59 protein-coding genes (2 of these 59 running past the window's edge) are annotated in these 55,801 nt (G+C 71.0%); 30 read left to right on the top strand and 29 right to left on the bottom strand.

The features are described from left to right. A protein-coding gene (locus AD017_RS27355; protein ID WP_010232194.1) for a hypothetical protein crosses the window boundary here: on the bottom strand, positions 1-536 show its 5' portion. It extends 484 nt beyond the left edge of the window; only the first 536 of its 1,020 coding nucleotides appear in the window; its start codon is at positions 534-536; its stop codon lies beyond the left edge, outside the window. Then, on the bottom strand, positions 533-1,978 hold the full coding sequence (locus AD017_RS27350) for a hypothetical protein (protein ID WP_060576032.1): 1,446 nt from the start codon (positions 1,976-1,978) through the stop codon (positions 533-535). The genes AD017_RS27355 and AD017_RS27350 overlap by 4 nt, the downstream gene beginning before the upstream one ends. A gap of 224 nt (positions 1,979-2,202) precedes the next feature. Between AD017_RS27350 and AD017_RS27345 the strand changes: the two genes are divergently transcribed. Further along, on the top strand, positions 2,203-3,174 hold the full coding sequence (locus AD017_RS27345) for a TetR/AcrR family transcriptional regulator (protein ID WP_060576031.1): 972 nt from the start codon (positions 2,203-2,205) through the stop codon (positions 3,172-3,174). On the opposite strand, the gene AD017_RS27340 is transcribed toward AD017_RS27345, so the two are convergent. Together AD017_RS27340 and AD017_RS27335 are read right to left on the bottom strand one after the other, a co-directional pair. Further along, positions 3,171-3,743, bottom strand: coding sequence for a pyridoxamine 5'-phosphate oxidase family protein (locus AD017_RS27340; protein WP_060576030.1), 573 nt, complete (start codon positions 3,741-3,743; stop codon positions 3,171-3,173). The genes AD017_RS27345 and AD017_RS27340 overlap by 4 nt on opposite strands. Next, positions 3,740-4,540 carry an MBL fold metallo-hydrolase gene (locus tag AD017_RS27335; RefSeq protein WP_060576029.1) on the bottom strand — a complete coding sequence of 267 codons (801 nt, stop codon included), beginning with the start codon at positions 4,538-4,540 and terminating at the stop codon, positions 3,740-3,742. The genes AD017_RS27340 and AD017_RS27335 overlap by 4 nt, the downstream gene beginning before the upstream one ends. 99 nt (positions 4,541-4,639) lie before the next feature. Between AD017_RS27335 and AD017_RS27330 the strand changes: the two genes are divergently transcribed. Beyond that, positions 4,640-5,242 (top strand): TetR/AcrR family transcriptional regulator, encoded by a 603-nt coding sequence (locus tag AD017_RS27330; protein WP_060576028.1) that lies wholly within the window; start codon positions 4,640-4,642, stop codon positions 5,240-5,242. 95 nt (positions 5,243-5,337) lie between these two features. Here the strand turns inward: AD017_RS27330 and AD017_RS27325 are convergent, their stop codons facing one another. Then, positions 5,338-6,273, bottom strand: a complete 936-nt coding sequence (locus AD017_RS27325; RefSeq protein ID WP_060576027.1) for a slipin family protein — start codon at positions 6,271-6,273, stop codon at positions 5,338-5,340. Between the two features lie 217 nt (positions 6,274-6,490). On the opposite strand from AD017_RS27325, the gene AD017_RS27320 reads away from it, so the two are divergent. The 7 genes from AD017_RS27320 (at position 6,491) to AD017_RS27290 (ending at position 12,829) form a co-directional block, all read left to right on the top strand. Then, positions 6,491-7,111, top strand: a complete 621-nt coding sequence (locus AD017_RS27320) for a M23 family metallopeptidase (protein ID WP_060576026.1) — start codon at positions 6,491-6,493, stop codon at positions 7,109-7,111. Positions 7,112-7,392: 281 nt separating this feature from the next. Next, a complete protein-coding gene (locus tag AD017_RS27315) occupies positions 7,393-8,616 on the top strand; it encodes a sensor histidine kinase (protein ID WP_145982595.1) in 1,224 nt (407 codons plus the stop codon). Beyond that, entirely contained in the window at positions 8,606-9,301 is a 696-nt protein-coding gene (locus AD017_RS27310) for a response regulator transcription factor (RefSeq protein WP_060576024.1), read from the top strand. Before AD017_RS27315 ends, AD017_RS27310 begins: the two co-directional genes overlap by 11 nt. A gap of 107 nt (positions 9,302-9,408) precedes the next feature. Next, entirely contained in the window at positions 9,409-10,041 is a 633-nt protein-coding gene (locus AD017_RS27305) for a phosphatase PAP2 family protein (RefSeq protein ID WP_060576023.1), read from the top strand. Continuing rightward, complete coding sequence (locus tag AD017_RS27300) at positions 10,038-10,739, top strand: DedA family protein (RefSeq protein WP_060576022.1); 702 nt, start codon at positions 10,038-10,040, stop codon at positions 10,737-10,739. Before AD017_RS27305 ends, AD017_RS27300 begins: the two co-directional genes overlap by 4 nt. A 240-nt stretch (positions 10,740-10,979) precedes the next feature. Beyond that, the gene (locus AD017_RS27295) at positions 10,980-11,819 is read left to right on the top strand and encodes a CPBP family intramembrane glutamic endopeptidase (RefSeq protein WP_227012607.1); all 840 of its coding nucleotides are present in this window, start codon (positions 10,980-10,982) and stop codon (positions 11,817-11,819) included. A 5-nt stretch (positions 11,820-11,824) separates the two neighbouring features. Next, positions 11,825-12,829: a YdcF family protein gene (locus AD017_RS27290; protein WP_060576020.1), complete on the top strand. Its 1,005-nt coding sequence runs from the start codon at positions 11,825-11,827 to the stop codon at positions 12,827-12,829. A gap of 152 nt (positions 12,830-12,981) precedes the next feature. On the opposite strand, the gene AD017_RS27285 is transcribed toward AD017_RS27290, so the two are convergent. Both AD017_RS27285 and aztA read right to left on the bottom strand, forming a co-directional pair. Continuing rightward, positions 12,982-13,803, bottom strand: a complete 822-nt coding sequence (locus tag AD017_RS27285; RefSeq protein ID WP_060576019.1) for a methyltransferase domain-containing protein — start codon at positions 13,801-13,803, stop codon at positions 12,982-12,984. After that, complete coding sequence (gene aztA, locus AD017_RS27280; protein ID WP_060576018.1) at positions 13,800-14,450, bottom strand: zinc ABC transporter ATP-binding protein AztA; 651 nt, start codon at positions 14,448-14,450, stop codon at positions 13,800-13,802. The genes AD017_RS27285 and aztA overlap by 4 nt, the downstream gene beginning before the upstream one ends. Positions 14,451-14,489: 39 nt before the next feature. On the opposite strand from aztA, the gene aztB reads away from it, so the two are divergent. The 4 genes from aztB to aztD all read left to right on the top strand — a co-directional run bounded on the left by aztB (position 14,490) and on the right by aztD (position 18,806). After that, the gene (gene aztB, locus AD017_RS27275; RefSeq protein ID WP_060576017.1) at positions 14,490-15,362 is read left to right on the top strand and encodes a zinc ABC transporter permease AztB; all 873 of its coding nucleotides are present in this window, start codon (positions 14,490-14,492) and stop codon (positions 15,360-15,362) included. Further along, positions 15,362-16,621 (top strand): hypothetical protein, encoded by a 1,260-nt coding sequence (locus AD017_RS27270; RefSeq protein WP_227012606.1) that lies wholly within the window; start codon positions 15,362-15,364, stop codon positions 16,619-16,621. The genes aztB and AD017_RS27270 overlap by 1 nt, the downstream gene beginning before the upstream one ends. Beyond that, entirely contained in the window at positions 16,618-17,532 is a 915-nt protein-coding gene (gene aztC / locus AD017_RS27265) for a zinc ABC transporter substrate-binding protein AztC (protein WP_010232217.1), read from the top strand. Before AD017_RS27270 ends, aztC begins: the two co-directional genes overlap by 4 nt. Before the next feature lie 104 nt (positions 17,533-17,636). Then, positions 17,637-18,806 (top strand): zinc metallochaperone AztD, encoded by a 1,170-nt coding sequence (aztD, locus tag AD017_RS27260; RefSeq protein WP_060576015.1) that lies wholly within the window; start codon positions 17,637-17,639, stop codon positions 18,804-18,806. A gap of 133 nt (positions 18,807-18,939) precedes the next feature. Here the strand turns inward: aztD and AD017_RS27255 are convergent, their stop codons facing one another. Continuing rightward, positions 18,940-19,587 (bottom strand): DUF6226 family protein, encoded by a 648-nt coding sequence (locus AD017_RS27255; RefSeq protein WP_060576014.1) that lies wholly within the window; start codon positions 19,585-19,587, stop codon positions 18,940-18,942. Positions 19,588-19,688: 101 nt separating this feature from the next. Between AD017_RS27255 and AD017_RS27250 the strand changes: the two genes are divergently transcribed. Continuing rightward, the gene (locus AD017_RS27250) at positions 19,689-20,522 is read left to right on the top strand and encodes a hypothetical protein (RefSeq protein WP_010232223.1); all 834 of its coding nucleotides are present in this window, start codon (positions 19,689-19,691) and stop codon (positions 20,520-20,522) included. A 386-nt stretch (positions 20,523-20,908) separates the two neighbouring features. On the opposite strand, the gene AD017_RS27245 is transcribed toward AD017_RS27250, so the two are convergent. Further along, on the bottom strand, positions 20,909-21,742 hold the full coding sequence (locus AD017_RS27245; RefSeq protein ID WP_010232225.1) for a BTAD domain-containing putative transcriptional regulator: 834 nt from the start codon (positions 21,740-21,742) through the stop codon (positions 20,909-20,911). A gap of 128 nt (positions 21,743-21,870) precedes the next feature. On the opposite strand from AD017_RS27245, the gene AD017_RS33720 reads away from it, so the two are divergent. Further along, positions 21,871-22,032: a DUF1059 domain-containing protein gene (locus AD017_RS33720; RefSeq protein ID WP_010243342.1), complete on the top strand. Its 162-nt coding sequence runs from the start codon at positions 21,871-21,873 to the stop codon at positions 22,030-22,032. Positions 22,033-22,440: 408 nt separating this feature from the next. Here AD017_RS33720 and AD017_RS27235 read toward each other — a convergent pair whose 3' ends face one another. From AD017_RS27235 to AD017_RS27225, 3 genes are all read right to left on the bottom strand, one after another. Next, complete coding sequence (locus AD017_RS27235) at positions 22,441-22,842, bottom strand: hypothetical protein (protein WP_202968938.1); 402 nt, start codon at positions 22,840-22,842, stop codon at positions 22,441-22,443. 670 nt (positions 22,843-23,512) lie between these two features. Continuing rightward, positions 23,513-24,547, bottom strand: a complete 1,035-nt coding sequence (locus tag AD017_RS27230) for an LLM class flavin-dependent oxidoreductase (protein WP_010232232.1) — start codon at positions 24,545-24,547, stop codon at positions 23,513-23,515. Beyond that, positions 24,544-25,170 (bottom strand): TetR/AcrR family transcriptional regulator, encoded by a 627-nt coding sequence (locus AD017_RS27225; RefSeq protein WP_060576012.1) that lies wholly within the window; start codon positions 25,168-25,170, stop codon positions 24,544-24,546. The genes AD017_RS27230 and AD017_RS27225 overlap by 4 nt, the downstream gene beginning before the upstream one ends. 367 nt (positions 25,171-25,537) lie before the next feature. On the opposite strand from AD017_RS27225, the gene AD017_RS27220 reads away from it, so the two are divergent. Continuing rightward, a complete protein-coding gene (locus AD017_RS27220) occupies positions 25,538-26,620 on the top strand; it encodes a response regulator receiver protein (RefSeq protein WP_227012605.1) in 1,083 nt (360 codons plus the stop codon). 165 nt (positions 26,621-26,785) lie between these two features. Here the strand turns inward: AD017_RS27220 and AD017_RS27215 are convergent, their stop codons facing one another. The 4 genes from AD017_RS27215 to AD017_RS27200 all read right to left on the bottom strand — a co-directional run bounded on the left by AD017_RS27215 (position 26,786) and on the right by AD017_RS27200 (position 29,841). After that, complete coding sequence (locus AD017_RS27215; protein ID WP_255358474.1) at positions 26,786-27,712, bottom strand: MsnO8 family LLM class oxidoreductase; 927 nt, start codon at positions 27,710-27,712, stop codon at positions 26,786-26,788. 457 nt (positions 27,713-28,169) lie between these two features. Further along, positions 28,170-28,577 (bottom strand): PIN domain-containing protein, encoded by a 408-nt coding sequence (locus AD017_RS27210; RefSeq protein WP_060576009.1) that lies wholly within the window; start codon positions 28,575-28,577, stop codon positions 28,170-28,172. Next, positions 28,574-28,849, bottom strand: a complete 276-nt coding sequence (locus tag AD017_RS27205) for a type II toxin-antitoxin system Phd/YefM family antitoxin (RefSeq protein ID WP_060576008.1) — start codon at positions 28,847-28,849, stop codon at positions 28,574-28,576. Before AD017_RS27205 ends, AD017_RS27210 begins: the two co-directional genes overlap by 4 nt. Before the next feature lie 248 nt (positions 28,850-29,097). Then, entirely contained in the window at positions 29,098-29,841 is a 744-nt protein-coding gene (locus AD017_RS27200) for a hypothetical protein (RefSeq protein ID WP_060576007.1), read from the bottom strand. A 197-nt stretch (positions 29,842-30,038) separates the two neighbouring features. On the opposite strand from AD017_RS27200, the gene AD017_RS27195 reads away from it, so the two are divergent. Further along, entirely contained in the window at positions 30,039-30,746 is a 708-nt protein-coding gene (locus tag AD017_RS27195) for an ATP-binding protein (RefSeq protein WP_060576006.1), read from the top strand. Between the two features lie 326 nt (positions 30,747-31,072). On the opposite strand, the gene AD017_RS27190 is transcribed toward AD017_RS27195, so the two are convergent. The 8 genes from AD017_RS27190 to AD017_RS27155 form a co-directional block, all read right to left on the bottom strand. Next, on the bottom strand, positions 31,073-31,924 hold the full coding sequence (locus AD017_RS27190) for an SMP-30/gluconolactonase/LRE family protein (RefSeq protein ID WP_060576005.1): 852 nt from the start codon (positions 31,922-31,924) through the stop codon (positions 31,073-31,075). Further along, positions 31,921-33,453 carry a class I adenylate-forming enzyme family protein gene (locus AD017_RS27185; protein ID WP_060576004.1) on the bottom strand — a complete coding sequence of 511 codons (1,533 nt, stop codon included), beginning with the start codon at positions 33,451-33,453 and terminating at the stop codon, positions 31,921-31,923. Before AD017_RS27185 ends, AD017_RS27190 begins: the two co-directional genes overlap by 4 nt. Before the next feature lie 63 nt (positions 33,454-33,516). Beyond that, complete coding sequence (locus tag AD017_RS27180; RefSeq protein WP_227012604.1) at positions 33,517-34,191, bottom strand: GntR family transcriptional regulator; 675 nt, start codon at positions 34,189-34,191, stop codon at positions 33,517-33,519. 74 nt (positions 34,192-34,265) lie between these two features. Continuing rightward, positions 34,266-35,363 carry a CaiB/BaiF CoA-transferase family protein gene (locus AD017_RS27175; protein ID WP_060576649.1) on the bottom strand — a complete coding sequence of 366 codons (1,098 nt, stop codon included), beginning with the start codon at positions 35,361-35,363 and terminating at the stop codon, positions 34,266-34,268. A gap of 11 nt (positions 35,364-35,374) precedes the next feature. Then, on the bottom strand, positions 35,375-36,112 hold the full coding sequence (locus AD017_RS27170) for an SDR family NAD(P)-dependent oxidoreductase (RefSeq protein WP_060576003.1): 738 nt from the start codon (positions 36,110-36,112) through the stop codon (positions 35,375-35,377). Continuing rightward, the gene (locus AD017_RS27165; protein WP_060576002.1) at positions 36,109-36,618 is read right to left on the bottom strand and encodes a hypothetical protein; all 510 of its coding nucleotides are present in this window, start codon (positions 36,616-36,618) and stop codon (positions 36,109-36,111) included. The genes AD017_RS27170 and AD017_RS27165 overlap by 4 nt, the downstream gene beginning before the upstream one ends. Next, a complete protein-coding gene (locus AD017_RS27160) occupies positions 36,615-37,769 on the bottom strand; it encodes a thiolase family protein (protein WP_082398952.1) in 1,155 nt (384 codons plus the stop codon). The genes AD017_RS27165 and AD017_RS27160 overlap by 4 nt, the downstream gene beginning before the upstream one ends. Further along, entirely contained in the window at positions 37,766-38,197 is a 432-nt protein-coding gene (locus AD017_RS27155) for a Zn-ribbon domain-containing OB-fold protein (protein WP_145984080.1), read from the bottom strand. The genes AD017_RS27160 and AD017_RS27155 overlap by 4 nt, the downstream gene beginning before the upstream one ends. A gap of 217 nt (positions 38,198-38,414) precedes the next feature. Between AD017_RS27155 and AD017_RS27150 the strand changes: the two genes are divergently transcribed. Genes AD017_RS27150 through AD017_RS27110 form a run of 9 tightly spaced genes read left to right on the top strand, consistent with a single transcriptional unit; the run spans position 38,415 to position 47,430 of the window. Then, positions 38,415-39,905: an aldehyde dehydrogenase gene (locus AD017_RS27150; protein ID WP_082538384.1), complete on the top strand. Its 1,491-nt coding sequence runs from the start codon at positions 38,415-38,417 to the stop codon at positions 39,903-39,905. 32 nt (positions 39,906-39,937) lie between these two features. Then, positions 39,938-41,062: an NDMA-dependent alcohol dehydrogenase gene (locus AD017_RS27145; RefSeq protein ID WP_060575999.1), complete on the top strand. Its 1,125-nt coding sequence runs from the start codon at positions 39,938-39,940 to the stop codon at positions 41,060-41,062. Between the two features lie 5 nt (positions 41,063-41,067). Continuing rightward, the gene (locus AD017_RS27140) at positions 41,068-41,832 is read left to right on the top strand and encodes an SDR family NAD(P)-dependent oxidoreductase (protein WP_060576647.1); all 765 of its coding nucleotides are present in this window, start codon (positions 41,068-41,070) and stop codon (positions 41,830-41,832) included. 54 nt (positions 41,833-41,886) lie between these two features. Continuing rightward, a complete protein-coding gene (locus AD017_RS27135) occupies positions 41,887-42,384 on the top strand; it encodes a nuclear transport factor 2 family protein (protein ID WP_060575998.1) in 498 nt (165 codons plus the stop codon). A gap of 8 nt (positions 42,385-42,392) precedes the next feature. Continuing rightward, positions 42,393-43,676, top strand: a complete 1,284-nt coding sequence (locus tag AD017_RS27130) for an MFS transporter (protein WP_060576646.1) — start codon at positions 42,393-42,395, stop codon at positions 43,674-43,676. Between the two features lie 37 nt (positions 43,677-43,713). Next, complete coding sequence (locus AD017_RS27125) at positions 43,714-44,523, top strand: alpha/beta fold hydrolase (RefSeq protein ID WP_227012603.1); 810 nt, start codon at positions 43,714-43,716, stop codon at positions 44,521-44,523. Then, positions 44,520-45,269: an SDR family NAD(P)-dependent oxidoreductase gene (locus AD017_RS27120; RefSeq protein WP_060575997.1), complete on the top strand. Its 750-nt coding sequence runs from the start codon at positions 44,520-44,522 to the stop codon at positions 45,267-45,269. The genes AD017_RS27125 and AD017_RS27120 overlap by 4 nt, the downstream gene beginning before the upstream one ends. Beyond that, a complete protein-coding gene (locus AD017_RS27115) occupies positions 45,266-46,618 on the top strand; it encodes an MFS transporter (protein WP_082538313.1) in 1,353 nt (450 codons plus the stop codon). The genes AD017_RS27120 and AD017_RS27115 overlap by 4 nt, the downstream gene beginning before the upstream one ends. Then, entirely contained in the window at positions 46,615-47,430 is an 816-nt protein-coding gene (locus AD017_RS27110; protein ID WP_060575996.1) for an N-acyl homoserine lactonase family protein, read from the top strand. The genes AD017_RS27115 and AD017_RS27110 overlap by 4 nt, the downstream gene beginning before the upstream one ends. A gap of 157 nt (positions 47,431-47,587) precedes the next feature. On the opposite strand, the gene AD017_RS27105 is transcribed toward AD017_RS27110, so the two are convergent. The 4 genes from AD017_RS27105 to AD017_RS27095 form a co-directional block, all read right to left on the bottom strand. Next, a complete protein-coding gene (locus tag AD017_RS27105) occupies positions 47,588-47,974 on the bottom strand; it encodes a TIGR00266 family protein (protein ID WP_369821701.1) in 387 nt (128 codons plus the stop codon). Then, the gene (locus tag AD017_RS37540; RefSeq protein WP_369821654.1) at positions 47,859-48,308 is read right to left on the bottom strand and encodes an AIM24 family protein; all 450 of its coding nucleotides are present in this window, start codon (positions 48,306-48,308) and stop codon (positions 47,859-47,861) included. The genes AD017_RS27105 and AD017_RS37540 overlap by 116 nt, the downstream gene beginning before the upstream one ends. Positions 48,309-48,580: 272 nt before the next feature. Beyond that, positions 48,581-48,979: a histone-like nucleoid-structuring protein Lsr2 gene (locus AD017_RS27100; RefSeq protein ID WP_060575995.1), complete on the bottom strand. Its 399-nt coding sequence runs from the start codon at positions 48,977-48,979 to the stop codon at positions 48,581-48,583. Between the two features lie 55 nt (positions 48,980-49,034). Next, entirely contained in the window at positions 49,035-49,532 is a 498-nt protein-coding gene (locus AD017_RS27095; RefSeq protein ID WP_145986089.1) for a hypothetical protein, read from the bottom strand. 318 nt (positions 49,533-49,850) lie between these two features. Between AD017_RS27095 and AD017_RS27090 the strand changes: the two genes are divergently transcribed. The 4 genes from AD017_RS27090 to AD017_RS33715 all read left to right on the top strand — a co-directional run bounded on the left by AD017_RS27090 (position 49,851) and on the right by AD017_RS33715 (position 54,649). Then, positions 49,851-51,071, top strand: a complete 1,221-nt coding sequence (locus AD017_RS27090) for an MFS transporter (protein ID WP_060576644.1) — start codon at positions 49,851-49,853, stop codon at positions 51,069-51,071. A gap of 616 nt (positions 51,072-51,687) precedes the next feature. Beyond that, a complete protein-coding gene (locus AD017_RS27085; RefSeq protein WP_060575993.1) occupies positions 51,688-52,794 on the top strand; it encodes a tyrosine-type recombinase/integrase in 1,107 nt (368 codons plus the stop codon). After that, on the top strand, positions 52,791-53,123 hold the full coding sequence (locus AD017_RS27080) for a helix-turn-helix transcriptional regulator (protein WP_060575992.1): 333 nt from the start codon (positions 52,791-52,793) through the stop codon (positions 53,121-53,123). Before AD017_RS27085 ends, AD017_RS27080 begins: the two co-directional genes overlap by 4 nt. A gap of 14 nt (positions 53,124-53,137) precedes the next feature. Further along, positions 53,138-54,649: a recombinase XerD gene (locus AD017_RS33715; RefSeq protein ID WP_193408772.1), complete on the top strand. Its 1,512-nt coding sequence runs from the start codon at positions 53,138-53,140 to the stop codon at positions 54,647-54,649. Positions 54,650-54,809: 160 nt separating this feature from the next. Here the strand turns inward: AD017_RS33715 and AD017_RS27070 are convergent, their stop codons facing one another. Further along, positions 54,810-55,801, bottom strand: the 3' portion of a protein-coding gene (locus AD017_RS27070) for a sensor histidine kinase KdpD (protein WP_060575990.1). It continues 40 nt past the right edge of the window; the window shows 992 of its 1,032 coding nt (coding positions 41-1,032); the start codon falls outside the window, past its right edge — the gene reads right to left on this strand; the stop codon is at positions 54,810-54,812.

The raw sequence follows: 55,801 nt of genomic DNA, 5'->3' as shown, positions 1-55,801 counted from the left end.
AAGCCCCACGGCGTCCGGTAGCCGGGGTCCTCGGTCGCCGAGATGAGATGGCGGAGCCCGAGCACACCCACGACGGCCAGGACGCCGGTGCCGGCCAGCCCCCGGTCGCCCAGGTAGGGCCGGGCCCGCTGTGCCGGGAACAGCAGGTCGGTGATCGCGATCGGCACCAGGACGCTGAGCACGACGTGGATGCCGATCTGCGACTCCCAGTACGTCCAGTTCACGCCGAGCGCCCGCAGACCCCAGTCGGCGGCGCCGTACATCCGGGGGCTCGTCAGAGCCTGCAGGCCCAGGCCGTCCTCCGCGATCTGGTAGGCCACACCCATCAGCACCAGGCTCGGCCAGCCGCCGCCGACCCGCACGACCGCCTCCCGGAGCACGAGGACGCCGGCGCCGTACATCACCATGAGCAGGGGCACGAGCAGCCAGGTGAACGGCACCGCGACCGCGGTGAACGTCAGCTCCGCGCACAGCGTGGTCAGCAGGGCGAGCACCCAGGGCGCCCTGTTCCGTCGGCGGTTCGTGGTCGGGTTCATCGGTTCGCCTCGTCCGCTCCGCGTTCGAATCCGCGCTGCGGATCAGCTGTCTCGTGGGCGTGCAGGAGTTCGTCGAGCTTCGCGATCTGCGCCCGGGCCATCGCGACGGCCTGCTGTTCGACGATCGCCCGCTCGGCCGGGTCGTCGGGCATCGGTGGGGCGACGTCCGGGTGCAGCCGAGAGGTGTGCAACCAGGCGCCGATGTCGGGGTTCTCCGCCCAGCGCAGCTGTTCGTGGTTCGCGGACAGGGCGAACCTGAGCCAGTCCACCTCGGTCCTCGGGTAGGGGGTGACGGGACAGAGCTCGTTCCTCACGGCGTCATCGAGCCCGTTCGCCTCGACGTGCGCGACGAGGGCGGCGCTGAACACCGGCTGGCAGACACGGACCGGCTGCAGGGTGATCAGCCGATCCCGGAAGATCGGCACGGCCGGGAGCTGCTTCACGGCATCGGCGGTGCAGTCCACGTGCAGGACACCGGGACCGGTCGGGAGGGTGCCCCCGTCGAGCTCGACGCCGGTCTCGTCGATCCGCTTCACCCGGCCGAGGCGGACGACGTCCCGGATCCTGCGCAGCTGTTCCAGCTCGGCCCGGGAGACGGTGGCGCAGCGGAACGCCGTCGGGCGCTCGTGCGGGGAGATCCTCAGCAGGGCTCCCGCCGCGTCGAGCCGGTCGAACAGGTCCGGTACGGACTCCGCGCCCATGACGGCGTCGTGCCTGGCGGCGTACTCCCGCGCGATGTCGTCGGGCCGGCGGAGGGGGATCGGCTGCACCGAGGCCCGGTCGATGAGCCACGGGGCCCGGGGCATGATCCACGTCAGGTCGGTGGGATCGACACCCTGTTCCAGCAGCCAGAGGCAGGCGTCGATCCCGGTCTTGCCCGCTCCCACGACGACGTACCGGTCGTAGGGCTCCCGCAGGGCGGGCAGGTCGTTCGGCGGTACGACGGGGACGCCGGTGGCGACCGGGAACTCCGGTGGTCGCATGGCGGGCACGCTCACGCCCTGATACGTGGTGTCCACGACCCTGCGTCGCACGGTGACCCGGTACTGCGTGCCCGAGGTCGTCAGGTGGAACCGTCCGGCGCCCCGGTACTCGGCCATGGGGAAGTAGGTGACCCGCCCGGACGGCAGGAACGTCTGCCGCATCACCTGGTCGAAGTAGCTGCAGATCTCGGCCGCGCCGGCCAGCTCGTACAGTCCGGCGTTCCCGCCCGTCCGGTCGATGCGGCCGTCGCCGAGCGGGCGGGAGTTCACGCCGTACATGGCGGAGGGCTGGTGCAGCCGCACGTAGGGGTAGGCGAGGGTCCAGTGCCCGCCCGGCTGGTGGTAGCGGTCCACCATGGTCACGGTCGCCCGTGTCTCGCTCAGCAGGGTGTCCACGAAGGCCATCGCCGTCGCGCCCGCGCCGATCACGAGGTAGTCGGTGTCGATGTCGGTCACCATCACGTCGTTCCTGTCTCTCCGGTGGTCGGTCCGGCCCGGGCCGGCGGGACCGAGCGGGGGTCCATGACGGCCTCGACGGCTGCGTACGGTGTATTGATCTCTCACGTACAGTGGAGGAAGACCGCACAGGCGTCGAGCATTTCGGCGCAATCAGCAGCGATACGTGCACTGGTCCGGTCGAAGCGAACTAGTGCACCTGGGCAGGGTGTCGAGGAGGCCGTGAGGTGGGAACGTCGTCGGATCCCCGACAGGAGCCGCTCTACCGGCGGATCGCCGGCGAGTTCGAGGCCAGGATCCGGTCCGGTGATCTGCGAGCGGGGGACCGGCTGCCGTCCATCCGCCAGATCGCGGACCGCTGGGGGATCGCGATCGCGACCGCGACCAGGGTGCTCGCCACGTTGCGCGACGACGGGTGGGTCGAGGCGAGGGTCGGCTCGGGCACGGTGGTCGCGGCTGCCTCCGGCAGGCCGCGCCCCTCCGGGCGGGCGAAGGTGCCCGCCTCGCGCTCGACCCCACGTCCGGTGGGCGGCGCGAAGCGGGCACTCAGCCGCGATCACCTGCTGGGGACCGCCGTCGCGATCGCCGACGTCGAAGGTGTCGAGGCCGTGTCCATGCGACGCGTCGCCGCCGAACTCGGCGTGGGGACCATGTCGCTCTACCGCCACGTCGCGAACAAGGACGACCTGGTGACCCAGATGGCGGACCTGGTCTTCGCGGAAGCGGAACTGCCCGATCCGGGGCCCGAGGGCTGGCGGGCCGGGCTGGAGCTCGTCGCGCGACGGCAGTGGGCGCTGTGCCGGCGGCACCTCTGGGTGCCGAAGGCGATCTCGTTCACCCGGCCCTCCCTCGCGCCGAACGTCATGGCGCACACCGAATGGACCCTGCGGGCGCTCGACGGTCTCGGCCTGTCGCTATCGACGCGGATGCAGGAGGCGCTGGCCCTGCACTCGCTGGTGCTCAGTGCCGCACTGTCCACGGCGGACGAGGTCGAGGCCGAGCAGGAGACCGGCGTGACACTGGCCGGATGGCTCCGGTCGCAGCGTGCGCGGACCGAGGACCTGTTCGCCGGTGGGCGGTTCCCGTTGCTGGCGCAGGTGCACGGGGACACTGCACCGGACCTCGACGAGCTGTTCGAGTACAGCCTCGCCCGGCACCTGGACGGATTCGCGGTCCTGGTGGGCGAGCCGGCCCCCTAGTCGGCCACGTCCGCGACACGCAGACCCGCACGCTCCATGTCGTCGACACCGAACCGCGGCGTGATGTGCTGGGGGCAGTTCCAGTCGTAGCCCTGGACGTCGATCACGACCAGGTGCTCCACGCGGCCCGGCGTCCGCCGCCCGTCGAGGCGCGCCGCCAGCTCGGGGTGCGCCGCACCGTCGAGGACCGTGGCGGTGCCCAGCAGCTTGAGGCGGCGCCTGCGGGCGTAGTCCATGAAGAACAGTGCGATCCGTCCGTCGTGCGCGAGGTTGCCCGCGGTGACGTACTGGCGATTGCCCCGGACGTCGGCGAACGCGATCGTCGACTCGTCGAGGACGTGGACGAACCCGGGAGGCCCGCCGCGGTGCTGGATGTAGGGCCAGCCCGTCTCGCCCACGGTGGCCGCGTAGAACGAGTCGCGCTCCTCGATGAAGTCCCGCGCCGCGGCGTCCAGCGGGTCAGCCGTCCCCGGGCCCGCCGCGAGCGCGGAGTACGCCCGGTGGCTCCCGGCCCGCTCCTGCCGGTCCGTGACCGTCGGTGTGAACGCGATCTGCAGGAACCGCCTCATGACACCTCACCCGTTCCCGGAGCCAGTTCCAGCCATTCCCCGACGGGCAGGACGCGAGCACGACCTCCGGTGTGCCTGAGGAACTCACCGGCCGGGTCGTCGACCTCGGTGTAGTCCGGGAGCGTGTCCGGCTGCTCGGGTTCGTAGTGCATCGGCACCGGGTGGCGGGCACCGAGGATGCGCGCGGCTTCGGCGGCCTGTCGCGGATCCATCGCGGCGGGCAGCCGACTCGGTGGCTGCCGCAGCGGCGCGTCGACCACCACGCCGTTGACGGGCAGGAACGCCGCGTCCAGCGGGTCGAACCGCCGCGTGACGTGCCACCAGTAGCCGTGGAACAGGGTGTCGCCGCCGTGGAACACCCGTCGGCCGTCGGCCTCGACCACCCAGCTCACCTGGGGGTCGCCGAACCCGTCGACGGCCGGGACCGCGGTCGCGCGGAACGGTCCGACCGTGCGGGTGTCCCACACGTCCAGGAGCTCGGTGGCCGGCCGGTGCACGGCGAGCTCGCGCTCGGCCACCTGCGTCAGCGCCGTGTCGTCCTCGTCGCCGCGGTCCGGCGGCGGCCGCAGCACCGGCGCCCCCGGTGCGAGCACGTCCGCGATCGCGGCGGCGTCGGTGTGGTCGCGGTGCAGGTGGGTGACCAGTGCGGCGTCGACCTCACCATCCGGCCTGGTCAGTCCCGTGCCCGCCGTCCAGCCCGTGAACATCGGTGAGAGGTCCTGCACGTAGTCGATCACCAGCCGCCGGTCGCCGGACTCGATCTCCACCCCGGCCCAGCCCAGCCGTCGTACCCGCATCTCCGCTCCTCCGTCGTCCTCGCCATCGGGATGACCGCAAAATTAGCGTACGAGCGTTCTCTAAGTAAATAGCGAACGTCCGTGCGCTATGTTCGCCACATGTCACCGCGACGCTCGGCGGCCGAGGCGCAGGCCACGAAGGACCGGATCCTCGGCCGGGCCGCCGAGATCGCGTCCGTGGAAGGCCTGGACGGCATCACCATCGGCCGGCTCGCCGACGAGCTGGCGATGAGCAAGTCCGGGGTGCACAAGCACTTCGGCACCAAGGAGTCGCTGCAGGTCTCCACGCTGGACGCGGCGTTCGTCGACTTCTGGCACCGGGTGGTCGAGCCCGCACTGGCCGAGCCGCCCGGGCTGCAGCGGCTGCGGGCGGTGTGTGCCAACTCGGTGGGCTACCTGGAGCGGCCGCTGCTGCCCGGCGGATGCCTGATGACAGCGGCGCTCACCGAGTACGACGGCCGCCCCGGCCGCGTCCACGACGCGGTGGCCGGGGTGTGGTCGCGGTGGCGGGGGCAGCTGCGGGCGGATCTCGTCGTGGCGGTGGACGACGGCGAGCTGCCCGCCGGGTTCGACGTCGACCAGGCGCTGTTCGAGATCATCGGCGCCGGGCTGGCGCTCAACGCGGCGGTGCAGCTCCAGCACGACGGCGCAGCGGCGGGCCGTGCGCGTCGCGCTCTCGACCGGACCCTCGGGGGATCCTGACGCGCGTCGGCGGCCCGGAGGAGGGACACCCGTCGCCCGGCCGCGTCCGACCGGCGACCGCGCGTCCTCGCCCGATCGACACCAGTCCGGACCGGTCAGGGCAGGACTGCCTCGTCGGCCGGGTCGGCGGGGCCCGTGCGATCGGGTGGAGGCCCGGGGGTCCCCGTGGCCCCGTCGACGGATGGCTCGGAGCCGCTGTCCGACCCGGGGCCGTCGTCGACCGGCTCGGCGGCGGCCCCGGACCGGACCGTGGTCTCGGACGGACCGGCCGCGTCGACCGGCGTCGCCCTCTCCAGGAACCGCAGCAGCTCCACCGGGAACGGCAGGATCACCGTCGAGTTCTTCTCCGCCGCGACCTCGACCACGGTCTGCAACAACCGCAACTGCAGCGCCGCAGGCTGGGCCGCCATCACCGTCGCCGCCTGCGCCAGCTCCCGCGAGGCCTGCAACTCGCCCTCGGCGGTGATCACCCGGGACCGGCGCTCCCGTTCGGCCTCGGCCTGACGTGACATCGAGCGCTTCATCGACTCCGGCAGCACCACGTCCTTGATCTCGACCCGGTCGATGTGCACACCCCACCCCAGCGCCGGGCTGTCGATCATCAACTCCAGCCCCTGGTTGAGCCGCTCACGATTCGACAACAGGGCGTCCAGCTCGCTCTTGCCGATGATCGAACGCAACGACGCCTGAGCCACCTGAAGGATCGCCGAACCGTAGTCCTGGACATCGACCGCGACCCGACGCGGATCGACCACCCGGTAGTAGACCACCGCATCCACCCGAACCGTGACGTTGTCCGCGGTGATGCCGTCCTGACCCGGAACCGGCAACGTCACCACCTGCAGACTCACCTTCTGCAGGCGGTCGGCCACCGGGGCCAGGAACGTCAGTCCCGGACCCAGCAGGTGCGGCCGCACCCGACCGAAGCGGAACACCACACCACGCTCGAACTCCTGCACCACCCGGACACTGCTCACCACGCCCAGCAGGCACAGGACACCCACTGCGACGAGAACCCCACCCACGATCATGGGTCACCTCCGACCGGGAGACCTTCCAGCCGGGACAACGACGTCACCGTTGTCCCGAGGCCACCACGATCCGCCGAACCGGGCCCGGCTGTCGAGCACGCCCGTGGGTCGCCCGGTCCGTGGTTCCGATCTCCGGGCAGCCATGGGAACCTCGGCGTCGCACACTCTGATCGGGTACTCGGACCCGCATCGACCGGGGCAGCCAGGAGCAGGCGGCATGGACGCAATCGATCTGGAGTACCCGTTCGCCGGCCGGTGGCTCACCCGGAACAGCCCCGCCAGCGCGGTCCCCAGCCACGGGACCACCAGGTTCGCGTCGTCGTACGCGATCGACTTCGTGCCCGTCGACGGCACCGGGCGTTCGGCGCCGCTGACACTCGGGTCGCTCGTACGAAGTGAGGACAGCCGCCGGTTCACCGGATTCGGCCGGCCCGTGACCGCACCGGTCGCGGGGACCGTCGTCGGCGTCGAGAACGACCTGCCCGACCACGACTCCTACCGGGGCCTTCCCTCCGTGGGGTACGCACTCACTCAGGCCCGTCGCCTTCGCGCAGGATGGCGTGCCCTGGCAGGCAACCACGTCCTGATCGACGCCGGCGGTGTGGTGGTGGCGCTGTGTCACCTCCGCCGGGGCAGCGTGGAAGTCGGCTTCGGCCAGGACGTGGCAGTGGGGGAGAGGGTCGGGGGCTGTGGCAACTCCGGTAACAGCACCGAGCCGCACGTCCATGTGCAGGCGGTCGACGACCCCGTCATCGAGCACGCCGTCGCCGTGCCCGTCATGTTCCGCGGTGAGCTACCGCGCAACGGCAGGTTCGTCGACGTGGACGCGCACGGTTGAGCCCTCCGGTCATCGCCGGGAGTGGGGCCTGCCGGCGGCCGTCCTCACGGTGGCGCGGTCTCACCGATCTTCACATGTCAATGTTGCATTGACGCCAGCGGATCGTCAACGAAACGAGGACCCGGAACCCGGACACGACGGCGACGGGCGCGGGCGAGCCGAGCCCCGGAACACCGGTGGACGCCGAGGACTGCCACCGGACCTGCGCGTCCCTCCGGAAGCAGGGGGGTCCCACCGCGGAGGGAGGCGCGCCGCGGGGGAGGGCTGCCAGGATGGCGTCGATGACCGGCCCGGATGTCACCTCGTACCCGTGGGGTGGTCGCGTCCGGCACCGACTGTCGCGGTGGGCGCGCAGCCATCCCGGTGCGCTGTCGCACGGCACCGCGTCGGTCGCCGCCGTCGCCTTCTACGCGGTGTCCGCGCCGCTCGAGGTGGCGCTCTACGACGTGCCCGTGCCGGCCGGCCTGCTGGCGCCGGCCGTCCAGTGCGCGGCGCTGGTCCTCGCGCTGCGGCGTCCCATCGCAGCGATCGGGGCCTTCACGGCGGCGACTCTCGTACTGTCGCTGTCGACCACGCCGTCCACGGTGCCGTGGCCGTGGACGATGACCGGGATCCTCTGCTTCGCACTGCTGGTCGCGACGGTCTGGACGGTCTCGGGGTGGCGTTCCGGTGTCGTGGCGTACGCGATCCCCGTCGTCGCGTCGTCCGTGCCGATGGCGCTGAGCCCGGATGCGGTGCGGGCGGCGAACATGATCGTCGCGGTGGGGGTCGGCGCGGCGGCGGTGCTGGTCGGCGGGTTGCTCCGCGAATGGACACGGATTTCACGCGAGCTGATGCGCGAGCGCGAGCACGCCGCCGCGGAGGTCGAGCGACGCGTGGTCGTCGAGGAACGTCAACGGATCGCCCGCGAGCTGCACGACGTCGTCGCGCACGGGCTGTCGCTGATCCAGGTGCAGGCGACGTTCGCGCGCTACCGGCTTCCGGCCATGCCCGAGGACGTCGCCGCGGAGATCGACGACATCGCCCGGACGTCACGGACGGCGTTGGGGGAGATGCGTCAGATGCTCGGCGCGCTCAGGGGCGACGAGCCCGCGGAAAGGGCCCCGCAACCCACTCTCGACGATCTCCCGGCACTCGTCGAGGAGACCGCGCGGGCCGGGGCCGTCGTCCGTCTCCGGCTCGACGCTCCCCGGAACACACCGACGGCGGTGGGCATCGCCGCCTACCGGATCGCGCAGGAGGGGATCAGCAACGCGGTCAGGCACGCCCCCGGCGCCCCGATCACGGTGTCGGCGGGCGCACGGGACGGAGCGCTGCTCGTGACGATCGAGAACGGCGCGGGGAACAGCGATCACCTGGAGAAACGCGGACGCGTGGACGGACACGGACTCATCGGCATGCGCGAGCGCGCCTCGATGCTCGGAGGCACGCTGTCGGCGGGACGTACCGCTGCCGACGGCTTCCGCGTCACGGCGACCCTTCCCCTCGGCAGCCATGACGGCTGAGCACCACGGCGCGCACATCACGGTGATGATCGTGGACGACCAGGAGATGGTGCGGGGAAGCTTCGCCGCCTTCCTCGACGCCCAGCCGGACATCCGGGTCGTCGCCCAGGCGGCCGACGGCGCCGAGGCCGTCCGGGGCGTGGCGGAGGCGCGACCCGACGTCGTCCTCATGGACGTGCGGATGCCCGTGATGGACGGTCTCGAGGCGACCCGTCGCATCCTGGGCCCCGATGGTCCGTCGCCGCACGTGCCGAAGGTGGTGATGGTGACGACCTTCGACATCGACGACTACGTGCACGAGGCGCTCCGTGCCGGGGCGAGCGGATTCCTGCTGAAGGACGCCGCACCCGACGAGCTCACGCGCGCCGTGCGCGTGGTGGCCGCAGGCGATGCGCTGCTCGCCCCGAGCGTCACGCGGCTGCTCCTGGAACGCTTCGCCGAGCCGCGCGACCCCGCGCGGACCCGCGCGGTGCTCGCGCTGGACGAGCTCACCCGGCGCGAGCGCGAGGTGCTCGTGCTCATCGGGCGCGGCCTGTCGAACCGCGAGATCGCTCGTGAGCTGTTCATCGGCGAGCAGACGGTCAAGACACACGTCGGACGGCTGTTGCAGAAGGTGCCCGCCCGCGACCGCGTGCAGCTGGTCATCACCGCCTACGACGCGGGACTCGTCGAGCCGGGATCGTGAGATCACCCCTGGGTACCCCCTGCGCGACACCGCGGAGGGACTCCGGAGCCACCGCGTCCTCCTAGCGTCGAGGACATGCACATCCTCGACGACCTCCCCGCGGCGCGATGAGATCACCGACGCTGATGTGGTCGGGCACGGCGACGATCGCCGCGGCGGTGTCGCTCGGGACCGCCCTCGTGTCCGGCTCCGGACCTCCCGGCGTCGACCGGTGGTGGAACGAGACGATCGACGCGAACCGCGCCGACTGGATGGCGGCACTCGCACTCGCACTCGACCACCTCGGCGGCGGCTGGGTGGCGATACTCGTCGTACCCTCACTCGTGATCATCGCGCTGCTCCTGGCGCGGCGACGGCGCGGCGCCCTGTTCGCCGCGGCCGCCTTCCTCCTCAGCGCGGGGGTCGTGCAGCTGCTCAAGAACCTCTACGGGCGTGCCCGCCCCGATGACATGGTCGTCGCGAGCGATTTCGGGGCGTTCCCGTCGGGTCACGTCGCGAACGCGGCCACCCTCGCCGTCGTGCTGTACCTGCTGATCCCCCGGACACGGGTGGCGATCGCCGGCGTCGTGTGGGTCGTGACCATGGCGCTGTCCCGCACGCTGCTCTCGGTGCACTGGGCCACCGACACGCTGGGCGGAGCGCTCGTGGGAGCCGGCGTCCCGCTGCTGCTCGCCGCGTGGGCGCCGATCCGGGATGCGGGCCGCGTGCAACGGACCTGCGACCACCGGACCGCGCCGTGAACGAGATCCTGACCTGGCTCCTCGACACGGTGCAGGACGTCGACCCCGCCGTGCGGACCCTCGTGGCGGCCGCCGCGATCATGCTGGAGACCAGCGTGCTCGTGGGCCTGGTCGTCCCCGGCGACGCGATCGTCATCGTCTCGGGAACGGCCGTGTCGTCGTGGCCGCAGGGGATCGCCCTCGGTGTCGCCGTCCTCGCCGGCTCGCTCGCGGGCGAGAGCGTCGGATTCGCCCTGGGGCGTCACCTCGGCCCCCGGATCCGCGCCTCGCGCCTGGGGAAGTGCATCGGCGAGGCCGACTGGGTGCGCGCGGAACGCTATCTGGAGCGTCGCGGCGGACCGGCGATCTTCCTGTCCCGGTTCCTGCCGGTCCTGCACTCGCTCGTCCCGCTCACCGTCGGCATGAGCGGGTTCACCTACCGGCGGTTCCTCGCCTGGACCCTTCCCGCCTGCCTTCTCTGGACCACTGTGTACATCGGTGTCGCGGCCGCGGCCGCGGGCACCTACCGCGAGCTCGCCGACACCATCCCCTACGCCGGCTACCTCTTCGTGGCGGTGATCATCGTGTTCCTCGTGCTGGCCACGGTCGTCAAGAAGGTCGTCCGGCGCGTCGAGGGACGCCACCTCGGCGACGACACCGGTGGCAGCGGGGCGAACCCCGAGGCCCACGGCCGCACCGACGCTCGCACCCATCGATAGCCGACATCATCGTTCTTCGACAAGACGGGCCGGGTAGGCGACGTGGCGACCGAGATGTCACATCGCAGCCGCAGGTCGGACGGAGGGTGGTGGTGCCTCGGCCGTCGTGGTCTCGGCCGTGTGGTCGCCACCGCTCGATCGGGTGCGCCGGTGCCGACCGGGCAACATGCGCCGGTACTTTCGCCGACGACCGGACCGGTCCACGATGGAAGGTCCGCGTGAACCGGGGGAGACGCGGGCATGAGCAGTACCGCAGCACGCGGCCGGCGGGTGGTCGGGGCGATCGTCGTCGCGGTGGCAGTCATCGCGCTCGGGCAGCTGCTCTGGCACGCAGTGCGCCCCGTGTACGGACTGGAGCGCGGGGGCATCGCCGAGTCGGCGGCCTTCGACCTGACCGCGTTCCCGGCGGCGCTGCTCGCGCTGCTCGTGTGGCTGCGGCTCGCCGAACGGCGGCCGCTGACCGACTTACGGCTGCACCCGGTGCCGCGGCCGGTCCGGTCGGTGCTCATCGGTGCGGCACTGGCGGTCGCCCTGCTCCTCCTCACCAACGTGATCATGAGCCTGGCCGGCTCGGTGGTGGGTGTCGGAGGTGGCGACGACGTTGCCGATCCTGCCGGGCCCGGTCCCGGGGCCGGACTCGCGTCGGGGCTGCTCGCGGTGACCGCGGTGCAGGCCTCGACCGAAGAGCTGGTGTACCGCGGCTATCTGATGAGCTCGTTGCTCCGTGACCTCGGGACATACCCTGCGGTCCTGCTCAGCTCGCTGGCGTTCGGTCTGAGCCATGCCTTCAACACGGGGGCGAGCGTGGGGTACGTGGCCGCGACCTTCGCGCTGGGGGTGCTGCTCGGGTTCATCGCGCTGGGCCCGGGCGGGCTGTGGATGTCGTGCGCCTTCCACCCCGCATGGAACGCCGCGCAGTCGATCCCGTCGGCCGGGGAGCCGGGCAGCGAGCAGGACGGCTCCGGCGTCGGCGCCGGAGACCTGCTCTGGGTGTTCGTCGCCGCCGTGCTCTGCTACGCGGTGGTGGCGGCGCTCCTGCTGCGGCGCAGCGCTCGTCGGGCCGCACCGACGGTGGCCTGACGCCCGTGTGGATCTTCTACGTCCTCGCGGCGCTGTTCGCCGTGGTCTTCGTGCTCGGCGTGGTCCGTCAGCGACGCCGCTTCCGCAACGCGGTGCTGCTCGGGCTCGCCCTGGCCTGCCTGACGCTCGCGGTGTTCGGTGAGATCTACCGGCTGCCGCCGGAGCTGTTCGACGTCGCCACGTTCCTGACGTTCGCGCTGGGGTTCCTCGCGGTCGTCGTCCTGGCCGGTTTCCTCCTCACGAACGGCATCACGATGCTGCGGCGTGAGGGCCGCCGACCGGCGAACCTGATGTCGTTGCTCGCCGGGATCGCCTGCATCGTCGTACTGGCCCTCCCCGTCGCGACGCTGTACGACGGCGGTCACGTGCTCGGCGCGGTCACGATCGCCCTGCTGCTGCTGACCGTCTACGTGGCCTTCCTGTTCTGCAGCTTCCTGACCTACGCCGTGGTCTACGGCCGCCTCGCGGCGCGCCCTGGTGTGGACTTCGTCGTCGTGCTGGGGGCCGGGTTGATCCGGGGGAAGGTGACCCCGTTGCTCCGGAGCCGCCTGGACCGGGCCATCGCGCTCCGCAGGCGTGAAATGGGCATGGGTAACGACCCCGTGCTGGTCACCTCGGGGGGCCGCGGACCCGACGAGCCGCTCGCCGAGGCCGAGGCGATGGCGGGGTATCTGCTGGAGCAGGGGGTACCGGAGGACGCCGTGCTGCGCGAGGACCGTTCCCGTACGACCCTGGAGAACCTCACCTTCAGCGATCGCCTGATGGCCGGCCGGGTGCCCCGCTACCGCTGTGTCGTGGTGACCAACAACTTCCACGTCTTCCGCACCGCGCTGCTGGCCCGGCAGGCCGGCGTCGACGCCCAGGTGCTCGGTTCCCCGACCGCCCGCTACTACTGGCCCAGCGCGACGATCCGGGAGTTCGTGGCGATCCTGGCTGCACACCCGGTCCTCAACGGCGTGATCGCCGCGGGGCTGGTGGTGATCGGGGCCATGGTCGGTGCCGAGCGATGACGCCGTGAATCGTCCCGGCGTCCCCATCGCCCGCTGCACCGTCGAGCGGCTGATGCGCGCACACGGGCCGGGACCGGCGCGGCCGCCCCGGCACCCGGCTCCCACCGGCGTCGCCGGTCGACGCGTCGGTGGCTGTCGGTTCGGGCGGTCGATCACCGCTCGGGTGCTCGGTCGAGGGCGCCGGTCGCGACCAGGCACGGAGCCTGCAGCGTGGTGATGCCCTCGGCGATGATCATGTCGTGGAACGACCGGCGGATCTCGTCGACGACGTCCTGCTCGACACCCCCCAGCACCGACCGGACCGGGCCACTGTGCAGGAAGTCCCAGCCCCGATCGGCGTCGATCGGGATGTCGAGCTCACTGCGCCGGATCCGCAGTCCGCCGAGACCGCGGGCGGTGAGCCAGGCGCGCAGAGCCTGCTCGGTCTGCAGACGCTCCGAGTTCGCCGCGAACTGCGGCGTCGGGACGTCGAGCAGGTCCGGGCGGTGTCGCCCGACCGCGGCGAAGAACGGCCCGAACACCGCCTCCAGGCTCCCGGTCGGCCAGCAGGTCATCGCGAACCGTCCACCGTCGCGGAGCAGTCCGACCAGATGATCGGTGCCGGCGTCCATGTCGGGCAGGAAGAACACCCCGAAGCCGCACAGGACGGCGTCGTAGTCGCCCTGCGGCCATCCGGCGACGTCGGCAGAGGCGAATTCGACGTTGCCCAGCCCGGCATCGGTGGCCCGGGCCCGGGCGGTGGCCAGCAGCCCCCCGGCGAGGTCGACACCGTGGACGCGCCCCGAGGGACCGACGGCGCGGGCGGCCGGCAGGGCCGACGAGCCACCACCGCAGCAGGCGTCGAGCACCCGCTCGCCGGGTCGCGGCGCAGCCGCCGCCACCAGGGTCGCGCCGTGCACGTCCCACAGCGCCGACGTCCAACCGGCGAACCGATCACTGCCCTCGTCGAAGTAGCTCGACACGTCGACGGTCACCGGAGACCTCCATCGCCCACGGTCAGACAGTGATCACTGCGCCGGGCCGTCGACGGGTCGTGGGTGATCCGCACGACCGTGACGCCGTCACGGCGTGCGTCGTCGAGTGCTCCTTCGATCAGCTCCTGCGCCGAGCCGTCGAGGCCCGTCTCGGCCTCGTCGAGCAGGAGCAGATCCGAGCGCTGCGCCAGCCCCTGCGCGAGCAGGGTCCGCTGTCGCTGCCCACCCGAGAGCGAACCGACCGGCTGATCGGCCAGTGACGTCAGCCCCAGCCGGTGCAGGCAGTCGGCGACGATCTCGCGGTCGGCGCCGGTGAGCCGCCGCCAGGGCCCGCGCCGGGCCCACCGTCCCATCTCGACGGTCGCCCGGACCGTCATCGGGAGAGTGTCGGAGACATCGCTGCGCTGGGTCACATAGGCCGGACGCGCACGCGAGGACCGCACCAGCGACCCGGACAGCACCGGGCGTACGCCCGCGATCGCGTCGAGCAGCGTGGACTTCCCACTGCCGTTGGCGCCCACGATCGCGGTGGTCGCACCGGCCGGGATCGTCGCACTCACCGCCGACAGGACGACGCGCCCGGGATAGCCGACGGCGACGTCGTCGAGCTCGACCGCGGCTCGTCCGTCGCCAGAGTCACAAAACATCGATAACCGTTCTCATTACGTATACCGTACCGCCTCGTCATGGACTGGATACTGGAGCCGTTCGCGGTGGGTTTCGTACAACGGGCTTTCCTCGCCGGGGTGCTCGTGTCGGTCGTCTGCGCGATCGCCGGCACCTGGGTCGTGCTGCGCGGGATGGCATTCCTCGGCGACGCGATGTCGCACGGTCTGCTGCCGGGGGTGGCGCTGGCCTCGCTCGCAGGCGTCGACCTGGTCGTCGGAGCAGTGGCCAGCGCCATCGTCATGACGGCGGGGGTCACCGCGCTGGGCCGGTCGCGGCGGCTGTCCCAGGACACCGCGATCGGCCTGCTGTTCGTCGGGATGCTCGCCACCGGCGTGATCATCGTGTCGTCGTCGGCGTCGTTCGCGGTCGATCTCACCGGCTTCCTGTTCGGCGACGTGCTGGCGGTCGGGCCGCGCGAGCTCTGGCAACTCGTGATCGCAGCGCTGGTGACGCTCGTCGTCGGGGTGGGCGGTCACCGCGCCTTCGTCGCGCTCGCCTTCGACGTCCGCAAGGCACACACGCTCGGTCTGCGGCCGGACCTGGCACACGGCCTGCTGCTGGTGCTGATCACGATCGCGATCGTGTCGTCGTTCCGGGTGGTCGGAACGCTGCTGGTGTTCGCACTGCTCATCGCCCCGCCCGCGGCGGCGGTGCTCTGGGCCCGGCGCATCCCTGTCGTGGTCGTCTCGGCGGTGCTGCTCGGGGTGCTGGCCAACGCCATCGGGCTGCTCGTCTCCTGGCACGCCGGGACCGCGGCCGGTGCCACCGTCGCCGCCACCGCCGTCGCCCTGTTCGCCCTGTCCTCGCTCGCCGCGGCCGTCCGGTCCCGGCGACGCGCCACACCGACCGCGGCATCGCCCGCGGAGATTGTCGAGAACCGCACGCCCTGATGACCGAACGACGACCGCGCCACCTCCGTGGCGCCACCCACCGTCCCGTGCTCCTCGGGATCGCACTCCTCTCCGTCCTCGCGTCCGGATGCGCGGGCGCCCCACCACCACCGGCCGAGGAGGTTCCGCACGGCTACGTCGAAGGGGCAGAGGAGACCGCCGAGGCCCAGACCCGGCTGATCGTCGCCGACCCCGGTTCCGGAGCCGTCACCGTGCTCGACCTGCTCACCGAGCAGACCACCCCGGCAGGCACCGTTCCCGGCCCGCGCGCACTGCTCGGCGACGGCCGCTTCGGATACGTCACCGGGGCCGACGACTCGACCCGGATCATCGACAGCGGCGCCTGGAAGGTCGATCACGGCGACCACGTGCACTACTACCGCACGGAGATCGCCGAGGTCGGAGCCCTCCCGGCCCCGGAACCGGGCGCAGGTCCGGGTGCGGTGCCCGTCACCGCCGAGAGCGACGGCTCCACGACGGTCGTCTCCTCCGACACCGGACCGTCGACCGTCCTCGACCGGGCCGCGCTCGAGCGCGGTGAGATCACCGCCGGCCCGCCCGTGCCCGCCGGCACCGGAGCCGGTGTGCCGCTCGCCGGACACGTACTCGTGGCGACCTCGTCGCCCGGATCGCCGACCCCGGACCGGGTCGCGGTGCGCGACCGGACCGGAGCCGAGGTCGCGACGATCACCGAACCCTGTCCCGACCTCGACGGCCAGGCGGTGACCCGCCGAGGTGCGGTGTTCGGCTGCGCCGACGGCGCGCTGCTCGTCTCCGAGGACGACGGCGTCTTCAGCGGAACCCGGATCCCCTATCCGGAACCGGTCGACGACGACCAGCGGGCCCGCGCGTTCGCCTCCCGTCCCGGCAGCTCCACCCTGGCCGCACCGGCGGGCGAGCAGGGGGCGTGGTCGCTCGACCTCGGCCGCCGGACGTGGACCCGTGTCGCGACCGGACCGGCCGTCGCGGTCAACACCGTCGGCGAACGTGGCCCGCTGCTCGCCCTGGGGCGGGACGGAGTGCTGCGTGCCTTCGATCCCGCCGACGGCCGCCGCCAGGCACAGCGCCCGCTGCTGTCCGCAGCGGCGGCGACCGGTGGCGACGGGCAGGTGCGCATCGAGATCGACACCGGGCGCGCCTACATCAACGACCCGTCGGGCTCGACGGTCCACGAGATCGACCACGGCGACGGCCTGCGCGTGGCGCGCACCCTGCAGGTCCCCGGCCGGGCCGGCTTCATGATCGAGACCGGCCGATGAGCCGGGCGCGACTCCCGATCCTGCTCGCTCTCGTCGTCGCGCTGGTCGCGACCGGATGCGGGGGCGCGGCACCGCAGCGCGACGGGATCGTGGTCACCACCAACATCCTCGGCGACATCACCCGCAACGTGGTCGGCGACCAGGCCGAGATCACCGTGCTGATGAAACCCGACGCCGACCCGCACTCGTTCGGGATCTCCGCGCAGGACGCCGCGCGCATGGAGCAGGCCGGACTGATCATCCACAATGGACTCGGACTCGAGGAGGGCGTGAGCCGCAACGTGCACGCCGCGGCCGACGCGGGCACCCCCGAGCTCGCGGTGGGGGAGCGGGTCGACCCGATCCCGTACGTCTCCGGGGACAGCGACGGCCAGCTCGACCCGCACTTCTGGACCGACCCGCTACGGGTGCGCGACGCGACACGACAGATCGCCGCGGAGGTGATCACCCACGTCGACGGGATCGACGCCGCCGCCGTCGAGGCCAACACCGAGCGCTACGCCGAGCGGCTCACCACGCTGGACCGCGACATGACCGCAGCGTTCGCGCCGCTCCCACCCGAGCGGCGCAAGCTCGTCACCAACCACCACGTGTTCGGCTACCTGGCCGGACGCTACGAGTTCGACATCGTCGGAGCCGTGCTGCCCAGCGGCACGACCCTGGCCTCACCCAGCGCCTCGGACCTCAGCGGACTGGCCGACACGATCCGTGCCGCCGGCGTCCCCACGATCTTCGCCGACTCCTCGCAACCCGACCGGCTCGCCCGCGTGCTCGCCGAGCAGGCCGGCGTGGACGTCGAGGTCGTCCCTCTGTTCTCCGAGTCGCTGAGCCGCCCCGGCTCCGGTGCCGAGACCTACCTCGACCTCATGCGCTCCAACACCACCGCCATCCGGGACGGCCTCCGGGGCTAGAGCGCACCGCATCCGAAGCACAGCACCGACAGCACCGACAGCACCGCATCGACGGTGCCGCCCTGATCGCACTGCACCGACCCACCAGGAAGAGGTTCATCCCCATGACGCCCCGCACCCGGCCACGCGCACGAACCGCCGTCGCGCTGTCCACGCTCACCGTGGCCGCGCTGGCCCTGTCCGCCTGCGGCTCCGGTGGATCGACCGCCGAACTGCCACCGGCCACCGTCGCCGAACCCCTCGCCCTGACCCACGACGGCGGGATCTACATCCTCGACGGCACCACCCTGGAACTGCGCAACCAGATCGAGCTGCCCGGGTTCAACCGCCTCAACGCCGTCGCCGACGACCGCCACGCGCTGGTCTCGACCACCACCGGATTCCGCGTGCTCGACATGGGCGCCGGCACCCTCACCGACGTCGAGTACCCCGCGCCCAAACCCGGCCACGTCGTCAACCACGACGGGCGCACCGTGCTGTTCGCCGACGGCACCGGACAGGTCACCAGCCTCGACACCACCGCCATCACCCAGGGGCCCGACGCCGCCGACACCTACGACTCGCCCGAGGCACACCACGGGGTGGCCGTCGAGTTGTCCGGCGGCGAGCTCGTCACCACCCTGGGCAACGAGGAGGAACGGCCCGGCATCGTCGTCCTCGACGCCGACCGCAACGAGATCGCCCGCAACGAGGACTGCCCCGGCGTCCACGGCGAGGCCACCGCCTCGGGCGAGGCCGTCGTCATCGGATGCGAGACCGGCGCACTCGTCTACCGCGACGGCGCGATCACCAAGATCGACAGCCCGACCCCCTACGGCCGCATCGGCAACCAGGCGGGCTCCGACGCCTCCCCGGTCACACTCGGCGACTACAAGCAGGACGAGGACGCCGAGCTGGAGCGCCCCACCCAGGTCTCCCTGATCGACACCCGGACCAACCAGCTCACACTGGTCGACCTCGGAACCAGCTACACCTTCCGCTCCCTGGCCCGCGGGCCACGGGGCGAGGCACTGGTGCTGGGAACCGACGGCCGGATCCACCAGATCGATCCCGCAGCCGGCACCGTCACCCGCACGATCCCGGTGATCGAGGCGTGGGACGAGCCCCTGGAGTGGCAGCAGGAGCGTCCCGCGCTGTTCGTGCGCGGAGGCACCGCGTATGTCACCGACCCCGCACAGCGCCGGCTGCACGCGATCGACCTGGCCACCGGACAGGTCGCGAACTCGGTGACCCTGCCCGCGGCGCCGAACGAGATCACCGGCGCCCACGCCTGAGCCGGACAACCGGGGCCCGGTCCCGACCGGGGGCCTGCCCCGCCACCGTCCCCGGTGACATCTCCGTGTCACCGGGGGCAGCTCCCGCCCGACGCTGACCCGGCCGAGGGAGCACCGTGCATCCGGGACCGCCTCAGCGGCCCGGGCGGGCCGGCCACACCGCCCAGCGGGAGCGAGGGCCCCGAAGGACCTGCTGCGCAGTCCGGAGCCGGTCGGCGGACAGCGCGTCGGCGACGGTCTCGCCGGAGGAGGCCCGCCCGTCGGCACGGAGACTGTGTCCCACCCACGTGTGCCCGTCGCGGTGGGTCGTCCACTCCTCGAACTGCCCCGCGGTCACCGTCGCGACCAGCCACTCCAGGTCGTCGGCCGCTGTCTGCCAGGTCTCGTCGCAGGCGTCGCAGCCGCAGACCGGGTGGGTCGCCTCGAGCAGCGCTCCGGCGAGGACGACGACGCCGGGGAACGCCGTGTGCGCCACGGCCACCGTCGCCGCCCGCGGATCACGCGGTCGCAGCGTCGTGGTGCGGACGATCTCGGGGCCTGCCCGCGGCGGACCGGTGGAGGGGGCTGCACCGGTCACCTCGACGTCGTAGGAGGCCGTGAGGTGGGCGATCAGGGCGTCGGCCACGGTGTGCAGCGGCCGGAACCGCTCGGGATGGGTGGTCACCGAGTACGTGTCCGAGGGCGGGCCCTCGAGGTCCCAGCGGTCGCCGTAGGCGATGACGGCACCTGTCGCGTCGCGGAAGGCGGGGTCGTCGACGGCGGGGCGCTGGTAGGCGGGCATCGGCCCATCGTGTCTGTCGGGTGGGGGAGACGCACACGGATTCCGGGCGGGACGGTTCCCACGACGCGCTGCGCGTCCTGGAACCGGATACGTTGCAGCACATGGCCGACCAGACCGCGCCGGCGTCTGCCGGCGACCCGCTCGTGGCCGGCTCGGTGGGGGAATGGCTGCGGCAGAGCCGCGCCACCACCCGGCGGAGCCTGATCCCCCTCGTCGTGATCCAGCTCCTCGTGTTCGTCCCGGCTGCGGCGGTCGCCGCGGCGACGGGCACGCTGGGTCATTTCCCGGACTCGAGCCCCGCGCCCCGCTTCGGCTTCGCCTACCCCCTCCAGCTCGACTCCGGCCCCTACCAGGTCGTGGCCGCGCTGCTGGGCGCCGTCGGGCTCGCCGCGTCGGTGTTCGTGATCGTCCGTGACGCCGCCGGCCGGCCCTGGACCGTGCGCGAGGTCCTCGTCCATCTCGCCCGCCGCGCGCTGCCCCTGATCGGCTGGCTCGTGGTCGCGGCGATCTGCACCGCGATCGGCTACCTGCTGCTCGTCGTCCCCGGCATCTACCTGTCGATCGTGTTCACCGCGACCCTGCTCGGGGTGGTCACGATCGAGCGAGGTGGCCTGAGCCGGACGTTCTCGCTGGTGAACCCGCAGTTCCTCGGCGTGCTCGGACGGCTGCTGCTCCTGCTGCTGATCAGCGTCGCCTACGGACTGGGCACCGTCGTCGTCGGCGGCGGAATCGGCTGGGGCGCCTATCCCGGCGACGGGCGCATGGTCGTCTCCCAGCTCGTGGTCGGCCTGCTCACGATTCCACTCATCTCCTTCTGGATCGCCGCGACCACCACGCTCTATGCGCACCTGCGGGCCGCCCACCGGCCCGGGATCAGCACTCCCGACCTGGCCGACGAGCTCGACGCCACCCACGGCCCGGGCCGATCGGGCTGAATGGACCGCCGAACCGTCGCGGTGTGCTCCGCGCAGTACGCCCGTGGCATGGTCCACAGGTCGACCGAGGTCCCGCCAAGCGGTACCTGACGATGCGCGGAGGCGGTGTGGACACGATTCCGCCAATTTTGCGGGTGACCATCGCAGCGGCCGCCCGACAGACTGCTCCCCGCGGCCATCCACAGAGGTCGCGTTGCGGCCGGGGACTCGACCTCGGAACCCGGATCCCCGGCCGCCCGCACATGTTCGTCCCGGCGATCCGCGGTGGCGAGACCGGCAGGCAGAGTGGGCACGACCGGGCAAGGGACCCGGGGCCGGTCTCCGCAGCCTCCCGTTCCGGAGACAGGACCGGCCGTGCCGCCATCTGCCCGCCCGATGTGGACGTTCTAGCCCGGGAGATCGTCCGGACGAGCCGGGCCGCCCGGTAGGGCTGCCGGGTCGTCACACCGCCCGCGCTCGGGAACCAGCCCAGGCTGTGACGGCGGGTCACCCAGCAGCGCCTGATGCAGGGCCGACACCTGCGGGCCCGGTGAGACCCCGAGCTCATCACGCAGGGTCCGGTGCAACTGGGCGAACACGGCCAGGGCCGCGGCCCGATCGCCACGGGCATTCACCGCACGCATGAGAAGCAGAGAGCCGCGCTCGGCCAGGGGGTCGGCCGCGACCAGTCGGCGCGCGCAGCGCTCCGCGCTGGCCAGCTCGGCACCACCCAGCTCGATACAGGCCTCGGTGTAGCACGCGGTGGCACGGACGTGGGCGGCCCGAGCCTCGGTGCGGCGCCGCTCGGCCCACTGCGCGACGACTTCGGGGAGGAACGGGCGCTGGGTGACGAACATGGCGCTCAGCGCCTGCGCCCACGTTCGCCGCCACTGACCGCGGCTCGCCGCGGCCTCCGCGTCATGCAGAGCCTCCGCCGCACGATCGGCGTCGACCAACGATCCCGACGGCAGAACCAGGCGCAGCCCGGCCCGACCACGGATCTCAGCGGGCGCGACCGCGGCGCGCGTCTTCGACAGCAGCGGATCGAACACCCGCCCCGCATCGGCGGAGGGACGTTCCGGCGACCACAGCGCCTCGATCAACGTCGACCGCTCCACGGCCTGCGATCCGTGAGCGGCCAGATAGGCCACGAGCAGTCGAGCCCGCCGGCCGGGCAATCGAATGTCCGTACCCGGGCTGTCGTTCTCGATCACGAACTGTCCGTGCAGCTGGATCCGCACGACGACATGGTGACAAGGTTGCGGCAAGATAGCGACACCATCATCGCAATCAGCTCTGGCATTCTCGGCGGAATCCATACATCGAACGAGTCCTCGCTCGTTCGGTACCGCCAGAGGAGAGTGCAGCCATGCTCCGTCAGGTCAGCTGTGAATGCGGATACCAGGTCCGCGAGAACGACGAAGCGACCGTGGTACGAACGGTCGAACGCCACGTCCGCGACAGCCATCCCGAACTCGTCGAGCAGGTCACGCCCGACGTCATCCGGGGATGGATCGAACTCGTCCCGTGAGGCCCGACCGATCACATCGCCCCGGCGCATGCGAGTGACACCAGCCGCCTCTCCATGCACGTATCGGACGGGCACCGCGTCGGTGATGGCTCCACGCTCAGCCGACGCGTCCGGCTCTGCGACGACGCTCGTGCTCGTCGAGCCGATCGGTCCTCGGCACCGGTCCGACGCAGGCAGGCCCATCGCGTGATCGTCTCTACGGATCGGGGCCGACAGCGCCTGGATCAGCTGCTCACGGCTGGGCTGGGCCAGGTGCGCGGGCGGCCCTGCCGCGAGCACACCGTGCACGCGCTCGGCGAGGACGAGATCGTCATAGACCTCCGAGGGGCGCCCGACCATACCCGTCTTCGGCGCTCCCGCCCGACGGCCTCGACCGGGAGTGCCACCCCGCCACGGACGTACCGCGGCTCAGCGCGCCGAGGCTGCCTCCTCGGCACTCATCCCGCCGCCGATCCACTCCCACATCGTCCAGCGGTAGCTGCCGTCCTCCTCGACCTCGTACTCGAGGACGTCGGCGACCTGGCCGAGCCGGGCGAGCTTCTCCGAGCTCGTCTGCGCCGACCCCCACACCCCGTAGCTGGCCTTGTAGCCGGGCCCGATGGGCCGGCCGATGCCACCGCCGACCCAATCGACGATGTCGCCGGCCGAGGTCATGAACAGCACGTGCCCCTCGCCGTAGAGGATTCCGCCCGGCCGGATCGTCTGCCAGTAGGTGCCGGTGTCGGTGATCTCCTGACCCAGCAGCCTGCCCCGCCCCTGGAACGACACCTCCATCTTGACCACGCCACCCTCGGTGGGTAGCACCCGCACGCCGCTGAACTTTCCTTCCGACTCGCCCAATCGATCGCCCAACATGACTGCTCCCTTCATCGACGAACCAGATCTGCCCGCGCCTCCGTGCACCCGCCGAGACAAAGAACTGCGGCGGTGGGCCTGATGTCGAATCCACCTCGCTTCGGTCCGCCGGCATCGATCACGACGGTGTCGGAACGCCGTGTGTCCCTCGTCGTCGAGGACCATCGCGGGCTTCCCTCGATCACCGCGATGTGCGGGTTCGCGGCCCTACCGCCCGCGGGACGTATCGGCACCCCTCCACGTCATCGATTCACATGGGAGTGACCGTCACATCCCGACGGCCCGACGGGTAGCACTCGACCTTTCCTACGTCGGCCCGGTCGACCCAGAAGGCCCCTACTGCCGAGCCGGGTCCGCCGGTTCTCGTACGTCTGCAGGCGCGAGCGGCACAGAGTAGTAGCCGACCGCGAGGTCACCGGGAACATTCGTCGGAACTGTGGAAGATCAGCACTATCTCGCCGAGCTCCCGGTGACGACGCGAGATCTCGCGTCGTCCCACCAGCCGACACGCCTGCCCAGGTGAGGACGGCCTGAGCCGAAAGGGCACGGAGCGGCACGGTTCATGCGCCGCAGGCCCGGCCTGCCTCTATCGGCGCGGTGTGCGTCCCAGGCCGACGTCGCCCGGTCACACCCGTGCGGGCGGTGCGCCGACCCGTTCCCGCACGCGCGGCAGCACGTCGGCGGCGAGCCGTTCGAGCGTCGCGAGCGAGCCCTCACGGGTGCCGGTGGACTCCACGTGGAACAGGACCCGGGACACCCCCGGGACTTCCAGCCGGGCGGCGATCCGCTCCACGCACAGGTCGACCGGACCGATCGCTTCCGAGGCCAGCGCCATCTCGCCCATCTGCTCGGGCGGTGGACCGCTGCCCTCGCGCTCTTCGAGCATCACGTATTCGGAGAACGCCTGCCCGAAGAACGGCATCACCGTGTCCGTCATGTGCTCGCGGGCCTCGTCCACGGTGTCGGTGACGTGCGCGAGCACGGTTGTGCCGTGGGCAAAGGACTCCGCCGGCCTTCCGGTGGCCGCGGCGTGCTGCTCGACCAGCGGCGCCATCGCGTCCGGGCCCTGCAGCAGGAAGAACAGCAGCGGCAGGTCGTAGGACGCCGCGAGGTCGGCGTTGCGTTCCGACGACGCGGCGAGATACACGGGCGGATGCGGCCGGGTAAGTGGGCGCGGACCGGGCGCGACCTCGCGGAACCGGTATCGCTCCCCGTCCGCCGACACCCGCCCGTCGAACGAGCGCATCAGCAGCTCCAGCGCCTCCGGCATGCCCTCCCGCCAGTGGTCCAGCGACCGGTCCAACGCCTCGTAGTCGACGACCGGCCCGCCGCGCCCGACCCCGAGGTCGAACCGGCCGCCGGAGACCTGGTCGAGCAGAGCGGTCTGCTCGGCGACGGCGACCGGGGAGTGTGTGGGCAGGATCGTCACCGCCGTCCCGACACGCATCCGCTCGGTCCGTCCGAGCAGGTGCGCGGCCAGCGTCAGCCCCGATGGGTTCACACCGTAGGAGATGAAGTGGTGCTCAGTGGTCCACAGGTCGTCGAAGCCCAGCTCCTCGGCGCGGGCGGCGAGAGCGAGCGCGGTCTGCAGCACCTCGCCATCGTCGTGGCCCGGGAAGCGGTGGGTGAACAGCAGCAGGCCGAATCGGGGATCGGTCATCGGGGTTCTCCGGTCTCGGGGGTGGGGCCGAGCAGGCCGTCGAGCACGGTCTGCAGGTGGGGTCCGAACAGCTCGGGCTGCGGTTCGCCCGGCGCCCGGTCGGCTTCGCGGATGGCGGCGTGCAGAGCCGGGAACCGCTCAGGGTCCGAGCCGCGCATCATGGCGCGCCCCCAGGAGCCCGGGCATCGCTGGTGCGAGGTGAGCAGCTCGCCGTAGGCGAACTCCCACAGCAACATGTTCGCCGACAGCGCGGCCGCTCCCTGCAGTCCGGACGCGGCCAGGATCCGGTCGATGACCGGGACGATGCGGGGGCTGGCGAGCCCCTCCTGCGCGAGCGCGGTCACGATCCAGGGCTCGTGCTGCGCGGCGGTGTGCACGGCGTGCATGAGCACGGTGATCTCGGATCGGGGGTCCTCGACGGGTGCCGGGATCTCGATCCGCGCGGCGACCGTGTCCAGCATCGCCAGCACGAGCGACTGCCGGTCGGCCACGTGCCGGTAGAGCGCCATCGGGGACCGGCCCAGCTCGTCGGCGATGCGGCGCATGCTCAGCGCGGACATCCCGTCGGTGCGAGCGATGCCGAGTGCGACATCGACGATCGTCGGCAGATCGAGCAGGCCCATCCCACGTCGACGCGGTAGGCCGGAAGCCGGGCTGTAGGGCATCGCCGGGCCCCCGTCTGACCGGAACGTGTTTACGTCGTACGCATCAGGTTAGCCTAACTAACCCCGGAGGGAAACTCCGTCACGGCGACGGACGTGCACGTCCGACCTCGGCGCGGGCGCCTCTGCTCGGCGCTGCACGTAACCGGCTCGCTGCCGGGCGGAGGTCAGCCGCCACCCTGAGACGCGACCAGCGCCCCGGCCGCGTGGCTCTCTGGTCGGGATCGACCTACCAACGAAACGATAGTTTCGTAGGTCAGAGATAGCGAGTATCAATACCTGAAACCAAGTAATTAGTTTGCATAACCGAACTGCTACGCTGTTCGACGTGACCGACACCGCCGTACGCTGCGGATACAGCCGCTGCCGCGCCGAGCTCGCACCTCCCGGCCCCCAGGGCGGCCGACCCCGCTCGTTCTGCCGCGACACCCGCTGGGAGGGCGGGCGCACGTGCTCGCAGATGGCCCGCGCCGAACGCGACGCATTGGGCACGCTCGGCCTCGACACCGGCTCGGGAGCGTTCGCCCTCGACGCCGACCGGCTACGGGAGCACGTCGCCACCGTCGCCGGCCCGGTCGCGGAGCTCTCCGCGGCGTTGGCCGCGGTGGGGGAGCGGCTCGACGAAGTCGAGCGTGACGCTCTGGTCGCCACCGAGGCGGCCCGCACGAAGGCAGCCGAGGCGGATGCGGCCCGCCAGGAGGCCGAGGCCGCACGTGACACGGCCGTGGTCCGGGCGCGTGAGGCGGACAAGGACGCGGCGGAGGCCCGCCGGGAACGCACCGAGGCCGTCACCCGGGCCGAGGAGTCCGCGCGCGCAGCCATCGAGGCCACCGAGGCGCTCGGCGCCGCCCGCCAGCAGGCTGCCGCCGCCGAGGACGCCCGGGACAGGGCCCTCGACGGCCACCGGCGGGCGGACGAGCGAGCGGTCACCGCCGACCGGGACCGCGAAGCAGCTGTGCTTGCCGCCCGCACAGCCGAGCACGAGCGCGACACCGCCCACCGCGAGATCGCCCAGACCACCCGTGCCCGCGACCAGGCCACCGACGATCTGGCCACGCTGCGCGCAGCTCACGAGCAGTTGCGTACCGAGCGGGACCGGCTCGCCGAGACCACCGCCGAACAGCGCAGTCGTCTCACCGCGAAGCAGGAGGTGCTCGACGACGCCCGTGCCACCGCCGAGCAGCTGCGCGACCAGTACGCGTCGGCCACTGCGGCCGCGGAGCGTGCACGCGAGGAGCACCGCAGCCTGGCCACCCAGCTCGACCAGGCTCGTCGTGAGCGCGACGACCAGGCCGCCGAACTCGCCCAGCTACGCGCGGCCACGACCGACGTCGCCGACGGTGACACCCCGAGGCGCATGCACCCCGAGGACCTCGCGGCGCTGACCGCGGCGATGCGCGGACAGCACTGACACACCCGACAGCCCGCTGAGTCCGGTACGTGCCCGGGAACGAACACGACGCGCCCGGGCACGGGCACGGCCGACCGACTGGGCACGGACCCGGGCAGGACGCGTCGGCCGCGGCGATCGCTTCTGGTCGCAACACCTCTCCGCGTCCGGGACGCCTATGGCCGCCTAACCGTGCCCGGCGACAAGACGGTACGAGCGCGACCGGGCATCGTGATCGAACACCGGTGTCGACACGATCAGTTCGTCGGCCCCGGTCCGTTCGCGGAGCTCGGCAAGCCCCCGGCCGACGTCGTCCCCGTCGCCGATCAGGAAGCCCTTCGTCGCTCTGTAGTACTCCTCGAGCAGCCGCGGGTCGGTCGGGCGGTCACGGGCCGCGATGTCGGGATCAGGCAGGAAGACACGGCGCTTGTACACCACTCGCTGCATGACCTTCATGCGATGCGACTCCGCGAGGTGCTCGGCCTCGCGGCGGGTGTCGGCGGCGATGACGCCCACGGACACCGCGAGGTGCTTGCGGGCGGACGCCCTCTCGGCCTGCTCGTGATACTCCGTGACCGCGGCATCGGTCGCACCGACGTTGAGGTGCCCTCCGAACGCGTAGGGCAGTCCACGCTGCGCGGCGAGTGCGGCGCTGATCGTCCCGGTTCCCGGAATCCACAACTGAGGCTCGTACCCGTAGCCGGTCACCGAACGCACCCCGAGGTGGTACTCCTGGCGAAAACGACTCGTGAGCGCGTCGATCTGCGCGGCCACACCGGAGACGGAGTCATCGCGCTCAGCCCGGATGGCGTCCGCGGCCGCGCGCGGACCCCCGAGAGAGCGCCCCAGGCACAGGTCGATCCGATCCGGGTACAGGGCCTCCAGCGTGCCGAATCGCTCCGAGACGAGAAGAGGCGGGTGGTGGGGTAGCAGGACGCCGGCCGCGCCGATTCGCACTCTCGTCGTAGCGCCGGCCGCCGCTGCGCACACGACCTCGGGAGAGCAGCCGGCGACAGCCCTCATCCCGTGTGTCTCCGCAGTCCAGTAGCGGCCGAAGCCGAACCGCTCGGCGAGTTTCGCCAGATCGACGGCCCTCGCCAGAGCCTCCCGCACTGAGGATCCCTCGACGATCGGAGCCGTGTCATGCACCGTCAACAGTCCTGGGTGCAAGAACCTCACCACAGAGACTCAGTCACAGTCTCGCCCGGCTGTAAAGATGGACAGTTCGTCGTCGCCCGAAGGATCGACCACGGTCGAACTCTGGACACCCGCGCCGGTGCCGACACCAGGCCGGCCACGAGGGGGCGGGCGCCTCCACAACCGACTCGGCCGTTCACGCCCCCGCGACCAACCTTTGATCGCGCCCGTCGATCGGTGCCCGGCCCACCTGCCCGTCACCACCGGTCGCCGCGCCAGGAGACCTACGCCTGCAGCGCCCCGAGGAACGCACGGCGCCATCTCGGAGAAGACGGGCCGTCAGCGGGATCGTGACGGCGTCGTCCGAGATGAGTCGGTGAAGCCCGTCGGGTGGAGGCGACGGTGTCGTGGCCACGCGACTTCCAGAGAGTCGCTAGTGGATCGGAATCACCGTGACCGCTGCCTCCAGGCCCTTGAGGTCGGCGGCGTTCCTGGTGAGCAGGGGTAGGCGGTGGCATGCTGCGGTGGCTGCGATGAGCAGGTCCATCGCCCTCGGTGCGGGCTTCCTGCCCACCGACCGGACCATCTGGGCCATGGCGCCGTACATCTCGGTCACCTCCAGATCCACCGGTAGGGCGGTGTAGTTGTCCTGTATACGTTGCAGCCGTCTGCGTCGAGCCAGTAGCTCCAGGGCATTGGGCGCGGTGTTGAGGCCGTCGTACAGCTCGGCCAGCACCAGGATGCTGGTGGACAACCCCTCGGCGTGGGCGGCGAAACCGTCGGAAGGCGGCTCGATCCACACCGAGGTGTCCACCAGCACGTGATGGTGCCGCCCGGTCACCGCTCGCGTCCGCTGTACGGATCCTGGATGTCGTCGGACAGCGTTTCCCGATCTCGCCGCCACGCCTCGGCATCGATGACCGGGTCGTCGGCCAGCAGTCGATCCATCTCCTCGGCCGGCACCACGGTCCGTCGCTGATGCCGCTGGTGGGGCACCAGGTCCGCCACCGGCTGCCCATTGACCGTGACGGTGAACGACTCGCCCGAGGCCACCCGTTTCATCACCTCGGCGTTGTCGTTGCGCAGCTGGGACTGCTTGATGGTCTCGCCCATGCTACGAGCGTAGCGCCTCGTGAGCGATCTGCGCAGATGTGCTATCAGTCGCTATGTGCGGACGTGGTGTTGGAGCTAACCCAGGATTCGATCAACTCTCGGACTGCCCGAATGCACCAGGTGAGCCGGCGCGTTGGCCCGGAGAAACGCACCAACGGACGGACTTACCGAGTTGCTGCGGTCTTGGGCATCGGCGAGCGCCCGCGTGCCTCGGGTCGCCACGAGATCAGGCAGTGCGGCCGGATCGGCTACCTGCCCGCTGCGCCGCCAGCGTCTCGCTCGGCCTCGTATTCGGCCCGGTGGTACCTGGCCGGGTGGACGATGCGACCGGTGTCGTTGCGGTGCGGGACCGGAGCGCCACACCACTGGCACTCACCCGACTCGTCGTAGCTCAGCTGCTCGAGCAGACGGGCGTCGGGTTCGGACCGTTCGCGATACCGGTGATCGATGTTGCCGGTGGCGAATGCGGGCGAGTACGGCGACGAGCCCACATCCCCGCGAACCTCCTGCGGCTGAGCAGGCGGTACGGGAGTCGGCGCCGGGTGCCCAGGGCCGCCGACGGCGACGCGGATCGCTTCCTCGACATCGAGTGCGTGCCAGTCGCGCGGATGCACCGCGTGCCCGTTCTGGGCCCGGTGCGCGCCGGCATGGCCGCACCACATACAGCCCCCGATCGCGTCGACCGTCGCCCTGGACTCGATGTCGGCACGGATACCGGCGGCCCGCGCCTCGGCAGCCGCTCGCTTCTCATCCTGTGCGGCACTGATCTTCCCGACGACGGTGAACACCACTGCCAGCACGATGACGCCCACCAACACGCTGCCTAGTACCGGAGAGGCCTCGAACGCCTTGCCGATGAACCCGACCACCATGACGAGGCTGATCACGCCGAGGCAGCCCAGGCACCCACCGCCGCCCGCCCCACCAGCGTTCTGGGTGTTCGCCTGACTCACGTTGACGTTGACGTTGACCGGTCCGTTGCGGTCGACCATGTCGGGCCTTCCGAGCGCGCAGATATGGAACTGACAGCCGTTCAGCGCCGCCAGGCACTACGCCGTTAGCACCACTGATCAGAACTGATGACACGTGGCCACCGACATACCCGGACTCGCAGGGTGAGGCGGAGCTGCGCGAGACCCTCAACTACTTCGCACGCAACGGCGGGAGTTCGCTCGGCGGCTTCATCGGGTTGCTCGAGGAACTGCCCGACGGGCTGACCAGCCTCCGCAACGGAGCGCGGCTGGCCGCGGAGATGCCCGACGCCCTGCGCGCCGCGATGATCAACGATCCGCTGCTCGGTAGATCGGGAGAACCCCTCGATCCCGGTGTGCTCCTGACCCCCGCGCCCGGCCGGCGAGCACGCGTATCGGTGATCAGCTTCGTCGGTCTTCCGGCGGCGGCGCAGCGCGAGAGCTTCGTCAACCAGCTCCAGATGGCGCTGTTCTCCTGGATCAAGGCCAACCCCGCCGGTGACCGACCACTGGGTGGTCTGTTCGTCATGGACGAGGCGCAGAACTTCGCCTCGTCAGGGGCCTACACCGCCTGCACCGCGAGCACCATCGCCCTCGCGTCACAGGCCAGGAAGTACGGGCTCGGGCTGATCTTCGCTACCCAGGCACCGAAGGGGCTGCACAACCGCGTCTCGGGCAACGCGGCGACCCAGTTCTATGGCTTCCTCAACGCCTCCGCCCAGATCGCAGCGGCCACGGAGCTGGCCAGAGCCAAGGGAGGGCGCGTCGACGACATCTCGCGGCTTGACGCTGGCCAATTCTATGTCGCATCCGAGGGCACCGGCTTCCAGCGCATCCGCGTCCCGCAATGCCTCAGCCACCACCCACCGAGCCCACCGACCGAGGAGGAGGTCGTCGCGAAAGCGGCACGCGGCCTCGACATGTAGCGCCGACAGACCACCTACCGCGGCCGGGCCACCGTCCGATCTTGCTCGTCGATGTGCGCGAGGTGTGCGCATCGACGGGCAAGCACGCAGACGTCAGGACGGCGTCGCTGGCCACGCCTGCCGCACGGCACTCGCCAGCAGTGGACGCGAACCTGCGGGCCCGAGGCCAGCCGATCGCTCCCACGGACGAGCCCCTGTCGCCGAACACCTCGAGGACCCGCGAGGCCTACGGGAACGTGGCGGGGCCGGTGGACGGCGGGGCACTGCCACCAAGAGCGCGCTCGGCAGTGGGACCACTTCGACGCAAACGGCGACGTCGTCGTCGTTCAGACTGCGCCAGCGTCGCGAGGACAGCGGCCCGGGCTTGTCGCGGTGCGCTCGCAGACGAGCACCCGCCCACCCTTCGCCGCGGTGACGATCAGCAGGTCCAGCGACGGGCCGGCGAAGCACAGATTGGTCGGGAACATGGGTTCGTCGAACGCGATCTTTTCCACGATTGCGCTGTCCCGGTCGAACACCACCACCGCGTTCGCGTCGGGAACCGCGGCGTAGATCCGCCCCTCCGCGTCGAGAGTCAGACCGTCAGGGCCACCTTCCGGCACCATCAGGGGGACTCCGGTAGTTACCAGGCGTCCGCCCTCCCAGCGATACCGGCTGACCACGCCGAGAGAGGTTTGAGCGAGGTAGAGCTCGTCCGCGGCGAAGGCGAGACCGTTGGGGAAATCGAGGCCGCCCAGAACCACCTCGACGGCCCCTGTCTCCCGATCCAGGGCGCAGACGCGGCCGTGCGCGGTGTCTCCGGGCGGACCCGGGTCGGTGAACCAGATCCGGCCGTCCGGTCCGAGAGCGAGATCGTTCGGGGCCTGCGCATCCGGCACGGCCACGTCCCGGACACCGTTCCCGTCGAGGCGCTGGAGCCCCGGCCGGGCCGGCCGCTCCGAGCTGCTTGCCCGGACCGCGCCCCCGTTCTGGGCGACCCAGACCTCGCCACGGTCGTCCTCGGCCAGCCCGTTGGGGCCCCCACCGACATCGATGCTCGACTTCACGCCGCCGTCGAGCCCGATCTCGAGCACCGCACCCCGCGACAACGCGACGACGAGGAGCCGCCCGTCGGAGGTCCACAGCGGTCCCTCGGTGAATCCGACCCCCGCGGCCAGGGTCGTGGTCGTGACGGTCACGGGGTACCTCCGGAGAGCTTGTCGCGCAGGAGCCGCTTGCTGAACTTGCCGGTGTCGGTGAGCGGGATGTCGGTCTGATCGACGAGCTCGATGCGGTCCGGGACCTTGTAGCTCGCCGCGCGCTCCCGGACGTGGGTGTCGAGCCGGGCGGCCAGGTCGGGCGGCGGTGTGCCGCGGGGGATCACCGCGGCGACCATTTGCTCGCTGCCCAGGTCGTCCTCGATCCCGACCACGAAGGCCTGGTCGACGCCGGGATGGCTGCACAGCAGCTCCTCGACCTCGACGGGCGCGATGTTGATCCCCTTGACCTTCAGCAGCTCCTTGCTCCGGCCGACGACCCGCAGCCGTCCGTCGGCGTCGAGGGTTCCGAGATCCCCGGTACGCAGCCAGCCGCCCGCGCGGAACGCGCCCTCGCCGAGTGCCGGGTCGCCGAGGTAGCCGTCGATCACGCAGCCGCGCAGCTCGATCTCCCCGGAGTCCCCGGCGGGCACGGTCCGGCCCTCACCGTCGACGATCCGGATCTTCTGGGAGTCGAGCACCCGGCCTGCGGTGCCCAGGACGACCTCGGGCGGGTCACCCGACTCGGTCATCGTCGAGTGGCCGTAGGCCTCGGTGAGCCCGTAGACGCTGCAGATCCCGGCGACACCGAGATCGTCGAGGACCAGTCGCCGGTCCTCGCGGGTGAAACCGGTTGTACCGGTCCGTAGCGCTGAGATGTCGTAGCGGCCGAACCCGGGGGCGGCCAGCAGGTTCCGGGTGGTCGGTCCGAACCCGTAGTAGACGCTGCAGCGCTCCCGCTCGATGAACTCCAGCGAGGTGTCCCCAGCGGGCCGCTCCTCGACACACAGGGTGACGCCGTGCAGGAAAGCCACCGGCAGCGCGTTCGAACAGCCGTAGCCGAAGAAGAACGGGGCGGAGATCCACAGCCGGTCCCCGGCGACCAGGTGCTGGCGACGTCCGATCTCCGTCGCGTTGCGGAGCAGGCGGTCGTGGCGCAGGGGCACGGGCTTCGGCCGCGACGTCGACCCGCTGGTGAACAGCACGTAGGCGAGGCCGTCGGGACGCGCGCCCGGTGCGGACGACGCACCGATGCCCGGCGCAGGGATCGCGGGCAGCGCCTCGTCGGCCCGCCAGACGAGGATGTTCGGCCGCCCCGCGGCGGCGAGCTCCGTGAGGGTGTCGCGGCCGAACACCGACTCGTCGGCCACCACCAGGGCGATGGCGGCCTCGTCGAGCACGTGGGCGATCTCCGTCGAGCGGTACCAGGTGTTGATCGGGACGACGGTCGCTCCCGCCCGTTGCACGGCCAGCGCGGAGACGATCCAGCGCAGGCCGTTCGGCAGCAGCACCCCGATCCGGTGCCCGGGTCGTACCCCGCCCGCGGTCAGGCCGTCGGCGACGGCCCGGACCTTGCCGGCGAGCTCGGACCAGGTCACCCGACCCTCAGGTGCCACGACCGCCTCGCCGCCGGGGTCGGTGATGGCGCGCAGGTCGATGACTTCGGGCAGGGTGGTCGGAACAGACGTCATGGCACAGTCCGTTTCTGATTTTTGATCAAGTCGGCGGGCGCCGTATCGCAGCCTCGCCGACGATCAGTTCGACAGGATCCCGTTGCGCTTGAGGACGGCGACGACCTCGTCGCCCTCGGCGCGCGCGTGTTCCTGGTTGAGATGGTCGGCCGCGGCGCCGTCGCGGGCCCGCAGCGCCTCGATGATCGCCGCGTGCTGCCGCGTCGCGGACGGGCTCGCGGCCTGGGGGATGCCGTAGACCTCGCGTGGGAGGTTGTGCGAGAGCTGGCGCAGCACCGACAGCGTCCGCCTGCTCGCCCCGGTGTGGTTGATCAGGGAGTGGAACTCCCAGTTCAGATCGTGCACCAGGTCCGGGTCGTCAGTGCTGGACATCCTCCTGTGCAGCTCGTCGAGCCTGGTCAGGACCGGTTCGGTGATCCGTCGCGCGGCACCGGCGGAGGCGAGGCCCTGGGCCATACCGTAGAGCCGGTAGTGGTCCTCGATGTCCTCGGAGCGGATGGGGACGACGAAGGTCCCCCGGTGCGGCTCGGCGGCGACCAGCCCGTCGGTCTCGAGGGTGATCAGCGCTTCGCGCACCGGCAGGCGGCTGACCCCGAGCTCGGCTGCGATCGCGTCCTGGGGGATGCGCTGCTCGGCCGAGAGCCGACCGTCGAAGATCATCGATCGGATGTGCTCGGCGACCTCGACTGCCATCGACCGGCGCTGCACCCCGCGCCCTGTGGTGGACCGCGCGGGCATGTTCTCTCCTCGCCGTCGACGGCCGGAACCTGAATAATCTATCAGGTCGATCGGTCCCGACCGGCTCGCCGCGGTCATCGGGTCCCCCCGGTGTCGATACCCCACTGGTCGAGGACCTCGGCGGCGGGGGCGGGGGACTGCACGCGCAGCGGCGTCCGGTCCAGCCGCGGCGCGGGCGCAGGCTGCGGTCCCCCGGGACCCGGGCACAGCGTGCCGCGGGCGGCGATCTGCGGGTCGTCGGGCGCCTCGGCCATGCTCAGCACAGGGGTGACGCAGGCGTCGCGGGCGGCGAACACCGCGGTCCACTCCTCGCGGGTGCGGCCGGCGAAGGCCGCCGCCACGTGCTTCTTCAGCTCGGGCCAGCGTTCCCGGTCCCACTGGCCGGGCAGCTCGGCCGGGTCGAGACCGAGTCCGTCGAGCAGCCGGGCCCAGAACTGGGGCTCGATCGCACCGACCGCCATGTACTCGTCGTCGGCGGTCGGATAGACGTCGTAGAACGGGGCGCCCGAGTCGATGTCGTTGGTGCCCGGTTCACCCGACCAGCGTCCTTGCGCGGCCCGGCTCCAGATCCCGGTCATGAGCAGGCTGATCCCGTCGGTCATGGCGGCGTCGACGACCTGCCCGCGTCCGGATCCGCCGCGTTCGAGCAGCGCGGTGGTGATGCCGAAGGCGAGCAGCATCCCGCCACCGCCGTAGTCGCCGACCAAGTTGAGCGGCGGGACGGGGGCTTCACCGCGGCGGGCGATGGAGCGCAGCGCACCGGTGACGGCCAGGTAGTTGATGTCGTGGCCGGCCTCGCGCGCCCGCGGGCCTTCCTGGCCCCATCCGGTCATCCGGCCGTAGACCAGGCGCGGGTTCAGAGCCAGGCACTCGGCGGGGCCGAGGCCGAGCCGTTCCATCACCCCCGGCCGGAAGCCCTCGATCAGCACGTCGGCGCGCCGGACCAGGTCGACGGCGCTCTGGTGCCCGGCATCGGTCTTGAGGTCCAGACCGACCCACGGACGGCCGCGAGTCAGTGCCCCGCCGTCCACCGGGCCCGCCGGCCGGTCGACCCGGACCACGTCGGCGCCCGCGTCGGCGAGCAGCATCGCCGCGAACGGGCCGGGGCCCAGCCCGGCGAACTCGACGACCCGGATCCCGTGCAGCGGGCCGCGCGTCGTGTCGGAAACCACGTCCTCGTCCTTCACTGTCCACCCTCCGAGTACGGGGAGCCGATGCTGCGGCCGCCGCATGCGACGAGCACCTGCCCGGTGACATAACCGGCGGCTGCGAGGTAGGCGACGGCGCCGGCGGCGTCCTCAGGTGTCCCGGCCCGGCCGACCGGGATCGCGTCCAGGGTCCGGCGGCGGATCTCCGGTGGCAGCCCGCCGGTCATGGGGGTCTCGACGAACCCAGGGGCCACGGCGTTGACGGTGATCCCCTGTGGCCCCAGCTCGAGTGCCAGGGAGCGGGTCGCGCCGACCAGGCCGCCCTTCGCGGTGGAGTAGGCGGTCGAACCGAACGTGCCCAGCCAGGCCCGCGAGGCGACGTTGACGATCGAGCCCCGGCCACGCTCTGCCATCCCTACGGCGACGAGCCTGGCCAGTGCCAGCGGCCCCACGAGGTTGATCCCGATCAGGCCGCGGAACAACGCCGGGTCCAGCTTGTGGATCCGCGCGTCCCGCAACACGCCCGCGCAGTTGACCAGCAGGTCCGCCCCGCCCAGCGCGTCGGCCCGGGCGACCGCCGCCCGCCGCGACCCCGCATCGGTGACGTCCAGGACGCAGGATTCGACGCCGGGCCCGATCGCCGCGGCGGTGGTCGCCACCGCCGCCGGGTCGAGATCAGCGAGCAGCACGGTGAACCCGTCTGCCGCGAGACGTGCGCAGACCGCCCGGCCGATGCCGCCTGCTCCTCCGGTGACCAGTGCCGTCGGGCTCACGGGCGCAGCCTCCCCAGATCGGTGCCTGCGGTCAGGTAGATCTCCTGGCCGGTGACCGCGTCGCCGCCCTCGCCCGCCAGGACGGTGAGCTGGGCGGCGAGCGCGGCGACGGCCGGGGCGGCCGGGTCGAGGGCCACCACGTTGACGCTCACCCGGTCCCGGGCGAGCTCGATGGCCAGCGTGCGGGCCATCGAGAGGATCCCGTTCGCGACGGCCGACGCAGCGGCGCCGCCCGCGACGGCCATCAGCGGGGTGTGCGGCAGGACGAACACGAGCCGGTCGACCTCGCCGAGCACCGCCTGCACGTCGGCGAGGACGGCGTCGAGCGGGCCGGCGACCTCCTCGTCGAGCCGGTCGTCGGTCAGCTCGGCGAGCGGGATCGTTGCCGGGACCCGGGGGACCACGACCGCGACCGAGGCGGCGGGGCGGGCCCGGGCGAGCGCGTCGCGGACGCTGGGGACCAGCGTTCCCGCGCCGCGGACGACGGCGGGGGAGATGGTGCTCATGCCGTCATCACCACCGTGGTGACCGACCCGCCGTCGGTGCCGTTGACCGTCCCGCCCTTGCAATAGGCCAGCCCCGTCCGTGCGCCCTCGACCTGACGTCCACCCGCGGTGCCGCGCAGCTGCCAGGTGAGCTCGCAGACCTGCGCCGCACCCGTCGCGCCGACGGGGTGGCCGCGCGAGAGCAACCCACCGCTCGGGTTGACCGGCAACCTGCCCCCGAGTGCGGTCACCCCCTCCGCGGCCCAGGCGGCGCCGCGGCCGCGCGGCACCAGGCCCAGCCCCTCCATCCGGACGATCTCGGCGATCGTGAAGCAGTCGTGCATCTCGACGAGGTCGATGTCTGCCGGGCCGACGCCGGAGAGCCGCCAGGCCTCCTCGCCCGCCCGGCGAGAGACGTCCTCGGCGTTGAGATCACCCAGGCCGGTCTGCACCGAGCCGCTGATTTGGCCGACGCCGAGCACCCGCGGGCCGCCGGTGCCGAGCCCGAGCCTGCGCAGACCCGCCGGGGTGCACAGCAGCACCGCTGCCGCGCCGTCGGAGATCGGGCTGCAGTCCAGCAGGCCGAGCGGCTCGGCGATCGGTCGCGCGCCCAGGACCTGCTCCAGGGTGACGGGCTTCTGGTACTGCGCCCACGGGTTGTGCACGGAGTGGGCGTGGTTCTTCACCGCCACCGCCGCGATCTGTTCCCGGGTGGCGCCGTGCTCGGCCATGTAGCGCCGAGCGCTCATCGCGTGCCCGGCGGCCATCACGTAGCCGACGGCGGCGTCGAGGTCGCCAGGGTCGGGACGGACCCCGCCGGCGACACGGTCGGTCATCTTCTCGACGCCGATCACCAGGGCCACGTCGTGCAGGCCCGCGGCGAGCGCGACCCAGGCCTCACGGATCGCGGTGGCGCCGCTGGCGCAGTAGTTCTCGTGGTTGGACACCGGGCGGCCGTCGAGGCCCAGCTGGGCGGCGATCCGCTGACCGGCGACGGGGCCGCCGAAGACGTGCCCGACATAGAGGCCCTCGACGGCCGCCAGATCGGCGCCGGCGTCGGAGAGCGCCTCCCGCGCCGCCCCCAGCGCCATCGCCTCGAGCGTGACGTCGGCCGGGTACTTGCCGAAGCGGACCATGCCGGCACCGGCGACGTGGGCGGGAGCGAGGCTCACGGCGCCACCTGCCCGACGGCGCGGAAGCAGAACCCGACCAGCCCGGTGCCGTCCTCGGCGGTGCCGAAACCGGTGAGCTCGAGGTCGACCGGCATGTCCAGCTCGACCCCCTCCGGCGCGATGCCGACGACCTGTGCCATCAAGCGCACCTCGTCGGCGGGCAGGTCGACCCAGGCGAGCGTGTAGGGCACCTCGGTACCCGGGGGCGCCTGGCGCACCACGGTGAACGAGTGCACCCGCCCGCTCGTCGAGAGCTCGGCGGGCGCGACGACCCCGGTCCGGCAGGCCGGGCAGAAGGTCCGTGCGGGGAAGGCCGCGGCACCGCAGTCGGTGCAGCGTGACCCGAGCAGCCGGGGTGGATCGAGGGCGAGCAGGCCTTCACGAAACGGCCGGCCACGGGGGGTCGGTGAGGTGTCGGCGGACGGCATCGATGCCTCCAGGACGGCGAGTGGGTCCGGCGGCACGCGCCCGACCGATGACTGATCTTTGATACAAGTTGCGTGAAGTTCAAGCTTGCCTCGGCGGGAGATGTCTGTGACTCTCTGCACGGCAGCCGCTCGATTGGCTCGATCGGCCGCATCTGCCTAGGGGCGTCGCTGTCGTCTTCGCTCTGCAGTTTGTATCAAATATCAATGGAGGGCAATGATGACCTTCGCCAGCGCGGCCCCCGCCGTGACCCACGCGGTGTCCGAGCGACTCACGCTGCCGCCGCACCTGTTCGTGGACGGAGCCGCGATCGCCGCCGGCAGCGGGGAGGAGCTCGCGGTCGTCGATCCGGCGAACGGCCACAGGATCGGCACCGCGACGTGCGGCGACGCCGGCGACGTCGACCGGGCCGTGCAGGCCGCGGCGCGTGCGTTCCGCCCCGGATCGCCCTGGCGGACGACGACCCCGCTGGAGCGGGGCAAGATCCTGCACAGGATCGGCGACGCGATCCTCGAGCGGGCCGACGAGTTCGCCGAGCTCGAGGTCCTCGACGCCGGCAAGGTGCGCGGCGCGGCCCGGTCCATCGACGTCGACTTCGCGGCGCGGGCGTTCCACTACTTCGCCGGCTGGCCGACGAAGATCGTCGGCTCGACCGTCCCGACCTCGCACCCCGGCATCCACATCGCCACCGAGAAGGTCCCGGTCGGGGTCGTCGGCGCGATCACCGCGTGGAACTTCCCGCTGCTGCTCTGCGGCTGGAAGCTCGCCCCCGCGCTGGCGGCCGGCTGCACCGTGGTCCTCAAGCCCTCGGAGGAGACCCCGCACTCGGCCCTCTGGCTCGCCGAGCTCGCCGTCGAGGCCGGTCTACCGCCCGGCGTGCTCAATGTCGTTCCGGGCCGCGCCGACGCCGGACAGGCGCTCGTCGACCACCCGCTCGTCGACAAGATCACCTTCACCGGGTCGACCGCTGTCGGGAAGGAGATCGCTCGCCGGGCCGCGGACCAGGTCAAGCGGGTCTCGCTGGAGCTGGGCGGGAAGAGCGCCAACATCATCTTCGCCGACGCCGACCTGGACGCCGCCGTCGAGGGCTCAGCCGGCGGGCTGTTCTGGCACTCCGGCCAGACCTGCAGCGCGCCGTCGCGGCTGTTCGTGCACCGCTCGGTGCACGACGAGGTCGTCGCGCGGCTGACCACGATCGCCGACGGGCTGAGCCCGGGACACGGCCTCGATGATGGCACCGAGCTCGGACCGCTGGTGAACGCGGCCCAGCAGGACAAGGTCGCCGCACACGTACGCCTGGCCCGGGAACAGGGCGCAACCGTGCACGTGGGCCCCGACGTCCCGGCCGAGGGCTTCTTCCACCCGGCCACGATCGTCTCCGGCGCACGCGATGAGATGGCCTGCGCGACCGACGAGATCTTCGGGCCAGTCCTGACCGTGCTGTCGTTCGACGACACTTACGAGGTCCTGCGCCGCGCCGACGCCAGCGAATACGGCCTCGCCGCCGGCGTGTGGACCCGCGACGTGAGCACCGCGCACCGCGCCACCCGGGCGCTGCGGGCAGGCACCGTCTACGTCAACGGCTGGGGCCTCACCGACCCGGCCGCCCCCTTCGGCGGCTTCCGGCAGTCCGGCTACGGCCGAGACCTCGGTCCGGACAGCCTCGAGGGCTATCTCGAGACCAAGTCCGTCTGGACCTTCCACGGCTGAACGCCACCCCACCCTTCCACTCTGGAGACGACGTGAAGACTCGTGCCGCCGTACTGACCGGCTACCACCAGCCCTTCGAGATCCGGGAGATCGAGCTCGACGAGCCCCGCGCGGGCGAGGTCCTGCTGACGATGTCCGCCGCCGGTCTGTGCCATTCGGACCTGCACATGGTCGACGGCGACAACGTCGTGCGCTTCCCGATCGTCGGCGGTCACGAGGCCGCAGGGATCGTCGAGCAGGTCGGCCCCGGAGTCACCCGGGTCGCACCCGGCGACCACGTCGTGTGCAGCTTCACCCCGGCCTGCGGCACCTGCCGCTACTGCTCCACCGGCAAACAGAACCTCTGCAACTCCGGCGCCACCATCCTCGAGGGCTCCATGCCCGACGGCACCTTCCGGATGCACGACCCCGAGCTCGGTGACATCGGCGGGTTCTGCATGCTCGGCGCCTTCTCCGAGCGCGCCACCGTGTCCGAGCTGTCGTGTGTCAAGGTCGACGACTGGCTCCCGCTGGACAAGGCCGTCCTCGTGGGTTGCGGGGTCCCCACCGGTTGGGGCAGCGCCGTCAACGCCGGGGGAGTCCGGCCAGGCGACACCGTGGTGATCTACGGCCTCGGCGGCGTCGGGATGAACGCGGTGCAGGGCGCCGCCCACGCCGGCGCGAAGTATGTGATCTGCGTGGACCCGGTCGAGTTCAAGCGCAAGACCGCACTCGACTTCGGTGCCACTCACGTGTTCCCCACCGCGGAGGAGGCCGCGGCCGCGACGAAGGAGCTGACCTGGGGCGAGGGTGCCGACCAGGCCATCTGCGTCGTCGGGGTCATGACCGAACAGGTCATCACCGACGCGTTCGACGTGATCGGCAAAGGCAGCACCGTGGTCGTCACGGGGGTGGCCAACCCGGCCAGCCTCACCGTGCACGTGTCGGGCTCCGATCTGGTCTTCAACCAGAAGACGATCAAGGGGACGCTGTTCGGGTCGTCGAACCCCCAGCACGACATCGTCCGGATGCTGCGCCTCTACGACGCCGGACAGCTCAAGCTCGACGAGCTGATCACCCGCCGCTACACCCTCGACCAGATCAACGAGGGCTACCAGGACCTGCGGGACGGGAAGATCGTCCGCGGGGTCATCGACTACTCGCTGACCCGGGCGTGAGCCCGGTGAGAGACAGCGGTACCGACGTCGGCGCTGAACTGGCGGGCACGGTCGCGATCGTCACCGGCGCGGCGAGCGGAATCGGTCTCGCTACGGTCGAGCTGCTGGTCGACCGAGGAGCGCGGGTCGTCGCCGAAGACCGCGACCCGAGGGTGGTCGACCTCGCCTCGGATGCGGTCGCGCCGCTGGTCGCCGACGTCGCCGAAGAGGACAGCGCCCGGCAGGCCGTCGAGCTCGCGAGCGACCGGTTCGGCGGACTCGACGTGCTGGTCAACAACGCCGGGATCATCATCAACAAGACCGTCGCCGAGATGACGCTCGACGAGTGGAACTCGGTGCTCGCCGTCAACGCCACGGGTGCGTTCCTGCACTCCCGCGAAGCCCTACGCGCGATGACACCCCAGCGCTCGGGCGCGATCGTGAACGTCGGTTCCTATGCCTGCTATCAGGCGTTCCCCACGATCGCGGCCTACGCCGCGTCCAAGGGCGCGCTCGCCCAGCTGACCCGCGCCACCGCCCTGGAGGCCATCGTTGCCGGCATCCGGGTCAACGCGGTCGGGACCGGCGACACCCTCACCCACATCCTCGACGACATCCACGACGACGGTCCCGGCTTCCTCGCCGAGCACGGCAGCGGCACCCCGATCGGGCGTGCGGCACAGCCGCGCGAGATCGCCGAGGTGATCGCGTTCCTCGCCTCCGACCGGGCCGCGTACCTGGTCGGCTCGGTCGTGATGGCAGACGGCGGGATGAGCGTCGCCGCGGGCTGACCGCTCCGGCCCCGGCACGAACGCTCCCGACGAGATCCAGACGAGAGGAGACCCATGAGCGACATCGAGACCCGGATCGACCGGATCGAGAGCCGAACGGCCGTCGAACGCCTCGTGGCCCAGTACGCACACGCCTTCGACAGCGGCGACGTCGACCTGCTGCGCACGCTCTGGCACACCGGCGCCGAGCTGCGGCTCGGCGAGCCGTTCGGTGACTTCGCCGGCCTCGACGGGATCGTCGAGGCCGCACACCTGCTCTGGTCGCAGAGCCCCCGCATGCACCACTGGATGTCCAACGTGGTCGTCGACATCGACGACGACGGAGAGACCGCACGCGCCGTCTCCGCACTCGACTGCCTCGTGACCAACGTCGAGACCGGGCCGACCCAGGTCGGCGGGATCTACCGGGACCGCGCGGCACGGCGGGACGGGCGCTGGGCCATCGTGGAACGGGTCTTCGAGCTGCACTACCTCACCCCGGTCTCCGGCTGGGCGCCGGTGCACGGCAGCGAGGCCGCCCCACTCGCGGACCGCGGACGGGCGCCGTCATGACCTCGCCGATGCCCCGCCGTGTCGTCTCGGCCACCCTGATCGGGAACTTCACCGAATGGTTCGACTTCGCCGTATGCGGCGCGGTCGCAGTCACCGTCGGCCGGGTCTTCTTCCCTACCGACGACGCCGTGACCTCCCTGCTCGCCTTGCTGGCCGTGTTCGGCGTGGCGTTCGTGTTCCGCCCGCTCGGCGGCGCGGTGCTGGGCTCGATCGGAGACCGCTACGGCCGCCGCATCGCCCTGTCCACCGCGGTGCTCGGCATCAGCGTGGCGACGACGTGCATCGCGCTGCTACCCGGCTACGCGACCATCGGGTTCTGGGCGCCGGCGCTTCTCGTGCTACTGCGCAGCGTGCAGGGCCTCTCCGCGGGCGGCGAGTGGACCAGCGCCTCGGCGTTCCTCGCCGAGTACGCCCCACCCGGGCGGCGCGGTGCCCGCGCGGCACTGATCTCTGCATCCGGCGGACTGGCGATCGTCACCGGAATCGTCGCGGTGCTCGCTCTGGAGACCGCACTGTCACCGGAGCAGATGCAGACCTGGGGCTGGCGGCTGCCGTTCCTGCTGGCCGCACCGCTGGGCCTGGTCGGGCTCTACCTGCGCCTGCGGATCGACGAGACCCCGGTCTACCAGCAGCTTCGGGCCCAGGACGACGTCGCCGCCGCCCCGCTACGCGAGGCGCTGCGCACCGAACGACGGTCACTGCTCGTCGCGTTCGCGTGCTCGTCGGTCACCGGCGTCGGCTTCTACTACCTGGCGACCTACTTCGCGAACGCCATGTCGGTGACCGGATCACGCCCGTCCGCACTGCTCGTCACCTCCGTCGCACTGGTGCTCTACGTCGCGCTGTGCGTACCCGCCGGGAGGCTGTCCGACCGGATCGGCCGCAGGCCGGTCTACATCGGGTCGGCGATCGGGCACGTCGTCCTTGCCGTGCCCGTCATGATGCTGATCGGCTCCGGCTCGCCGTGGCTCGCACTACTCGGCATGTGCCTGTTCGCGGTACCGCAGGCCGGCCTGAACGTCATGTCCTCGATCGTCCTGGTCGAGCTGTTCCCCGCCCGGACCCGCTCCAGCGGTGCGGCGCTGGCCTACAGCCTCGGCGTCGGACCGATCGCCGGGACCGCACCGCTGGTCGCGGCCGCGCTGACGGCTGCCACCGGGACGGTCGTCGCCTCGGCGCTCTACCTGGCGGCGATCGCACTCGTCGTCGGGATCGTGCTGACCAGGACCCTGCCTGAGACCGCGGGGCGGTCGCTCACCTGCGGAGCGCCCACCACCGTCGCCACCGGCTGATCGACGACGACCAGCCGAACCGACCCGGGAGGACCCCATGGCCGACACCGCCTCGATGCCCGTGACCGACGTGGCCGACACCGGCGACGGCCCGCCGGTGCTGTTCAGCCACGGCACACTGCTCGACCGCACGATGTTCCTGCCCCAGACGCAGGCACTGGCCGCGTCCTACCGCACCATCGCCTGGACCAGCCGGGCCGGGACCACCCGCTACGGCACCGAACGATCCCTCGACGACCTCGTCGCGGACACCGTCGCGATCGCCGACGATGCGGGCGTCGACCGCTTCGTGCTGGTCGGAATGTCGGTCGGCGGCTTCATAGCCATCGAGCTGGCCCTGCGGTACCCGGAACGGGTCGCGGGCCTGGTCCTGATGGCGACCCAGAGCGCCGCCTACACCGCGCAGGAGCGCCAGGAGTTCGGCGCCCTGCTCGAGCCGCTCGACACCGACGGCCCGATCCCCGAATCCGTGATCGACGCGTTCCGGCCGGTGATCTTCGGCGAGCGTGCCCTCACAGAGCGGCCCGAACTGGTCGAACGCTGGACCACGGCATGGCGCGGGCGCCCGGCCCGGTCGCTGTACGGCGAGTATCGCTCCTGGATCGACAAACCCGACCGGACCGCGGACCTGGCCCGGATCACCGTCCCGACCCTGGTCCTGCACGGCGAGGGCGACAACGGCATCGCCGCGGAACACGCCCGGACCATGCACGCCCACCTGCCGGACTCCACCTACGCGCCGATCTCCGGTGCGGGCCATCTGCTCACCGAGGAGCAGCCCGAGGCGGTCACCGCCGCGCTCATCGACTGGCTCCGCGCCGCATCCCCCTGGGAGGGACCCGCATGAGCAACGCAACCCACGAGCTGACCGGCGACGTCGCCGTCGTCACCGGGGGCAGCCGCGGCATCGGCGCCGCCGTCGTCACCGCGCTCGCCGAGGCCGGCGCCTCCGTCGTCGTCGCGGGCGGCTCGGAGAAGCACGGCCGCGCATTGGTCGACGAGCTCGGCCCGGCCCACCGCTACCTGCCGCACGACGTCAGCTCCGAGCAGTCCTGGGACGAGCTCACCGCGTCGGTCCGGACCGAGCTCGGTGAGATCACGCTGCTCGTGAACAACGCCGGGATCCTCGATCCGGGCCACGACATCAGCGAGACCAGCGTCGAGAACTTCGACCGGCACTACCGGGTCAACCAGCTCGGCGTGTTCCTCGGCATGCGGGCAGTCGCCGGGCCGATGAAGCAGGCGGGGGAGGGATCGATCGTCAACCTCTCATCGATCGGAGGCCACCGCGGCTATGCGAACCAGATCGGGTACTCGACGACCAAATGGGCCGTGCGCGGTATGACCAAGTGCGCCGCAGTCGAGCTCGGACCGCACGGGGTACGGGTCAACTCGGTCGCGCCCGGCTTCATCAGCACCACGATGATCGACGTGATGCCGGGCTCGCAGATCGATGCGGTCACCGCCGCCACGCCGCTGCGCCGCCGCGGAACGGCCGAGGAGATCTCCCGTGCGGTGCTGTTTCTCGCCGCGCGGGACTGCCCGTTCATGACCGGCGCCGAGCTGGTCGTCGACGGCGGGCTGGCGCTGTGAGCACGCCGCGGACGACGGCGGCCCGGTCGCGGCAGGTCGTGGGCGCCGCCGCGGCGGGCAACGTACTGGAATGGTTCGACTTCGCGCTCTACGGCTTCTTCGCCGTCACCATCGGGCAGCTGTTCTTCCCCTCCACGAGCCCGACCGCCTCGCTGCTGGCGGCACTGGCGGTGTTCGGAGTCGCGTTCATCATGCGGCCCCTCGGCGGAGTCGTGCTCGGGCGGCTGGCCGATCGGACCGGACGCCGGCCCGCGCTGACCCTGTCGGTGCTGCTGATGGGCGTCTCCACCACGCTGATCGCCTGCCTCCCGAGCCACGCGACGATCGGGGTCGCAGCTCCGCTGCTGCTCGTCGCGCTGCGCTGCGTGCAGGGCTTCTCGGCAGGCGGCGAGTACGCGGGGGCCACGACCTACCTTCTGGAGAACGCGCCGTCGCACCGGCGAGGCCTGTGGAGCAGCATCATCTCCGCGACGTCGGCGATCGGTGTACTGCTGGCCGGTGTCGTCGCACTGGGCGCCACGGCCTGGCTCACCGAGGAGCAGGTCACCGCATGGGGTTGGCGACTGCCGTTCCTGCTTGCGGCACCGCTGGCGGTGGTCGGCCTCTACATCCGCTACCGGCTCGACGACACCCCGGTCTTCCAAGAGCTCGAAGCCCGCGACGAGGTCCCGCAGGAGCCGCTGCGCAGCCTCGGCCGCTCCGGCATCGGCCGGATCGGGCTCGTGTTCGCCGCGACCGCGGTCGCCGGGCTCGGCTTCTACTACCTCGCGACCTACGTGGTCACCCACCTCACCACGGTTGTCGGGCTGGGCCGGACCGAGGCCCTGCTGCTCACGATCGCCGGGCTGGCGATCTACTCGCTGGTCTGCCCGCTCGCCGGGATGTCGGGGGACCGGTGGGGACGCCGGCCGACGATCCTCCTCGGCGGACTGGGACTGGCAGTGGTCGCGATTCCCAGCTTCCTGCTCATCGGATCCGGAACCCCCGCCCTGATCCTGATCGGGCTGACCGCCTTCGCGATGTTCGAGGCCCTGGCGAACGTCATGCTGGGACTGCTACTCGTCGAACTGTTCCCGGCCCGCACCCGGGTCAGCGGCAGCGCCATCGGGTTCAACCTGGCCCAGGCCGCCGTCGGCGGGCCGGGCCCGCTCGTCGCAGCCACGCTGGCAGCCGGCCTCGGACTCCCCGTCGCCCCCGCGTTCTACGTGGTCGCCGTGGCGTTGCTGGCCACGATCGCACTGGCCCGATACCTGCCCGAGACCCGCGGCACCGACCTGATCACCGGCACGAGGTCACCGGCGGCCGCCCCGGCGACCGGTGACCTCACAACGGTGGAGGAGACCCGATGAGCACCGACAAGATCAGGGTGACGATCCTGCCGACCGGCACGGTTCACGCCGACCTGCAATGGCTGCTCGTCGACCCGGCCCGGATGCTCACCCGCAACGGTGGCCCCCGCGCCCGCGACTGGGTGGACGTGCCGACCCACGTCGTCTTCATCGAACACCCGAACGGCCAGAAGCTGCTGTGGGACGCGGGCGTCCCGCGGGACTGGGAGACCCGGTGGGCCCCGATGGGATTCGACGAGACCTTCCCGATCGACGGCGTGCCGGAGGATGACTGGCTCGACTCGCGGCTGCGCCAGCTCGAGATCGGGCCCGACGACATCGACCTGCTCGTGCTCTCACACCTGCACATCGACCACGTGGGCAACGCCCAGTTGTGGGCGGGCACCTCCACGACGATCCTCGTCGACGAGGCCGAGAAGGAGGGCGCATTCTCCTTCGACGGCGCCAACCTGGGTGCGCACCTGAAGTCGGACTACGACGGCCTCGAGCTCACCACGATCGCCGCCGACACCGAGCTGATGCCCGGGGTGACCGCGCTCCGCACGCCGGGCCACACCTGGGGGACCCTGTCCCTGCAGGTCGACCTCGCCGACAGCGGGACGATGATCTTCGCATCGGACGCGCTGTACCGCAGCGAGTCCTACGGCCCGCCCGCGCTGCCCGCGGCGATCGTCCACGACACAGTCGCGTGGTTCGCCTCGGTCGAGAAGATCCGCGGAATCGCCGAACGCACCGGTGGGCAGGTCGTCTTCGGCCACGACGCAGCCCAGCTCCGGACCCTGCGCACCGGCGTCGGCAACTCCTACACGTGACCGGCGCCGACGGGGCAGGAGCCGTGTATGCCGATGCGGAATCCACCACGCCCGGAGGACGACAGCTGGACGCGCTGCGGCCGGGCGGGTCCCGTTCTTGCCCCTCACGACGTCGGTCTCATCGGCCGCACGGCGCGGCAGAGCGGAGCGGACCGGCTCAGCCCTTGGCCGGCAGGTGCGGCTTCAACGCGTCGGCGAGGGCCTGAAGGTTGCGCGACTGCAGCAGCAGGTTCCCGGGCCCGGTGAACTCGGCGACCAGCCCCTCACCCGAGGTCATCGACTTCCATGCGCTCTTGGCCGCCTTGCGGACCTGGTACTGCATCGACGAGTCCCAGGCGACCAGGTGGCCGGTGTCGACGATCAGGGTCTCGCCCGCCGCGAGCTCCTGGGGGAGCAGCGCGCCGAACGCGCTCAGGAACACCACCCCGTCACCACTGGCGCGCACGACCAGGGCGTTGTCGGAGGCGAAGAAGGCCTTGGCGCCGCCCCACTGGGTATCGACCGCGACGTCCTCGGTAGCGGCGAGGTAGGCGTGACCGGCGATGTCGTAGGAGTTCCCGCTCAGTGCGGCGGCGACCAGGTCGCCGGGGGGCCGGCGGGGCGAGCAGCAGCCTGCCTCGACCGTCCTGAGCGGTGAAGGTCGACACCGATGCCGAGCGTCCACCCGCGGAGCGCTTCATCGCGCTCCACAAACCACCTTCGAGCTCGGTGGTCAGGTCGATCTCACGGCTCATGGCCACCATCGCGCCCGCCTCGGCCCGGACCGAACGGCCGGCTTCGAGCCAGAGCGTGGCCAGTGCGCCGGTGGGCCGGAAGTCGATGGTGTAGGTGAGACCGGCGTGTCCGCCCTGGTCCGCGAGCACGGTGAGCGCTGTCATCGTGTTCCTCCTGTGGTCGATCATGGTGGGCAGGCCGGTGGGTACGCCTCGCCCGCTCTTCCCGGACGTGAGGGGTGCACCGTGCCGTGACATGAGCGCAGCGAACACCGTGCCGCAGCGGCACGGTCAAGACCGGTCGACCATCGGTGCCGATCGATGGACGGGGGATCCGGGTGCGGCCCGGCCGATCCGCGACCGGCACGGAGTCGGTGCCGCAGGCCGACACGGAACACGAACCGACGGCCGAACCAGGGGAGGGGCGTGTGTCCGCCTCAGCTCGTGGAGACCTCCGACCCCTGTCCGCCCCCACCGGTCTCCCGGCGCCACTGCTCGATCAGCGATCGTTTGAACCGGTTGTTCGCCGGAACCGGGAGATCCTTGGACTCGGCCCACTGGCGCACCTGTTCCCGCTCGGCCGCGGAGAGTCCGGTGCGCGTCGGAGGCCTCCGGTCACCCTCGCGGCGCGGGCCGCCGCGGTCCGGAACCGACGCCGGCGCGGACGCCTCGACCCGACCGGCGTCGACATACGGTCGCAGTGCGGTGAGGAGCTTGCGGTACTCCGCACCTGCGAGGTCGATCTCGATCCGCATCTGGTCGATATGAATCTCGTGCGACTCGACGTCGTCCTCGACGCCGCTCACATCGCAGTAGCGGATCTGCCGGATCCCCATACGGTGCCTCCCTCGATCACATGGAGCTGAAACCGCGCACTGAGCCCGGCGCGATTCAGCCGGTCTTCGTGCTGGTCCCGGTCGCTCGAGCGCTCTCGGCCGCCGCCCGCGCAGCGCTCTTGCGCAATGCTGCGACGGTCTGACCGGCCAGCGCCTTCGACGCCACGGAGTCACCGATCTGGCGAGGAGTCATGTGACCGCGACCGGACGGAGCCAGATAGGTCTGCCCCTCGGCTCCGGTGCGGTACTCCAGAGACGAGGCGACCCGATGGAACCGCGTGCGCTGACCGCGACGACGGGCCCCCTCCCACTTCTCCACCCGCACCGCCAGCGTGCAGCACGTGCAGGTCAACCGCCGCAGCAGCAGACCGTCGTCGTCGACACCGGTGAAATGGATACCGGCCTCGCGGATGGTCGGGAACAGATGACGTCCCCGTTCACGGCACGCCAGCACCTCGTCGGAGACCCGGTCGACGTACAGGTCCACATCGGCGTCCGAGGCCCGGACGTAACCGGCCTCGGCCTGCTGCTCACCCTGAATCGATGTCGGCATGGTGGACACGTCGTCCTCAGCCACCGCGAGACCTCCTACATACGTCGATGGAGTAGCAGTCGCCGACGATATCTCTGGCATCACGGTGATCGCGCGACACCATCACTGTGATCCGTCCAATCACGGACGATCCGACCGGTGGCACGAGGTCGAGTGTCCGACCTGACCTGGTCCGGCGCCACGACCGGAGCCGACCGAATCGTCGATCCGGCGCACCATGCCACCGCGCGATCCCGAACCCGGCATCGCCGGCCAGGACTGCACGTGCCCACCGCGCGCACTTGACCACGACGCGACGTCAGGGTTTCTGCTGTGCTCATGCCACCCGTCGTGATCGCCTACCTCGGCGCCCACTTCCTGAGCCTGCTCGGCAACGGACTCGCTGCGGTCGCGCTACCGCTGATCGTCCTGCAGACCACCGGCAGCCCGCTCGGCGTCAGCGCCGTCTCGGCGGCGACGGCCGTCCCCGCGGTGATCGTCGGTCTCTCCGCCGGCGTCGTGCTGGACCGCTACAACCGCAGGAACTTCTCGATCATCGCCGACATCATCTCCGCCGCAGCAGTGGCCGCCATCCCACTGGTCGACCTGCTGTGGGGACTGAACCTGTCGTGGTTCATCGCGCTGGCGATCATCGGCTCCTTCGGCGACGTCCCCGGCATGACCGCACGCGAGATCCTGGTCCCCGCCGTGGCCCGCCACAGCGGCATGCGACTGGAACGCGTGGTCGGACTCCGCCAGTCCATGACGTCGATGGCACTGGTGATCGGTCCCGCCGCCGCCGGCACGCTGCTCGCCCTGTTCGAGGGGAGCACCGTGCTCCTGCTCGTCGCCGCCACGTCGGTGACCGCCGCGCTGCTCACGGCACTGGTCCCGCACCGGTTCGGCCGCATCGACACCCGAGGCGCTGAGCGGGAACCGGTGTGGACACAGCTCACCGCCGGCGCAGCAGTACTGCGCCGCAGCAGGTTCCTCACCGGCACCGTCGGACTCACCGTCGGACTCGCGACCGTCGTCGGCGGGCTGCAGGGCCTGATCCTGCCCCTGTACTTCAGCGTCATCGAACGCCCCGACCTGCTCGGGTTCGTCCTCACCGCCCTCGCCGTCGGCATGCTCGCCGGGACCAGCGTCTACGCCGGGATCGGTACCCGCAGGACCCGGCGGTTCTGGATGGCCACCGCACTGACCGGAACCACCGTCGGGTTCCTGACGATGGCGACCCTGATCTCACCGCTGGTGGTCCTCGCCGGGGCCGCCCTGCTCGGTCTCACCAACGCCCTGCAGGGCGCGGTGGTCGGGGTCCTGCAGGCCGAGCGCACACCCGAGCAGACCCGTGGCCGGGTGCTCAGCCTGCAGAACGCCCTCCTGCAGGTCGCCGCACCCGCCGGGATCGCCGTGGCCGGGATCGTCGCCGAGTACGGATCACCGACAGCGGCGGCCCTCGCGCTGGTGGGTGCCTGGCTGATGATCCTCGCCGTCGTTCTCGCCTCCCGCGCACTGACAGACCTCGAACCGCGGGGACAGACCGTCGTGGATCAGTGACGTCGGCACGACCACCAGGATCGGCGACACCAAGGAATTATGACAGTTATCGCGGCCGGCGCATGACGCCGAGCGAGCGGGGGATCCGCCCTCAGGGCAAGCCGTGGCCGAGTCCGGTCGGCCGTCGGACCTCACGGACGCCTGTGACGGCGACTGAACGGATGCCATGGGCTGCGGCCCTCAGTGCATCGCGCCGACGACGAACGGACACGGCAACCCGGCGATCGCTGAGTCCTCGATGTCGGGATCACATCCGTGCGAAGGGCCGGCGGCCGGCGACACCGGCGGGAACGAGAGCACGCCCCGGGGCACTCGGAACTCCCCTGATGTCGAACCGATAATGCACGTTATGACAGTCGAGGGGCTGCGTATCGCATCAGATGAATCAACTGCCCGTCTCCCGTCCTGTCGGCCGAGGCAGGTCGCGACGAGGGGTCTGACCTGCGACAGGCCTGCTGTTCGCGTGGTCGTGTCGGCGTCGATCTGCGGGGTTGACCGTGCCGTACGTTGCTGATAGGCCTCCGTTCAGGTTTCGGGCTGACCTGCAGCGACACCCTTGACGTCTCACCGGATGCATCGTTGAATCATCAGATGCAACGGGTCGTCGGGAGGTGCGATGCAGCTTGATGGGTCCGGCCGGATCCGGCTGGTGCGGTCGATCCCGGTCCTGCGGCCGGCCGAGCAGGTGCAGCAGCTGATGCTCGAAGGCTGGCGCAACCAGCAACTGTCTCGCAATCTCCAGTTCTCCACCATCGAGCAGCGGTTGCGCTGTGTGCAGCGTTTCATCGCTCACGTGAATGAGGATCCGTGGAACTGGACGCCCGTGATGGTCGAGGAGTTCTCGGCTGACCTGCGCTCGGTCAAGCACGTGAGCCATTCGACATTGCGAGGTTATCACTCGGCGTTACGCGCGTTTTCCAGTTATATCAGTAACCCCGACTACGGGTGGGACCGCGTCTGCGAGCAGTACTTCGGTACTCATCCAGCGCAGGTCTTCTTTGAATGGAACACCGCTCCCCACGTTCAGGCCTACGATGGCCGGCCGACCAAGCGGCCGTACACGCGCGAAGAACTAGACGCGCTGTTTCTGCATGCTGATCAGCAGGTCGAGCGGATCGGTGCGTCCGGTCGTAAGGGCTGGAAGCCAGCCTTCCGCGACGCCGTCATGATGAAGACGGCCTACGCCTACGGCCTTCGGTTCAACGAGCTGCGCCACCTGCAGACCATTGATTTCGCACGTAACCCGCACGCGCGAGAGTTCGGGCGGTTCGGGGTCTGCAAGGTCCGTTACGGCAAGGCTCGGCGCGCCTCCCCGAACAAGGGCCGCAGCGTTCTCACCGTGTGGCGATGGACGCCCGAAATCCTCGACGATTGGCTGGTCAACGGCCGCGGCGAACCCGACACACTCGACCTGTTCCCCAGCGAACGCGGCGGTCTTGTCGTCGAGTCGACTCTGCTCAGACGGTTGCGTCGGTACTGCGAAGACCTCGGTTTCGCCGACGGCGTCGACATCCACTCGTTTCGTCGCTCGTATGCCACCCACCTGCTCGAGGCGGGCTGGGATCCGCGGTTCGTCCAGGACCAGATGGGGCATGAGTACGCTTCCACCACAGGGATCTACCAGTTCACGTCTGACGAGTTCCGTCGGTCCACACTCCGCGGGGCTCTGGACCGCACGGTCACTGACGCGCTCGCACGCAGAACCGAGGACCGAACACCATGAGACGCAAAGTCGACTACACGTGGCGCCTGGCCGAGCTCATGGCCGCGCGAGGTCTGCACAACACGACCGAGCTCATCCCGCTGCTCGCAGAACGCGACATCACGCTGTCGCGTCCGCAGGTCTATCGGCTGGTCAACCAGCGCCCCGAGCGAGTATCTCTGCAGCTCATCGCCGCGATCTGCGACATCTTCGATTGTCGCCCCGATGACCTACTCACGGTGACGGCCACCGACGCACGGGCACGCAAGACCGGCACGACCAACCCGGCCAATGTCGTCGACCTCAACCGCACGCTCCGCCCCCGCCGCGCGAACATCCTCGACGAGTAACACCGAGGACAGCGATGGATCCGGAGCCGAGTGGCCTGTCCCCTCGCTCGGCACAACGCGGACGGAAACGACTCGCAACCGGCGAGTACACCTGTGCACGCTGCCATCGGCAGACCACTCGACTGCAGGCCACATGGCCGGAGGGGCGGATCTGTTTCGTCTGCTGGTTCGACGCGATCCACACCCACGGAACCTGCCCCACCTGCGGCCAACAGCGCCTTCTTCCCGGCCCGCCGCCTGATCCGCCTGACTCGGGGCAACCGAGGTGCGCACCCTGCGCCGGCATCGACGACGACTTCCACTGCCAGCGCTGCGGCGACGAGGCCGGGCACTACCGCAGGACGCACTGCGCTCGCTGCGCCCTACGCGACGACCTCCACGACCTTCTCGGTGGGCAGCCCAGCCCTGATGAGCTCATCGCCCTCGTCGACGTGCTCTGCAGAGTCGAACGGCCCGAATCAATCATCGTGTGGAAGCGGTCCAAGAAGGTCGAAGCGCTCCTGCGAGCACTCGGTGACGGGTCGATTCCACTTTCCCACGAGGGCCTCGACACAATTCCCGGCCGGACCACCGATCATCTCCGGGCAGTCCTGGAGAACCGTGGCGTCTTGCCGTCCCGAGATATGCACCTGCATCGTTTCGAGCGCTGGATCGACACCAAACTCGACGGTTTGCCCGAGGACGTGCGCCAACCGGTCGAGCTGTTCGTCAACTGGCATCATCTTCGCCGCATCCGCGCTAAGGCGTCTACCGGTACGTCCACCCGCGGCCCAGTTCATTCAGCAAAGCAAGAAATCACAGAAACCATCAAATTCTTGACGTGGCTCCACGATACTTACCAGCGCACCGCCGCGACCTGCACCCAACCTGACATCGATGAGTGGCTCTCGTCGGGCCCGACCACAAGATCCTACATTCGAACCTTCTTCGTCGTGGCGAAGAACAGACGAATCAACACACGAGTTACCGTGCCACACCGATCACCACGAACGAGCCCATCGCTCAGTCAGGACCAACGACTGGCCTGGATCCACGAACTACTGACCGGCAGCAGCGAATCGCTCCCCTACCGCGTCGCCGGAATACTGCTACTACTCTATGCACAACCCCTGGTCAAGATCGCAGCCCTCCCCAGCAACCACATCAACGACGACCCGAATGGCATGAGCATCATTCTCGGGCAGCGGCCGACCGACGTTCCGGAACCCTTCGCCCAACTCCTACGCGACCACCTCGCCGACCGACCCAACTTACGAACCGGCGGCGGCCCAGACAGTCCGTGGCTGTTTCCCAGCACTCTCGCAGGCCAGCACCTACATCCGAACACAGTAATGAGCCATCTCCGCGACCTCGGCATCAACCTTCGAGGAGCACGCAACCGGGCCATCGGCGAACTCGTACTCGAATGCCCACCATCGCTCGTCGCGGAAGCGTTCGGCTACAGCTCCCACGTCGCCTTCCTCCACGCAGAGAAGGCCGCCGAACCATGGGCTCGCTACGCCGGCCGCCGCCTCGACGACCGCTAAGCCAGCAGCTCCGACGCCCTCAACACGGCCACACCGTGATCGAATACGACGAATCTTGATACGCAGGGTGTCGGGTAGTGTGAGTGTCCTCGCTTCCCCAGAGGGAGACTTCTTCCTGCCGTGGCCGGGTGTTCCATGGGCGCGCGCGGGCCCCGGCCTGTCAGGCGTTCCTGGGAGAAGGTGCGGTCGGCAGGGTCAGCTCGGCGCGGCATCCCGGCCCGTTGTTGACGACGCTGATCCCACCGTTCTGTGCGCCCATCAGGCCGCGCGCGATGGCCAGGCCCAGCCCCGCTCCGCCGTCCGCACCGGGTGTCCGGGCACCGGTACCGCGGTAGCCGACGTCGAAGATCCGGCCGAGGTCCTGCGGCGGGATCCCGCCGCACTCGTCGTCGACCCGCAGCCACGCGAGACCACCCTCGCGGCCACCGGCGGTGAGCACGACGGAGCCTCCGGCCGGGGTGTGCCGGACGGCGTTGGCCACCACGTTGCGCACCACCCGGGCGAGATCGGCGTCGCTGGCGTGCACCAGCGGCCAGTCCTCGGGCGCGATCGCCTGGACGTCGACCCCGGTGGCACGGGCGACGACCGCCTCGGCGGCCACGGCGTCGGAGGCGATCTCGGCGAGCGGGATCTGCCGCAGCCTCAGCTGCAGGGTTCCCGACGTGGCGCGGGAGAGCTGGAACAGGTCCTCGACCATGTCCGTCATCCGCCGCGTCTCGCTCTGGATCCGCCGTACGTAGTCCTGCACCTCGTCCGGCCGGTGCACGATCCCGTCGAGCACCGAGTCGGCCAGCGCCCCGATCCCGGCGAGCGGCGAACGCAGGTCGTGGCTCATGCCGGCGACCAGCTCGCGGCGGGACCGTTCGGAGCGGCGTTCGGCGTCCCGGGCCTCGTGCTGCCAGAGGGCCTCCCGCGCCAGGGTGCGCCCGAACAGCGTGCCCGCCGGCACCACGATCACGGTCACGACCAGGCAGGCGAGGAGCACGTCGCCGAGCTGGGGGGTGAACATGAACCCGCTCACCCCGACCACCCCGCTGAGCGTGGCGAGCAGCGGGACCAGCACGAGCGCGACGATCGCCGCGGTGAGCGAGCGCCGCCGCAGCATCCTCAGCACGATCCCCCCGACGACCAGCACCGGCAGGGAGAACAGGA

The sequence above is a fragment of the Pseudonocardia sp. EC080619-01 genome (assembly GCF_001420995.1).
Taxonomy (GTDB): Bacteria; Actinomycetota; Actinomycetes; order Mycobacteriales; family Pseudonocardiaceae; genus Pseudonocardia.
Note: the sequence above shows the minus strand (reverse complement) of the source record. Positions and strands in the feature narration are given on the sequence as shown.

Excerpts from the sequence above, each read along its gene's own strand:
- AD017_RS27350 (WP_060576032.1), bottom strand. The coding sequence starts at position 1,978 with ATGGTGACCGACATCGACACCGACTACCTCGTGATCGGCGCGGGCGCG.
- AD017_RS27340 (WP_060576030.1), bottom strand. The coding sequence starts at position 3,743 with ATGAGGCGGTTCCTGCAGATCGCGTTCACACCGACGGTCACGGACCGG.
- AD017_RS27335 (WP_060576029.1), bottom strand. The coding sequence starts at position 4,540 with ATGCGGGTACGACGGCTGGGCTGGGCCGGGGTGGAGATCGAGTCCGGC.
- AD017_RS27330 (WP_060576028.1), top strand. The coding sequence starts at position 4,640 with ATGTCACCGCGACGCTCGGCGGCCGAGGCGCAGGCCACGAAGGACCGG.
- AD017_RS27325 (WP_060576027.1), bottom strand. The coding sequence starts at position 6,273 with ATGATCGTGGGTGGGGTTCTCGTCGCAGTGGGTGTCCTGTGCCTGCTG.
- AD017_RS27320 (WP_060576026.1), top strand. The coding sequence starts at position 6,491 with ATGGACGCAATCGATCTGGAGTACCCGTTCGCCGGCCGGTGGCTCACC.
- AD017_RS27315 (WP_145982595.1), top strand. The coding sequence starts at position 7,393 with ATGACCGGCCCGGATGTCACCTCGTACCCGTGGGGTGGTCGCGTCCGG.
- AD017_RS27310 (WP_060576024.1), top strand. The coding sequence starts at position 8,606 with ATGACGGCTGAGCACCACGGCGCGCACATCACGGTGATGATCGTGGAC.
- AD017_RS27305 (WP_060576023.1), top strand. The coding sequence starts at position 9,409 with ATGAGATCACCGACGCTGATGTGGTCGGGCACGGCGACGATCGCCGCG.
- AD017_RS27295 (WP_227012607.1), top strand. The coding sequence starts at position 10,980 with ATGAGCAGTACCGCAGCACGCGGCCGGCGGGTGGTCGGGGCGATCGTC.
- aztA (WP_060576018.1), bottom strand. The coding sequence starts at position 14,450 with ATGTTTTGTGACTCTGGCGACGGACGAGCCGCGGTCGAGCTCGACGAC.
- aztB (WP_060576017.1), top strand. The coding sequence starts at position 14,490 with ATGGACTGGATACTGGAGCCGTTCGCGGTGGGTTTCGTACAACGGGCT.
- AD017_RS27270 (WP_227012606.1), top strand. The coding sequence starts at position 15,362 with ATGACCGAACGACGACCGCGCCACCTCCGTGGCGCCACCCACCGTCCC.
- aztC (WP_010232217.1), top strand. The coding sequence starts at position 16,618 with ATGAGCCGGGCGCGACTCCCGATCCTGCTCGCTCTCGTCGTCGCGCTG.
- aztD (WP_060576015.1), top strand. The coding sequence starts at position 17,637 with ATGACGCCCCGCACCCGGCCACGCGCACGAACCGCCGTCGCGCTGTCC.
- AD017_RS27255 (WP_060576014.1), bottom strand. The coding sequence starts at position 19,587 with ATGCCCGCCTACCAGCGCCCCGCCGTCGACGACCCCGCCTTCCGCGAC.
- AD017_RS27250 (WP_010232223.1), top strand. The coding sequence starts at position 19,689 with ATGGCCGACCAGACCGCGCCGGCGTCTGCCGGCGACCCGCTCGTGGCC.
- AD017_RS33720 (WP_010243342.1), top strand. The coding sequence starts at position 21,871 with ATGCTCCGTCAGGTCAGCTGTGAATGCGGATACCAGGTCCGCGAGAAC.
- AD017_RS27230 (WP_010232232.1), bottom strand. The coding sequence starts at position 24,547 with ATGACCGATCCCCGATTCGGCCTGCTGCTGTTCACCCACCGCTTCCCG.
- AD017_RS27225 (WP_060576012.1), bottom strand. The coding sequence starts at position 25,170 with ATGGGCCTGCTCGATCTGCCGACGATCGTCGATGTCGCACTCGGCATC.
- AD017_RS27205 (WP_060576008.1), bottom strand. The coding sequence starts at position 28,849 with ATGGGCGAGACCATCAAGCAGTCCCAGCTGCGCAACGACAACGCCGAG.
- AD017_RS27200 (WP_060576007.1), bottom strand. The coding sequence starts at position 29,841 with ATGGTCGACCGCAACGGACCGGTCAACGTCAACGTCAACGTGAGTCAG.
- AD017_RS27185 (WP_060576004.1), bottom strand. The coding sequence starts at position 33,453 with ATGACGTCTGTTCCGACCACCCTGCCCGAAGTCATCGACCTGCGCGCC.
- AD017_RS27180 (WP_227012604.1), bottom strand. The coding sequence starts at position 34,191 with ATGCCCGCGCGGTCCACCACAGGGCGCGGGGTGCAGCGCCGGTCGATG.
- AD017_RS27165 (WP_060576002.1), bottom strand. The coding sequence starts at position 36,618 with ATGAGCACCATCTCCCCCGCCGTCGTCCGCGGCGCGGGAACGCTGGTC.
- AD017_RS27155 (WP_145984080.1), bottom strand. The coding sequence starts at position 38,197 with ATGCCGTCCGCCGACACCTCACCGACCCCCCGTGGCCGGCCGTTTCGT.
- AD017_RS27150 (WP_082538384.1), top strand. The coding sequence starts at position 38,415 with ATGACCTTCGCCAGCGCGGCCCCCGCCGTGACCCACGCGGTGTCCGAG.
- AD017_RS27135 (WP_060575998.1), top strand. The coding sequence starts at position 41,887 with ATGAGCGACATCGAGACCCGGATCGACCGGATCGAGAGCCGAACGGCC.
- AD017_RS27130 (WP_060576646.1), top strand. The coding sequence starts at position 42,393 with ATGCCCCGCCGTGTCGTCTCGGCCACCCTGATCGGGAACTTCACCGAA.
- AD017_RS27125 (WP_227012603.1), top strand. The coding sequence starts at position 43,714 with ATGGCCGACACCGCCTCGATGCCCGTGACCGACGTGGCCGACACCGGC.
- AD017_RS27120 (WP_060575997.1), top strand. The coding sequence starts at position 44,520 with ATGAGCAACGCAACCCACGAGCTGACCGGCGACGTCGCCGTCGTCACC.
- AD017_RS27110 (WP_060575996.1), top strand. The coding sequence starts at position 46,615 with ATGAGCACCGACAAGATCAGGGTGACGATCCTGCCGACCGGCACGGTT.
- AD017_RS37540 (WP_369821654.1), bottom strand. The coding sequence starts at position 48,308 with ATGACAGCGCTCACCGTGCTCGCGGACCAGGGCGGACACGCCGGTCTC.
- AD017_RS27100 (WP_060575995.1), bottom strand. The coding sequence starts at position 48,979 with ATGGGGATCCGGCAGATCCGCTACTGCGATGTGAGCGGCGTCGAGGAC.
- AD017_RS27095 (WP_145986089.1), bottom strand. The coding sequence starts at position 49,532 with ATGCCGACATCGATTCAGGGTGAGCAGCAGGCCGAGGCCGGTTACGTC.
- AD017_RS27090 (WP_060576644.1), top strand. The coding sequence starts at position 49,851 with ATGCCACCCGTCGTGATCGCCTACCTCGGCGCCCACTTCCTGAGCCTG.
- AD017_RS27085 (WP_060575993.1), top strand. The coding sequence starts at position 51,688 with ATGCAGCTTGATGGGTCCGGCCGGATCCGGCTGGTGCGGTCGATCCCG.
- AD017_RS27080 (WP_060575992.1), top strand. The coding sequence starts at position 52,791 with ATGAGACGCAAAGTCGACTACACGTGGCGCCTGGCCGAGCTCATGGCC.
- AD017_RS33715 (WP_193408772.1), top strand. The coding sequence starts at position 53,138 with ATGGATCCGGAGCCGAGTGGCCTGTCCCCTCGCTCGGCACAACGCGGA.